At 45.6% G+C, this 57,671-nt stretch carries 42 protein-coding genes and 3 pseudogenes (1 of these 45 running past the window's edge); 25 read left to right on the forward strand and 20 right to left on the reverse strand.

Annotation, left to right across the window (positions count from 1 at the left end):
- Window positions 1-79 precede the first annotated feature (79 nt).
- Window positions 80-1,813 (reverse strand): DUF3352 domain-containing protein, encoded by a 1,734-nt coding sequence (locus QT994_RS17425; RefSeq protein ID WP_333176478.1) that lies wholly within the window; start codon window positions 1,811-1,813, stop codon window positions 80-82.
- Between the two features lie 136 nt (window positions 1,814-1,949).
- Here QT994_RS17425 and QT994_RS17430 point away from each other — a divergent pair, with 136 nt between their 5' ends.
- The gene (locus tag QT994_RS17430; RefSeq protein WP_333176480.1) at window positions 1,950-2,576 is read left to right on the forward strand and encodes a Uma2 family endonuclease; all 627 of its coding nucleotides are present in this window, start codon (window positions 1,950-1,952) and stop codon (window positions 2,574-2,576) included.
- Between the two features lie 9 nt (window positions 2,577-2,585).
- Here the strand turns inward: QT994_RS17430 and QT994_RS17435 are convergent, their stop codons facing one another.
- Window positions 2,586-3,191 (reverse strand): pentapeptide repeat-containing protein, encoded by a 606-nt coding sequence (locus QT994_RS17435; protein WP_333176482.1) that lies wholly within the window; start codon window positions 3,189-3,191, stop codon window positions 2,586-2,588.
- A 135-nt stretch (window positions 3,192-3,326) separates the two neighbouring features.
- Between QT994_RS17435 and purL the strand changes: the two genes are divergently transcribed.
- The 7 genes from purL to QT994_RS17470 all read left to right on the forward strand — a co-directional run bounded on the left by purL (window position 3,327) and on the right by QT994_RS17470 (window position 12,640).
- Window positions 3,327-5,891 carry a phosphoribosylformylglycinamidine synthase subunit PurL gene (gene purL / locus QT994_RS17440; RefSeq protein WP_333176484.1) on the forward strand — a complete coding sequence of 855 codons (2,565 nt, stop codon included), beginning with the start codon at window positions 3,327-3,329 and terminating at the stop codon, window positions 5,889-5,891.
- Window positions 5,892-6,090: 199 nt separating this feature from the next.
- The gene (locus QT994_RS17445; RefSeq protein WP_333176486.1) at window positions 6,091-7,851 is read left to right on the forward strand and encodes a bifunctional serine/threonine-protein kinase/formylglycine-generating enzyme family protein; all 1,761 of its coding nucleotides are present in this window, start codon (window positions 6,091-6,093) and stop codon (window positions 7,849-7,851) included.
- Window positions 7,852-8,077: 226 nt separating this feature from the next.
- Window positions 8,078-8,326: a type II toxin-antitoxin system ParD family antitoxin gene (locus QT994_RS17450; RefSeq protein WP_333176488.1), complete on the forward strand. Its 249-nt coding sequence runs from the start codon at window positions 8,078-8,080 to the stop codon at window positions 8,324-8,326.
- The gene (locus QT994_RS17455) at window positions 8,323-8,649 is read left to right on the forward strand and encodes a type II toxin-antitoxin system RelE/ParE family toxin (RefSeq protein ID WP_333176490.1); all 327 of its coding nucleotides are present in this window, start codon (window positions 8,323-8,325) and stop codon (window positions 8,647-8,649) included. The genes QT994_RS17450 and QT994_RS17455 overlap by 4 nt, the downstream gene beginning before the upstream one ends.
- A gap of 708 nt (window positions 8,650-9,357) precedes the next feature.
- Window positions 9,358-10,824: an amidophosphoribosyltransferase gene (gene purF, locus QT994_RS17460; RefSeq protein WP_333176492.1), complete on the forward strand. Its 1,467-nt coding sequence runs from the start codon at window positions 9,358-9,360 to the stop codon at window positions 10,822-10,824.
- 248 nt (window positions 10,825-11,072) lie between these two features.
- Window positions 11,073-11,318 carry a hypothetical protein gene (locus tag QT994_RS17465; protein ID WP_333176494.1) on the forward strand — a complete coding sequence of 82 codons (246 nt, stop codon included), beginning with the start codon at window positions 11,073-11,075 and terminating at the stop codon, window positions 11,316-11,318.
- 236 nt (window positions 11,319-11,554) lie between these two features.
- A complete protein-coding gene (locus QT994_RS17470; protein ID WP_333176496.1) occupies window positions 11,555-12,640 on the forward strand; it encodes a DUF3474 domain-containing protein in 1,086 nt (361 codons plus the stop codon).
- Window positions 12,641-13,047: 407 nt separating this feature from the next.
- Here the strand turns inward: QT994_RS17470 and QT994_RS17475 are convergent, their stop codons facing one another.
- Both QT994_RS17475 and QT994_RS17480 read right to left on the reverse strand, forming a co-directional pair.
- Window positions 13,048-13,650, reverse strand: coding sequence for a hypothetical protein (locus tag QT994_RS17475; RefSeq protein WP_333176498.1), 603 nt, complete (start codon window positions 13,648-13,650; stop codon window positions 13,048-13,050).
- Window positions 13,651-13,887: 237 nt separating this feature from the next.
- Window positions 13,888-14,277, reverse strand: a complete 390-nt coding sequence (locus QT994_RS17480; RefSeq protein ID WP_333176500.1) for a DUF1830 domain-containing protein — start codon at window positions 14,275-14,277, stop codon at window positions 13,888-13,890.
- Between the two features lie 375 nt (window positions 14,278-14,652).
- On the opposite strand from QT994_RS17480, the gene QT994_RS17485 reads away from it, so the two are divergent.
- Together QT994_RS17485 and QT994_RS17490 are read left to right on the forward strand one after the other, a co-directional pair.
- Window positions 14,653-16,233: a photosystem II high light acclimation radical SAM protein gene (locus QT994_RS17485; protein WP_333176503.1), complete on the forward strand. Its 1,581-nt coding sequence runs from the start codon at window positions 14,653-14,655 to the stop codon at window positions 16,231-16,233.
- A 446-nt stretch (window positions 16,234-16,679) separates the two neighbouring features.
- A complete protein-coding gene (locus QT994_RS17490; RefSeq protein ID WP_333176505.1) occupies window positions 16,680-17,150 on the forward strand; it encodes a hypothetical protein in 471 nt (156 codons plus the stop codon).
- A 133-nt stretch (window positions 17,151-17,283) separates the two neighbouring features.
- Here QT994_RS17490 and QT994_RS17495 read toward each other — a convergent pair whose 3' ends face one another.
- From QT994_RS17495 to ntcA, 3 genes are all read right to left on the reverse strand, one after another.
- Window positions 17,284-17,679 (reverse strand): pre-16S rRNA-processing nuclease YqgF, encoded by a 396-nt coding sequence (locus tag QT994_RS17495; protein WP_333047740.1) that lies wholly within the window; start codon window positions 17,677-17,679, stop codon window positions 17,284-17,286.
- A 36-nt stretch (window positions 17,680-17,715) separates the two neighbouring features.
- The gene (locus QT994_RS17500) at window positions 17,716-19,398 is read right to left on the reverse strand and encodes a DUF3084 domain-containing protein (RefSeq protein ID WP_333176507.1); all 1,683 of its coding nucleotides are present in this window, start codon (window positions 19,396-19,398) and stop codon (window positions 17,716-17,718) included.
- A 77-nt stretch (window positions 19,399-19,475) separates the two neighbouring features.
- On the reverse strand, window positions 19,476-20,141 hold the full coding sequence (gene ntcA / locus QT994_RS17505; RefSeq protein ID WP_445176781.1) for a global nitrogen regulator NtcA: 666 nt from the start codon (window positions 20,139-20,141) through the stop codon (window positions 19,476-19,478).
- 329 nt (window positions 20,142-20,470) lie between these two features.
- On the opposite strand from ntcA, the gene fabI reads away from it, so the two are divergent.
- Window positions 20,471-21,247 carry an enoyl-ACP reductase FabI gene (gene fabI, locus QT994_RS17510; RefSeq protein ID WP_006634022.1) on the forward strand — a complete coding sequence of 259 codons (777 nt, stop codon included), beginning with the start codon at window positions 20,471-20,473 and terminating at the stop codon, window positions 21,245-21,247.
- A gap of 207 nt (window positions 21,248-21,454) precedes the next feature.
- Complete coding sequence (gene hisB, locus QT994_RS17515; RefSeq protein WP_333176549.1) at window positions 21,455-22,093, forward strand: imidazoleglycerol-phosphate dehydratase HisB; 639 nt, start codon at window positions 21,455-21,457, stop codon at window positions 22,091-22,093.
- A gap of 198 nt (window positions 22,094-22,291) precedes the next feature.
- On the opposite strand, the gene QT994_RS17520 is transcribed toward hisB, so the two are convergent.
- From QT994_RS17520 to QT994_RS17540, 5 genes and pseudogenes are all read right to left on the reverse strand, one after another.
- Window positions 22,292-23,791, reverse strand: a complete 1,500-nt coding sequence (locus tag QT994_RS17520) for a response regulator (protein WP_333176509.1) — start codon at window positions 23,789-23,791, stop codon at window positions 22,292-22,294.
- Between the two features lie 9 nt (window positions 23,792-23,800).
- Complete coding sequence (locus QT994_RS17525) at window positions 23,801-29,839, reverse strand: AAA family ATPase (RefSeq protein WP_333176511.1); 6,039 nt, start codon at window positions 29,837-29,839, stop codon at window positions 23,801-23,803.
- Between the two features lie 168 nt (window positions 29,840-30,007).
- The gene (locus QT994_RS17530; RefSeq protein ID WP_333176513.1) at window positions 30,008-30,178 is read right to left on the reverse strand and encodes a hypothetical protein; all 171 of its coding nucleotides are present in this window, start codon (window positions 30,176-30,178) and stop codon (window positions 30,008-30,010) included.
- Between the two features lie 66 nt (window positions 30,179-30,244).
- Window positions 30,245-30,451, reverse strand: a complete 207-nt coding sequence (locus tag QT994_RS17535; protein WP_333176514.1) for a hypothetical protein — start codon at window positions 30,449-30,451, stop codon at window positions 30,245-30,247.
- A gap of 302 nt (window positions 30,452-30,753) precedes the next feature.
- Window positions 30,754-31,466 (reverse strand): annotated as a pseudogene (locus tag QT994_RS17540) (IS1 family transposase).
- 860 nt (window positions 31,467-32,326) lie between these two features.
- Here QT994_RS17540 and QT994_RS17545 point away from each other — a divergent pair.
- Window positions 32,327-33,838 (forward strand): mannitol dehydrogenase family protein, encoded by a 1,512-nt coding sequence (locus tag QT994_RS17545; RefSeq protein WP_333176516.1) that lies wholly within the window; start codon window positions 32,327-32,329, stop codon window positions 33,836-33,838.
- A complete protein-coding gene (locus tag QT994_RS17550; protein ID WP_333176519.1) occupies window positions 33,813-34,559 on the forward strand; it encodes an HAD family phosphatase in 747 nt (248 codons plus the stop codon). Before QT994_RS17545 ends, QT994_RS17550 begins: the two co-directional genes overlap by 26 nt.
- 51 nt (window positions 34,560-34,610) lie before the next feature.
- On the opposite strand, the pseudogene QT994_RS27875 reads toward QT994_RS17550, so the two are convergent.
- The 3 genes and pseudogenes from QT994_RS27875 to QT994_RS17560 form a co-directional block, all read right to left on the reverse strand.
- Window positions 34,611-34,718 (reverse strand): annotated as a pseudogene (locus QT994_RS27875) (DUF7219 family protein); the annotation flags it as partial.
- A gap of 115 nt (window positions 34,719-34,833) precedes the next feature.
- A pseudogene (locus tag QT994_RS17555) lies at window positions 34,834-34,992 on the reverse strand (IS5-like element ISHch3 family transposase); the annotation flags it as partial.
- A gap of 197 nt (window positions 34,993-35,189) precedes the next feature.
- The gene (locus QT994_RS17560) at window positions 35,190-35,978 is read right to left on the reverse strand and encodes a hypothetical protein (protein ID WP_333176521.1); all 789 of its coding nucleotides are present in this window, start codon (window positions 35,976-35,978) and stop codon (window positions 35,190-35,192) included.
- Between the two features lie 304 nt (window positions 35,979-36,282).
- On the opposite strand from QT994_RS17560, the gene QT994_RS17565 reads away from it, so the two are divergent.
- The 5 genes from QT994_RS17565 (at window position 36,283) to QT994_RS17585 (ending at window position 46,503) form a co-directional block, all read left to right on the forward strand.
- The gene (locus tag QT994_RS17565) at window positions 36,283-36,456 is read left to right on the forward strand and encodes a hypothetical protein (RefSeq protein WP_333050745.1); all 174 of its coding nucleotides are present in this window, start codon (window positions 36,283-36,285) and stop codon (window positions 36,454-36,456) included.
- A gap of 5 nt (window positions 36,457-36,461) precedes the next feature.
- Entirely contained in the window at window positions 36,462-37,958 is a 1,497-nt protein-coding gene (locus QT994_RS17570) for a mannitol dehydrogenase family protein (protein WP_333176523.1), read from the forward strand.
- A 250-nt stretch (window positions 37,959-38,208) separates the two neighbouring features.
- On the forward strand, window positions 38,209-43,338 hold the full coding sequence (locus tag QT994_RS17575; protein ID WP_333176525.1) for a PAS domain S-box protein: 5,130 nt from the start codon (window positions 38,209-38,211) through the stop codon (window positions 43,336-43,338).
- A 20-nt stretch (window positions 43,339-43,358) separates the two neighbouring features.
- Window positions 43,359-44,801 (forward strand): xylulokinase, encoded by a 1,443-nt coding sequence (gene xylB / locus QT994_RS17580; protein ID WP_333176527.1) that lies wholly within the window; start codon window positions 43,359-43,361, stop codon window positions 44,799-44,801.
- A gap of 121 nt (window positions 44,802-44,922) precedes the next feature.
- Window positions 44,923-46,503: a glycosyltransferase gene (locus QT994_RS17585; protein ID WP_333176529.1), complete on the forward strand. Its 1,581-nt coding sequence runs from the start codon at window positions 44,923-44,925 to the stop codon at window positions 46,501-46,503.
- Between the two features lie 461 nt (window positions 46,504-46,964).
- Here the strand turns inward: QT994_RS17585 and QT994_RS17590 are convergent, their stop codons facing one another.
- Both QT994_RS17590 and QT994_RS17595 read right to left on the reverse strand, forming a co-directional pair.
- Window positions 46,965-47,780 (reverse strand): FkbM family methyltransferase, encoded by an 816-nt coding sequence (locus tag QT994_RS17590; RefSeq protein ID WP_333176532.1) that lies wholly within the window; start codon window positions 47,778-47,780, stop codon window positions 46,965-46,967.
- Window positions 47,781-47,934: 154 nt separating this feature from the next.
- Complete coding sequence (locus QT994_RS17595) at window positions 47,935-48,441, reverse strand: hypothetical protein (protein ID WP_333048859.1); 507 nt, start codon at window positions 48,439-48,441, stop codon at window positions 47,935-47,937.
- A 137-nt stretch (window positions 48,442-48,578) separates the two neighbouring features.
- On the opposite strand from QT994_RS17595, the gene QT994_RS17600 reads away from it, so the two are divergent.
- The 5 genes from QT994_RS17600 to QT994_RS17620 all read left to right on the forward strand — a co-directional run bounded on the left by QT994_RS17600 (window position 48,579) and on the right by QT994_RS17620 (window position 54,455).
- A complete protein-coding gene (locus tag QT994_RS17600; RefSeq protein WP_242720156.1) occupies window positions 48,579-48,821 on the forward strand; it encodes a hypothetical protein in 243 nt (80 codons plus the stop codon).
- A gap of 313 nt (window positions 48,822-49,134) precedes the next feature.
- On the forward strand, window positions 49,135-50,217 hold the full coding sequence (locus QT994_RS17605; RefSeq protein WP_333048908.1) for an ATP-dependent 6-phosphofructokinase: 1,083 nt from the start codon (window positions 49,135-49,137) through the stop codon (window positions 50,215-50,217).
- A gap of 273 nt (window positions 50,218-50,490) precedes the next feature.
- Entirely contained in the window at window positions 50,491-50,913 is a 423-nt protein-coding gene (locus QT994_RS17610) for a thioesterase family protein (RefSeq protein WP_333048862.1), read from the forward strand.
- Between the two features lie 283 nt (window positions 50,914-51,196).
- Window positions 51,197-52,645, forward strand: a complete 1,449-nt coding sequence (locus QT994_RS17615) for a slr1306 family protein (protein WP_333176534.1) — start codon at window positions 51,197-51,199, stop codon at window positions 52,643-52,645.
- Window positions 52,646-52,982: 337 nt separating this feature from the next.
- Window positions 52,983-54,455, forward strand: a complete 1,473-nt coding sequence (locus tag QT994_RS17620) for a GTP-binding protein (protein WP_333176537.1) — start codon at window positions 52,983-52,985, stop codon at window positions 54,453-54,455.
- A 181-nt stretch (window positions 54,456-54,636) separates the two neighbouring features.
- On the opposite strand, the gene QT994_RS17625 is transcribed toward QT994_RS17620, so the two are convergent.
- The gene (locus QT994_RS17625) at window positions 54,637-55,326 is read right to left on the reverse strand and encodes a hypothetical protein (RefSeq protein ID WP_333048866.1); all 690 of its coding nucleotides are present in this window, start codon (window positions 55,324-55,326) and stop codon (window positions 54,637-54,639) included.
- Window positions 55,327-55,469: 143 nt separating this feature from the next.
- Window positions 55,470-56,312, reverse strand: coding sequence for a TlyA family RNA methyltransferase (locus QT994_RS17630; RefSeq protein WP_333176540.1), 843 nt, complete (start codon window positions 56,310-56,312; stop codon window positions 55,470-55,472).
- Window positions 56,313-56,742: 430 nt separating this feature from the next.
- Here QT994_RS17630 and QT994_RS17635 point away from each other — a divergent pair, with 430 nt between their 5' ends.
- On the forward strand, window positions 56,743-56,982 hold the full coding sequence (locus tag QT994_RS17635; protein WP_333048868.1) for a hypothetical protein: 240 nt from the start codon (window positions 56,743-56,745) through the stop codon (window positions 56,980-56,982).
- Between the two features lie 239 nt (window positions 56,983-57,221).
- Here QT994_RS17635 and apcB read toward each other — a convergent pair whose 3' ends face one another.
- Window positions 57,222-57,671: the 3' portion of an allophycocyanin subunit beta gene (apcB, locus tag QT994_RS17640; RefSeq protein WP_333036060.1), read on the reverse strand. It continues 60 nt past the right edge of the window; the window shows 450 of its 510 coding nt (coding positions 61-510); its start codon lies off the right edge, out of view — the gene reads right to left on this strand; the stop codon is at window positions 57,222-57,224.

The following is a 57,671-nucleotide window of genomic DNA, read 5'->3' on the forward strand; positions in this document are numbered from 1 at the left end:
TCCTTCTTCCTTCTTCCTTCTTCCTTCTTCCTTCTTCCTTCTTCCTTCTTCCTTCTTCCTTCTTCCTTCTTCCTTCTGACTAATTCAGCCGCATAAATATTGTAGCTTTGCGAATGCCTGTGATCTCTCCCGTACTGGTGACGGTGAGCGATCGCAAGTGGTCGAACAATGGTCTTGCCGAAAGTTCAATTAACCTCAACAGCGGGATTTGTTTTTCCCAAATTGGCCTGCTGGAGGGCCAGTCTAAATAAAAATAGCCGTCGTTAGATGGCGGTAGCGGTTCAATGCTGGTTTGAAAATCTTGATTGGCAACTAAAGAGCCTGTTTCTGCTGCTTCTAGTGCTGCGTCCATTGCTTCTACAGAAGTGGTGAAAATTTCGTATTTGCCGACGGTGGCTCGAACTCCTTTTGCCTCGGTTTCGATCGCACTTTTTCTCTTATTTTGTCTCCCATAATTTGGGTTCGTTGTCAACTGCGTCCAAGCGGTAATTTTCTGGTTTCTGAGAGTGAAGCTGCCGATGCTGTATTCTTTGCTGCGGGCAATTTCATCGAGTTTGTCGATCGCCTTTTGGGAATCAGCAGATTTTTCGGCCGCGAAAATCCAGTCAGCACTATTTGACGAATTTGGAAGCACTGCTAAAGCGTATTCTCCTTGTACCCAGTCAAATATATCCTGCTGCAGGTTGACGCCCCAAACTTGCTGAATATCTGCGAAGGTGCGATCGACTAATTTTGAGACTTCTGCATTAGTGGACACCGCCGACGACAAATCAGCCCAAAAATTCCTTAAATCCGTGCTGGCGACCGCGAAAGGACTCGCTGAGGGAATGTACTGCAAGGCTTGCACAGGTTCCGAGAGTATGGGAGAAGCTGTGTTTTCTCGCGATGTCACTAAAGCAGTTTGAGCCACCAATCCTCGTCGGTTGACTCCGACAGCAACTGCAAGAGAATTAAGAGAAAGTTGGGGATTTTGCTCGGTTGCTGACTGCGGGAGATTGACAAATGCTAAAGCTATTCTGCCTTGATTTAACTGCTGTAAAGCTTTTTGATATTCCGGGGTATTGTTGAGATTTAGATTGTCTGCTTCAACGTTATTAATTGCATCTCGAATCACCGTCGGACTGTTGGCAAATAAAACAAAACTGGGGTTATTTCCCGAATTTGAACGGCCGCCGATTGCCGCTGTGGCGAAACTACGTGGCAAAGTTGACTTCGGCAGGGAAAAGGAGTTGAAAGGCGAAATTGCAGCGGATTTTTTGTTAGCTGTAAGTGATTTTTTGTAATTTAGTTGGATGCCTTTATAGAGTTCCGACTGCACTGTTTTCTCGGCCCGAGATTGTTTTCGCCAGTAGGAGTCGAGAAATTGTTGGCTGCGATCGACATTTTGGGAGGAAACTGCCAGCAAAAACCCGGTTTCTTTGCCGTTGCTGCTGTCGCCATCCAAATCGGGCGTTGTTACGGCGAGGGTAATTTCGTCACCTATCCAAGGTTGGATATCTCGACTGTAATCCAGGCCTGTATTGGCGAGAAAACTTTTTTTGATTTGCTCAAATTCTGCGTGCGATCGGCTTCTTTCTTCGGGAGTGGCAAAAACTTGTCGCAATGCTTCGAGGCGATCGGGATTTACCAGCATTGAAGCTAACAAAGGTGCTTGTTTCGAGACAAACACAGCCGCAGCCGGGGTAGTTGTCGGCCCGCCAGCAAGCAAATTGAGGGGAGTTTGAGTTGTCAGCCAGTAAAAACCACCGGCACTCAAGCCTAAGAGTGCCAAGACGCCAGCAATGAGGAAAGAAAAGAACGATCGCAGCTTCATACAACAAGGACTAATGACCACAGTCTATTATTAACTAGAGTAGCGCATGACCGTAGCTGTCGGCAGATACTTTTTGTGCTGTTCGCAAAAAAAAAGGATAAACTAAAATATTCTCAAACTATAAAATCCAAGTAAAATGCTAACAATATCAACGCCCCCCGAACAGCGAGTTTTACTCCCCAATATCAGTTGGCAATTATATGAAAGCCTGCTAGGGGAACTGGGCAACAAACGTTCCACCAGAATTGCTTATCATCAAGGTCAATTAGAAATTATGGTGCCACTACCGGAACATGAAAATCGCAATAGGCTGATCGATCGCTTAATTGTAACTCTCATAGAAGAACTCAATCTGGAGTACAACCCCTTTGGCTCGATGACTATTCAAAAACGCAAAAAAGCAGCGGGAAAAGAACCAGATTCATGCTATTATATCCAGAATGAAGCACTGGTTAGAGGGAGAACCGAATTAGACTTTGCTCAAGATCCGCCGCCCGATTTAGCACTAGAAATTGATATTACCAGCAGTTCCTTAAATCAATTCGATTTATATGCAGATTTAGGCGTACCAGAAATTTGGCGGTACGACGGACGAAGCATCAAGTTTTATCAATTACAAAATGGCGAATATGCCGAGTGCAATTTTTCCCGGGCTTTCCCCATGCTACCGACTGCAAAAGTTGACGAATTTATCGATCGCACTCAAACTACAGGCGCAACCACAGCAGTGCGAGAATTCCGGGAATGGGTAAAAAATCAGTAATTGTGTAGTCTACCACGGCACTCCTCGCGCATCGGAAAAATCTGCATCTAGAACCGCCCCCGGATCGAATACAGCATCAGTTAAATCAGCTTTTCTAAACGACGTTACCGACAATTTTTCTATTTCTTCAACAGCAATAAAAAAGCCGATCGCAGTTAACCCAAGAATTACCCCAGAAACCAAAAATAAGACAATTCCCCTGATAGTATCTCCGCCAAAAAATGTCACAATACCGCTAGCGCCGATCGCAGCAGCAGCCCCAGCAACAGCCCCTGCCACAATCCCAGCCTCACCGCGAGTCGCAGCAATCGCCGTAGCAGCCGTTCCGGCCACAGCCACAGCCCCCGCATCCGCCCCGGCTATCAGTCCAGTCAAAGCCCCAGCGCCCGTCACTGTCACCGCAGTTACCCCAGCCCTAGCAATCAAATTTCTCACCCGCCTGCGGCTTTGTCCGGTTCGGACACCCTGAAAATTTGCCCCCCTCAAAATCGCCCCGGTGAAATTGCAGCCTCGAATGTCGCAACCGCTGAAATTCGCCCCTGACAAGTCAAGCCCTTTAAAAGAACGGTTCCGCAAGTTTTGGTTAGCAAAATTGAGATTTCGAGGTAAAGTCATTCGATTTTAGATTTTAGATTTTAGATTTTAGATTCACAACCCAAAGACCTAGGATTATAGATTTTAGATTATAGATTTTAGATTAACCAACCACAGGGCATTTAGAATAAAGCCTGTGGTTTATAACGAGTTTCCATGTCTCCCATCTCCGAATCCCCATTTTCCCCCGAACAAATTGCCGCTGAAAGACTCAAACCAGAAGAATATGAAGAAATCGTTCAGCGTCTAGGTCGCCATCCCAATAAAGCTGAATTGGGAATGTTCGGCGTCATGTGGAGCGAACACTGCTGTTACAAAAATTCGCGGCCACTATTAAAACAGTTTCCCACAGAGGGCGATCGAATTCTAGTCGGGCCCGGAGAAAATGCCGGCGTCGTAGACTTGGGGGACGGCTTGCAACTCGCCTTCAAAATTGAATCCCACAACCACCCCTCAGCAGTCGAACCTTTCCAAGGTGCAGCAACCGGTGTCGGCGGGATTCTCCGCGATATCTTCACAATGGGTGCTCGCCCGATCGCACTTTTAAATTCCCTGCGTTTTGGCAACTTAGACGACCCTAAAACTCAGAGATTGTTCAAAGGCGTAGTATCGGGAATTTCCCATTATGGAAATTGCATTGGAGTACCCACAGTTGGCGGCGAAGTTTACTTCGATCCTGCTTATTCCGATAACCCCCTAGTAAACGTTATGGCCTTGGGTTTAATGGAAACTCAAGAAATCGTAAAATCCGGGGCATCCGGCATCGGAAATCCCGTGCTTTACGTCGGTTCAACTACCGGGCGCGATGGCATGGGAGGAGCAAGTTTTGCCAGTGCAGAATTGACAGACAAATCAATGGACGATCGCCCCGCAGTCCAAGTAGGAGATCCATTTTTAGAAAAATCCTTAATTGAAGCTTGTTTAGAAGCATTCAAAACCGGTGCAGTCGTCGCCGCCCAAGACATGGGTGCCGCCGGAATCACCTGTTCGACATCAGAAATGGCAGCCAAAGGCGGCGTCGGCATTGAATTCGATTTAGACAAAGTTCCCGTTCGAGAAAGCGGTATGGTTCCCTACGAATACCTACTTTCGGAATCCCAAGAACGGATGTTGTTTGTTGCCCAAAAAGGACGGGAACAGGAATTAATCGATATTTTCCACCGCTGGGGATTGCACGCGGTAGTAGCGGGGACAGTTATCGAAAAGCCGATCGTCCGAATTCTATTTAAAGGCGAAATCGCTGCCGAAATTACCGCGACTGCTTTGGCAGATAACACACCAATTTATCATCGAGAACTGTTGACAGAGCCGCCAGAATATGCTAAAAAAGCATGGGAATGGACGGCGGATTCGCTGCCACAATCCACAGTTAAAGGTATCGAAGTTAACGGCAATTTCCAAACTTGGAATCAGATTTTGCTGACGCTTTTAGATACTCCCACCATCGCTTCTAAACGCTGGGTTTATCGCCAATACGACCATCAAGTGCAAAACAATACTGTTGTTTTACCGGGTGGTGCTGATGCTGCGGTTGTCAGATTGCGTCCGCTAGAACCCTGCCACTCTTCCCTAGCTAAAGGGCTAGAAGAACACCCCCTTGCTAAGGGGGATCTACAGAGAGAAGATGCTGTTTCTGAAGCTTCGGAAAGCAAACAGGAAGAAGAAGTAATTCCTCTATTTACAAAGGCACAAGGTAGGGAAACTCCAAAAGTTTCTCCCCCCCTTAGCAAGAAGGAAGTGCCGCAGCAAGGGGTTATTCCCGGAGTTGCTGCAACGGTTGATTGCAATTCTCGTTATGTTTATCTCGATCCTTATGAAGGTGCAAAAGCAGTCGTAGCGGAAGCAGCGAGAAACTTAAGCTGTGTGGGCGCTGAACCTCTCGCAGTTACTGATAATTTGAATTTTGGCAGTCCTGAAAAGCCGATCGGATATTGGCAGTTAGCGTCAGCTTGTCGCGGAATTGCTGATGCTTGTCGGGAGTTGGGAACGCCTGTGACTGGGGGCAATGTTTCTCTTTACAATGAAACTGTTGATGCTGAGGGGAATCCTCAACCAATTTATCCGACTCCGGTAATCGGAATGGTGGGGTTAATTCCCGATTTGAAGAAGATTTGCGGCCAAGCTTGGCTAAAGAAAGGTGATTTAATTTATGTGCTGGGAATTGGTGAATTATCCCAAAACTCAGAACTTCCATCTGAAAGCTCAAAAATCGAAACTTCTCCTACTTTGGGAGGTTCGGAATATTTAGCAGCAATTCACGGGATTGTAGCTGGGAAACCGCCAAGGATAGATTTTGAGTTAGAAAGAAAAGTGCAATCGGTTTGTCGCGATGGAATTCGGCAAGGTTGGGTATGTTCTGCCCATGATTGTGCGGAAGGTGGAATTGCGATCGCCCTCGCGGAATCTTGTATTTCTGCTAAAATGGGTGCGGAAATCCATCTCAGTTTCAATTCGGAAAAGGTCGGCCGCTGGGATGAAATTTTGTTTGGTGAAATGGGCAACAGCATTGTAGTTTCAGTCGCACCCAAAAATCAAGGGATTTGGGAGTCTTACCTGCAAGAACATTTGACCAAAATGTGGCAAAAAATTGGTTTAGTTTGCTGTGCTGAATCACCTTTGCGGGTTGTGACTGCTGACAATAAAGCGTTAATTGAGGTGGCGATGGGTGATATGGGCGATCGATTCTATAATGCGATCGAGCGTCGGATTGCATCTGTCTAATCGCATTCCATATAAAGGGCGGTTGAAACCGCCTCTACACAGACGAAACCCGCCGACGCGGGTTTAAAATTTTCAGTCCGCGCAGGCGGAGTTTGTTTGTGCAGAAGCGATTTCAAACGCCCAATTAATTGCCCAATTAATCGTCGAGTCAATCGCCCAGTCAATCTATACAATATAAACAGTATCATTCATAAAATAAATGATTTGCTGTATCAATCCCGACTGCGCCAATCCTCAAAACCCCGACGGGCAAACATATTGTATCAGTTGTGGCGTTAAACTCGTCCCCATCCTGCGAGGGCGTTACCACATGATCAAATTCCTCGGTAAAGGTGGCTTCGGCAGAACCTATTTAGCAGAAGATATTGATAGACTAAATCAACGCTGTGTCGTTAAACAATTAGCACCAAATTTCCAGGGTACTTGGGAGAGTAGCAAAGCGAGAGAATTATTTCAGCAAGAAGCCAGACAACTGCAACAGCTAGGACAACATCCCCAAATTCCATCACTAGATGCCTATTTTGAAGAAGACAAATATTTGTATCTCGTACAGCAGTTTGTCGATGGTGATAATTTGTTGACGCTTTTCCAAACTCAGGGAATTTTGCAAGAAAGCCAAGTTAAGCAAGTATTACTCGAACTTCTACCTGTTCTCAAGTTTATTCACGAACAAAAAATTATTCATCGAGATATCAAGCCTGAGAATATTATGCGCCGTCGCAGCGACGGTGTGTTAATGCTGATTGATTTCGGAGTTGCCAAACAGTTGTCGGGAACAGTAATGTCTAGACTGGGAACGAAAATTGGTTCGGATGGTTATGCACCCATTGAACAAATGAAAGGGGGTGAAGCTTATCCAGCCAGCGATTTGTTTAGCTTGGGGGCGACTGCTTTTCATCTACTGACAGGGCTATATCCTTTTGATTTGTGGGTGGATCAAGGTTATAGTTGGACGGCCAATTGGCAGCAACATTTGAAAAGCCCCATAGAAAAGGGATTGGAAGTGATTTTATATAAGTTGTTGGCAAAAGATATTCAGCAGCGCTATCAATCAGCCGAGGAAGTTTTAATAGATTTTCAACGTCAGTCAAGACAAACTCCCGCACCGACACCAACTCCCGCGCCGACTTTACAAAGGTTTGACTTTGAAGTGGTGACAGTTGATGTGCGGGGTAATATAAGTAGCCGTCAACGCCGTCAAGCACAATTTTTTAGGGAAAATTTAGGTGGCGGTGCAATCTTAGACATGGTAGCAATTCCTGGCGGCCGTTTCGTGATGGGTTCCCCTAATACGGAAGCAGGGCGAAATAACAATGAAGGGCCGCAGCATACTGTGAATATCTCTCCTTTTTTTATGGGTAAATATCCAGTCACTCAAGCACAATATCAAGCGTTGATGGGGAATAACCCTTCTCATTTCAAAGGTTTTTTCAAAAGCAAACAACTCCCTGTAGAACAAGTTACCTGGAATGATGCTGTGGAATTTTGCCGGAAACTTTCTGAAAAAATAGGGAAGACTTATCGTTTACCTTCGGAAGCGGAATGGGAATATGCTTGTCGCGCGGGAACTACAACACCTTTCTATTTTGGCGACACCATTACGCCGGATTTAGTTAATTATAATGGCAATAATCCTTACGGTGCTGCGCCGAAGGGGCTTTATCGTCAACAAACAACGGATGTGGGCAGTTTTCCACCGAATCCGTTTGGTTTATATGATATGCACGGGAATGTTTGGGAAAGGTGCAGTGATAAGTGCCACGATAATTATAGTGGTGCACCGACTGACGGAAGTTCTTGGGAAACTGGAACGGATAATAACCGAGTGCGGCGTGGCGGTTCCTGGTACGACGATGCGGTCTATTGCCGCAGTGCCATTCGTTTGAGGTATTCGGCGGGCTCTCGCTTCAGGGGCATCGGTTTTCGCGTGGCGGTAGCTTCGGTTTCTTCCTCGTCCTAGTTTCCGCGTAGTAGTGGTAGGGTGCGTCGCTGTCAACAATCTACAAATCAAATCGACAATCTCGCAGCGACACACCGCGAGAGTCAGTCAGGTGCATCGCCATCTCAAATCTGCAAATTTCCTCAAAAATCTCACAGCGACGCACCCTACAAAAACGGAAATTGATCGAACCTGATTTATAATAATTAAAATATGCCAAAGTCGCACATCAGGAAGGATAAAAAATATGAGCCTCAATCTTCCTCTTCCCGATTCAATTCAAAATTTTATTAACGAACAAGTTGCAATCGGAGGCTACAGTAATGCAGCGGAATACATCTTGCACCTAATTCGCCAAGAACAAGCAAGAGCTGCGCGGGTTGAGTCGTTATTGTTGGCTGGTTTGGATAGTGGCAATTCTATAGAGATTACCGATGATTGGTGGGAGCAAAAACGCGCTCAGTTGGTGCAGAAACTTGACCGACAGCAGCAATGACTAAACGGATTGTCATTACACCAAGAGCAAGTCAAGATTTAGACGAAAATTTTGCATATATTGCTCAAAATAATCTTGATGCTGCATTGCGTTTTTTTGATGCAGCACGTCAGACATTTGCGAGATTGGCTCAAATGTCGGGAATGGGCCGCCTGTATCCGGTTCAAAATCCACGGTTGGAGGGTTTGCGAAGATTGTCAGTTAGGGGTTTTGAGAATTATCTGATTTTCTATTTGTCTTTTGATAACTATATTGAGGTAGTGAGAATTCTGCACGCAGCGAGAGATTTAGAGGAAGTTTTGTCAGGAGATGAAGCTGATTGACTTTGTAGATTAGGGAAAGTTTTCAGGCTGCAAAATCTCCATCCCACGGTTCACTCCTGTGGACATTACTTAATACTCGATCGCGCCCCAAATGACATTACATGGTCGCACAGATTCCCATGATGATATACTAGGTCAATTTTATGGAAAAGTCAAGATATATGGGCTTTAAATCCTAATATTTGAAAAAGCCCATCAAGCAAGTTTCTACTTTATTTTCCATTGCACGATCGCCGATCTATTCGTTCCCCTCTGCGGGGACGAGAGTTTGACAAGAAGCGATTTCAAGAGACTGTGGGCGAATTTAAAAATGGTTTCACTCCTCACCCCTAAAAATAGTGGCTCTGGACTAAGTATTTAATTAACCATATAGCTATTAACTACCAATAGCGAACCCAAACGCTGCATTCCAGATGTGAGGGGTAACACCCTCGGCGAATTATCCAACAGTCTCTTTCAATCGCCGAATCCCTCGCCGAATCCCTCGCCCACAATTAATCAAGGTTAATATAGGATCAGGGGGCGATCGATACTACAATGCCATTAAACGCCGCATCGCTTCTGTCTGAAATGCTACACGATTTGGAAATAATGACAGATCCGTGGCAAGATTAAGGGAATGTTAAGTTATGCGACGCTTTCGCAAACAAGATTTCCCGCTGAAACTGTCCCCCTAACCCACCTTCCCCATTAGGAACCCACCCATCTATGATTCCCAACCATTCCTTCGAGGCTGACGAGCATTCTAGCAAACCCGACAAGCCCGAGGAAGCTTGCGGCGTTTTTGGTATCTACGCACCGGGTGAAGATGTAGCCAAGTTGACGTACTTCGGTTTGTATGCCTTGCAGCACCGGGGTCAGGAATCCGCAGGGATTGCCACCTTTGACGGTGAAACAGTCCACCTGCACAAAGATATGGGACTGGTTTCCCAAGTCTTCAACGAATCGAGTTTAGGTCACTTGCCCGGTAACTTAGCTGTAGGCCACACTCGCTACTCTACTACCGGCTCGTCCCGCGTGGTCAACGCTCAGCCTGTGGTTGTCCAAACTCGTTTGGGAAGTCTGGCATTGGCACATAACGGGAATCTTGTCAATACCAAAGAATTGCGGGAAGAATTGCTGTCTCGGAAGTGCGAGTTTGTCAGCACGACAGATTCAGAGGCGATCGCAGTGGCGATCGGCTCCGAGGTAGACAAGGGCAAAGACTGGTTGGAAGCCGCGATCAGTGCGTTTGCTATGTGCCAAGGAGCCTTTAGTTTGACGATCGCCACCCCCAAAGGAGTGATGGGAGTCCGGGACCCCCACGGCGTCCGCCCGTTGGTAATTGGCATCCTCCCCACAACTCCGGTACGATACGTTTTAGCATCGGAAACTTGTGGCTTGGATATTATCGGTGCTGAATTTTTGCGGGACGTAGAACCGGGAGAATTAGTTTGGATTACAGATGAAGGTATGGCTTCCTTCCACTGGAGTCAGCAACAAAAGCGCAAACTTTGCATCTTTGAAATGATCTATTTTGCTCGCCCCGATAGCCAAATGGAAGGTGAAAGTTTGTACAGCTACCGCCTGCGGATCGGGCGTTTGTTAGCAGCAGAATCTCCGGCTGATGCGGATATAGTCATCGGGGTTCCCGATTCTGGAATCCCGGCCGCGATCGGCTTTTCTCAAGCTTCCGGCATTCCTTACGCCGAAGGATTGATTAAAAACCGCTACGTCGGGCGCACTTTTATTCAACCGACTCAGACAATGCGGGAGTCAGGAATCCGCATGAAACTCAACCCTCTCAAAGATGTGTTGGAAGGAAAGCGAGTAATTATTATCGATGATTCGATCGTGCGCGGTACTACCAGCCGCAAAATCGTCAAAGCCTTGCGGGATGCGGGCGCAACTGCAGTTCACATGAGAATTTCCTCGCCGCCTGTGACTCATCCGTGTTTCTACGGGATCGACACCGACAATCAAGATCAGTTGATTGCTGCTACTAAGTCAGTCGCAGAAATCGGCGCCCAAATTGGGGTTGATTCTTTGGCTTTCTTGAGTTGGGATGGAATGCTGAAGGCGACTAACGAAGACCCGATGAGTTTTTGTTCGGCGTGTTTCACGGGTGATTATCCGATCGACGTTCCAGAAGTGGTAAAACGGTCTAAGCTCATATTAGAAAAGGCTGGAACCTAGAAAATCCCAAAGCGAAAAAGCGATCGCCCGTCACTTTCCGCAATTTATGAACTTTCAAAATTTTCTGGTAAGTCATTGCCAGAATGTGTGTAGAAATGTTACATTAGCTTAGCTGTAGCAATAATTGCAGAATTTGTGAACTGTAGTGAACAGTCAGTTGGGTAGAACTTGCGTGAAACCCAACACTCTGATTGGAGATTGGAGATTGGAGATTTGTCCTTAAATCTAAAATCGCCAATCAAAAATCGATGGGCTTTTCCCTACAGACTCGTTCAGAATTTTTGCTCGAAGCGCTGTATGCTACCTGCAGACTGGAGGTAGTTCCTCCAGATGTCCACTCTCAGATTGAAGTCGCATTTCGCACCAACAACGGGCACATGAGATTTTTTCAGATAACAGGGTCGATCGCACTAATTTTTCCCACACAAGTATTCCACAAGCCAACTTGCTTGAGAATCGCGGACGGGCTGTTCATGCGAACTAAAGAACTTTAGAAACCCTTGCAGAGTAAAAATATGGCTCCTTGCAGTTTGAATGTTACCTCACCTGCATAGGGATACAACCCCCCGACTCATGTCGGGGAGAGCCAAAAAATTTAGATATTAGTAGTTTAAGCCCCCAGATTCATCTGTGGAGTGAATCTAAAATCTAAAATCTAAAATCTAAAATCGATTGACTGTTAAAAGAAGGCGGAATGCGGTTTCTCAAGTCAGCTTAAATCGGAAACTTCGTGCAATCAAATACTGTTCTCAATCCCCCGATCAATCAAGGCTCGTCCTCTCGTACAACAGAGTTACCTTTTACTCTTCAAGATATCAAAGCAGCTATTCCAGCCCACTGTTTTGAACCCTCGGCCTGGAAATCTCTGGCTTACTTCTTTTTAGATATTGGCATCATCGCAGGTTTGTATGCGATCGCCTACACCGTCGATTCCTGGCTCTTTTACCCAATATTTTGGTTAATGCAGGGAACCATGTTTTGGGCATTGTTTGTAGTGGGCCACGACTGCGGACACGGTTCATTTTCTAAGAGCAAATGGCTCAACAACCTGATCGGACACCTCTCCCACGCTCCAATTCTTGTCCCGTTCCACGGTTGGCGGATCAGTCACAGAACCCACCACGCGAATACAGGCAGCTTAGATAACGATGAAAGCTGGTATCCCGTGTCGGAGAGCCATTACGAACAAATGCGCTGGTACGAAAAGCTGGGACGCTTCTATTTGATGTTATTTGCCTACCCACTTTATCTGTTTCGCGGATCGGGCGTTCGGGCAGGTTCTCACTTCATGCCCGGTAGCCAGCTTTTCCGTCCCTCCGAAAAATGGGATGTGTTGACGAGTTCCGCATCCTTGGTACTGATGGTAGGCTTTTTAGGCGCCCTAACCTATCAGTTTGGTTGGCTGTTTTTACTCAAGTTCTACTTGGTTCCCTATGTAGTGTTCGTGATGTGGCTGGATTTGGTAACATACCTGCACCACACAGAAGCCGATATTCCTTGGTATCGCGGTAAAGATTGGTATTTCTTGAAAGGTGCATTGTCTACGATCGATCGCGACTACGGAATCATCAATTCCATCCATCACGACATCGGGACTCACGTAGCCCACCACATTTTCTCGACGATGCCGCACTATCACTTGAAGGAAGCAACGGAAGCAATTAAACCAGTGTTGGGCGATTATTATCGCAAGTCAACCGATCCAATTTGGAAGAGCTTTATTCGCTCTTACTGGGATTGTCATTTTGTCTCGGATACAGGTTCGGGAGTTTACTACGAATCGCCTACCACTCGGCGATCGGCTGAAGTTAAGTAGTTTAAATAAACAATAGAATACGTAAAAACTCGGCTTCTTAAAGAAACCGGGTTTTTCTTTGTTGTGAGTGTTTGATAATAAGATGTGCCCGATTTAACCGGGATAGTGGGGGCGGGCAAGATGCCCACCCCACAAGAAATTTAAGAGTTTTAAAAATGCAAACTAGCTAAATATTTTTCAGCTAATCGTAGCCACATAAAGTATCACAATCAAAGAGGTTTGTAAGTGATCGCGCGTTCAATCTATATACTTATTTTGATGGCAAATCTTGTGGGGTGGGTTTCTTGCCCCCCAAAGGTAAAAACTCAATGCAGTACAGCTTATTCAGGACTTCACTCCGAGCAAGTTTTATGAGGGCTGAAGTCCTCAGTACCAACTTTATAACGGTTATTGTACCGGACATAATATTACAAATTGCCTTTAAGCCCGATCGCCGTGACAATAGTCCACGCATCCACCAACAGCAGCAGCAGCGTACAGAAGAGCAAAATAAGATACATCCAAGGCTGAGACAAAGGGCGGACATCTCTAGTATCAATACCTGTTTTTGCTTCCACCAAACCGACTAATTTACCAAATCCAGCCACTCGCATTGGCAACAAATAACCTTCACCCGAATGACTCAAAAAATAGTAAACTAAACCTCCTTGACCAGTCGATCGAGGTTTGAGAGCTTTTACCTCAGTCCAAGGTAGCGACCAACCCTTGCGAAACAAACGCGGAAACCATTTGGGATATGTGACTTCAATCCCTTCCTCGCTCAAAATTACCCTTTCACTGAGCACGCCGTAGAGGCCCACAGCGCCGACAACAATTCCCGCCCAGAGTGCGGCCGGGGGAACGGGTGCTTTCGTTACTTCAGACAAAAACGGCAACGGAATTGTCAAGGCTGTGTACAAGCTCAACAGGGTGATTCTAATCAGGGGAGAAAGCCGGAATACAGCCGGCTCAAATACTGGGGCAGAAGATGGGGAAGAAGATGGGGAAGAAGCAAGAGGTTGTGCTGACATGGCTGAAATTCTAGAAGCTGTTTAATGATATTTTTGCACAGCTTCCGGGGCCGCCAACAAAACTCAGGGAAATACGAAAAACCGGACAATATTTGCAGTTGTGAGTTTTGATCTAAAATTCATTTCAGAAATTTTGATTTTTAACTGTTGAATTTTTACCGTTTTGCAGAAGTTGGAATTTTGAGCGCAGAGCTATCAATTAACTGACAATTTATAACTCAAAACTCACAACTCCGATTAATCCACGGCGGTTAGTGCCGGTACAGTCAAAGGTTCTGAGAGTTCTCGGGATTTGGGGCGGCCGGCTATTACTGTTCGATCGCCCTGAACTGCGTCTCGGGATCTGCTAGGATTGACGTTTGAATAGGGGCCTTCGTTAATTTGCAAGCGATCGCAAGGAATTGTATCCGACAAAATTGCACTGGCCATCATCCCGGTGTGAATTTCCAATGCTGCGGCCCGTATCGCTTCAAACACTAAGCGCTGTCCGGGAAACACTACTCGTTCAAAGTACCAGTTAGGAATGTTGGCTATACGAGCAATCTGAATTTGACTGGTGGCGTTGACGTAGCAGCACAGAATCTTGCTGTCGGTGTCTGAGGGTAGGGGGTCAAGAATTTGAGCCATAAATGCTGAGGGAGCCTTGCCTAAAAGTTTTAGTTATCTTCTCAGGCTAACACTAGGCGATCCCAGCCAACTGTAAAGCCGACTACCAACTCCCTAATACATTAGAGACCGAGCGTACCTAACTTAAAGTCTAACCGGATAAATATCGGCTTTTTGACTTTCCGCTGGGATTTTCTGTCAAAATACGCTGTATTGACTTAAAAATTAGCTTTTTTCTGCTGCTCTCGCCGATCGACACCAACAAGCTCGGCATTGAGCCAAATAGAAAAATTTAAGAATATTTAATGTCAAATTGCGAAAATTAGATATATTGTAAAGTTATATTAAAAGAATATTAACATAGCTGAAAAAGTTCCACTTTAGGATATGGCAATCATGGAAAACCGAGAAAACCGAGTCCTGTACGTTCGCCTCCCTTGCAATCCGATTTTTCCGATCGGAGTTGTGTATCTTTCGGATCACGTACACAAGCTTTTTCCCGATGTCGAACAGCGCATTTTCGATTTAGGTGCCGTACCCCCCCTGGATTTTGCTAAAGCTTTAGATGCCAGCATAGACGAGTTTAAGCCGACTCTACTGGTTTTCTCTTGGCGGGACATTCAAATTTACGCGCCCGTCGGCGGCAGGGGTGGCAATCCGCTGCAAAATGCCTTCGAGTTTTACTACGCCAAAAATCTGCTAATCAAGTTCCGGGGAGCACTCGGAGGACTGCGTTTAGCCGCGTCTTACTACACCGAACTCTGGCGCAATTTGGGACTGATTAAGCGCGGATTGAAGCGGGCCCGCAAATACCGCCCCGAAGCTCGTGCAGTGGTCGGTGGCGGTGCTGTGAGCGTGTTTTACGAGCAGTTGGGCCGCAGTTTGCCGACAGGAACTGTGGTTTCGGTGGGGGAAGGCGAAGCTTTGCTGGAGAAGTTGATTAAGGGCGAAGATTTGGCCGAAGAAAGATGTTATGTGGTGGGAGAAACTGTGCCGCGCGCGAAGCTAATTCACGAAAAGCCAGCCAACATCGAGAAAACAGCCTGCGATTACAACTACATCGAAACCATTTGGCCGGAATTTTCCTATTATCTACAGGATATGGACTTCTACGTCGGAGTGCAAACCAAGCGCGGCTGTCCTCATAATTGCTGTTACTGCATTTATACGGTGATAGAAGGGAAACAAGTGCGGATCAATCCGGCGGATGAGGTGGTGGCAGAGATTCGGCAATTGTACGATCGAGGTATCCGCAATTTCTGGTTTACCGACGCTCAATTTATCCCAGCACGCAAATTCATCGACGATGCAGTGGAATTATTGCAAAAAATCATCGCCGCCGGCATGGACGACATACACTGGGCCGCTTACATCCGTGCGGACAATCTCACACCAGAATTGTGCGATTTGATGGTAAAAACGGGGATGAATTACTTTGAAATCGGCATCACCAGCGGTTCCCAGGAACTGGTTCGGAAAATGCGGATGGGCTATAACTTGCGAGTAGTTTTGGAAAATTGTCGCGATTTAAAAGCCGCCGGTTACAAAGATGTAGTTTCCGTTAATTACTCGTTTAACGTCATAGACGAAACCTTTGAAACCATCCGGCAAACTATTGCTTATCACCGAGAATTAGAGCGGATTTTTGGAGCCGATAAAGTGGAACCCGCGATTTTCTTTATCGGGTTGCAGCCTCACACTATTTTAGAAGAATACGCCTTTAAACAGGAGATTCTGCAACCTGGTTACGATCCCATGAGTTTGATGCCTTGGACGGCGCGCAAATTGCTGTGGAATCCCGAACCTTTGGGTTCGTTTTTCGGGCAAATTTGTTTAGAAGCTTGGCAGCGTAATTCCAATGATTTCGGCCGCGAAGTGATGGCTATTTTGGAGGAAAAACTCGGCTGTGCGGATTTGGAAGAGGCATTAACCGCGCCTGTGGAAATCAAAGACAAACAGTTGGCAGCAGTTAATTAATTACCAGGTTCACAGCATCGGACTTGAGTCATTATTCAAAAAAAGGGAAATGGAGGAAAACTGTATCTTCTCTTTCCCTTTTTATTTAAAAATCTCAAGGCAAGAAACTAGACTTGAATTGCAAAAATAATTAGGACGCTGCTCAAAGCCCATTCCACAAGAAAAAATGTGGGATGGGCTTTGAGCAGCGTCCTAAAATTTGATTAAAATGACTTGGGCAATTCAAGTCTACTCTTACTACAATAATCAATCTTAGACCAATCATTAGACCCGATAGCCAAACTAGAAAACAATCTTCAAATTATCTGCGTTTATCTGTGTTTATAGACCTGAAATTTGCGGTTGACCTATTTATCAAAAATTTACGCAATAACTCTATTAAAAATCGCAGAGCGAACAAAGATCGCTTAAGATGTAATTATATAGTTAAAACCAGGAGTGACAAGATGTTTTATAAAAATAGAGTTAAGGGCATTAAAGAAGTAAGTCTAGTTATGGCTGGCATTAGTGCGATTCCCTTCGGGATAGCTTCGCTTCATGGCTTTTTAACCGCCTCAGCAGAAGCAACGGCACTAAATCAACCGATTGGGAAAGTTCGGGCGATCGCACCCAACACTTTGGGCAATAATCAACCGCTGCAAATTGCTCAAGTTGAGGGATGTCCGAGGGCCCAAATGGTGCAATTTTTCGCAACGCCCAACTTTTCTATATACATTTGCAAAACCCAGGAAGGCGAAATTTTTTACCGCGGCCTCAGCAAGATAAATGGCACCCAAATCAATGTCATGCAAGTAACGACAGATGACGACGGAACTTATGAAGCGACTAACGGCAATATTATCTATTCGATAAACCCCGAACGCCTGCAAGTCCGGCAGAATGGTAAGGTAATTTTGACCGAGGCTGTCATCAAGTAGCACTAACTGTTATTCAATGATCAACTAGATAAATCTAGGGTGTATTTTATTTAAGTGAAAAATTCACTACCAGCCAAAACCTATTGATTCCTTAATAATTAAAGAGAATCAGTGGTAATGGTTATAAAATTGACTAACTTTTGTTCAAATACCTCTCAATCAAGACGATCGCCACAATATCGTCCACTGGTCTCGGTGGCGTTCGCATCCCCTTCGGAATTAAGCGCTGAACTCCCGTCGGAGGGTACATTTGCCAGTAGCGTTCCCTCGCTTCTAAACTGCTGTATCTCTCATCAACCTGAACAATTTTGAGCGCAGGCGACAAACTTTGCGTCAGTTTGTGTTTCCAACTCTTAGAAGTCGTTTGATCTCCCATCACCAATAACTCAATAGAAAACTGTTCGCACAGAGATTGAATAGTAGATATCGCTGCTTCCGACAGCACAACTTGATGGTAGCAGACGTTCTTATCTATACCCATTACAGCGATGCCGCACTTGTCTTTACCCGGATCGAAACCTAAAATCATAGTCAGTTACCAAATACCCATTACCCATTACCAAATTTAATTTTTAATCTTCAAATCTCCTGGGCCTTGTTTTTGTTGTCCCGTGCGGAAAACAACGACTCCCTTTTCAAGAGCAACTAAATCTATTTTAAGCGGGCCGGCGATGTAAGTGACATCTGCGGCGATCGCCTGAACGTCTAGCGGTTTCTCGTACTGCTGCAATCGATCGATAAAACCAGCTAAAGTTTCAATCTGACTGTCGGCAACTTGGACTCTACCGCCGACAACACCGATCAGGCGAGCGCGAAATTGACAAGCTTCTATCAATTGCAGCAACTGCTGCCGTACCTGTTCGTTGGTCAAAATCACGGGATCGACAGCAACCCCTGCAATCACATCTCCAGCGCGGAAAACCACTCGATTGATTTCTGCTTCTGCAAATACCTTAATTACCTTTTCTTCCCGCAGGTAATTAGCGCCGGCGACAATCCGCACCACGTAATCTTGACCGTCTTTAACCTGACTAATTAGTTGATCGATTTCTGCTTTAGTAATTTGAATAACCTGGTCTCTAACCTTCTTATTTTGTGGCTGCATGAGTCCGACGGTGGTTTTATTTGCTTCTTGCAAGAGTCGATCGATCGCGCGGCTTGCCATACCGGGTTCGATAATGCGAACGACGCCAGCAGCTAAAATTTGACCGCGCCTGATGGCAACTGTACCCTCGCGGATTGCCTGAAAATCGCGTTCCAAAACTTGCACTTGCTGCTGCAATAAAGTTTGTTGCTGTTCGAGTTGAGTTTGTTGCTGTGCCAAGGTTTCTAAGAGTGCTTCCCTCTCGGCAATTACTTTGTCGCGCTCGACAATAGTTCGATCGCGCTCGGCGAGATTTTGCACCCGCTGGGCAATTTCCTTGTCTCGCTGGGCAATTAGCTCGTTGCGATCAACAATTTCTGCGTCTCGCTTGGCAATTTCTCTCTCTCGCTTGGCAATTTCTTGATCGCGCTGGGCAATTTGAGTTTTTACCTGCCCGATTAACTGTTGGCGTTCCTCTTGCAGTTGGGCGATTTCCGCTCCTAAAGTCGTTTTTTGAGCAGAAACTGTTTTCAATTGGTTCTCGGTGCGATCGAGCTGAGCTTTTGTACTCGATCGGGCAGTTTCAACCAGTTTCAATTGTTCTTCGGTGCGGGATTTAGCCGCTTCCACACTGCTGAGCTGTTCTTCTGTCTGGGATTTAGCCGCTTCTACCTGACTTAACTGCTGTTCAGTTTTAGACTTGGCTGCTTGCACGCTGTTGAGCTGGGCCCGCAGCGAGTTTAATTTTGTTTGCGTCCGAGCTTGCTCAGCATTAGCTGCTTGGAGGGATTGATTAATTTGCTCTAAATTGGCTCTAGCTTGCGCTTGAGCGGCTCTGGCTTGAGCTAATTCAGTTTCAACTCGATTTTTTTCTTGAGTGGCCTGGTTGATTTCTCTGCGGGCGTTGTTGAGCCTTTTTTGAATCTCGTCTATTCTAAAAACTCCCGTTCGCAGTGGCTTGCTAGTAGCAAACATAATGCCCAGAGTCAGTGCTGACAGGATGCTGCCGGCCATCACTGTCACAACAACAGCAGTATCGCGGGGGCGAAGTTTGAACAAACTCAACCTTGCCTTGCCGACTTTCGTCCCAAGGCGATCGCTGACAGTGGCGATCACACCCCCCAACACTAAAATTACAAATACCAGGATGTATCCAGCAGTCATTCCGATTTTAGATTTTGGATTTTGGATTTTGGATTGAATCTAAAATCCAAAATCCAAAATCCTATACTTTCTCGGCATCAAGTGAATTGCTGGCTTAGGGCCACCGGGTTGTGGACTGTGATCTTTTTCTTGTGGATCGAGATCATGGTTTCTTGTCTGAGATCCCCGAGCAAACGAGTCACAGTTACCCGCGTCGAGCCGATCGCTTCGGCGATCGCCTGGTGGGACAGCTTCAAATCTATCGTAATCCCCTCTGTACCGGGCACGCCAAAATCCCGGCACAGAATCAGCAAAAAGCTGACGAGTCTCGAACCCATATCTCGGTGAGCCAGCGTTTCGATCATCATCTCGGTTTGCAAAATCCGAGAGGACAGTCCCCGCAGCATCACCATCGACAATTCCGGGTCTTCCTTGAGCGCTTTCTCGACTTGTTCGATCGGCAACGAGATCAATTCCACCGGCGTAAAGGCTACCGCGTGGTAAAACCTGTCCGATCGGTGTCCCGTAATCAGAGACAGCACCCCAAATACGCTATTTTCGCGCAGGAGGGCGACTGTAATTTCTTCCCCTGCTTCGTACACCCTGGAGAGCTTGACAGCACCTTTGATGAGAACGTAGACGCGCTCAGCCGGGTCTCCAGGGAAAAAAATTGTCTTGCCCCGTTCAAAGGTTTCCACAATGGGTGGAAACGCCCCGCCGCTGATTTGGCGGAACACGGCTGCTAGCGGTCTATCATGCGTCACGACTAGATCCTTTGTACTAATCAATACTTTATAACTTGCCGATTAACCTTATTGAGTAAATATACTGCCCAACCTCCAATATCCAAGGATTCGGTTACTTCCATCTAATGTTAAGGTAAACACGCACTGTATGATTAAATCTAGCCCTTCTCTTAACTTTTTCAATTCCGCCCCCATGTAGCTCCACAGCAAAATTAATATCAATTGTGTCTCAATTGTGTCTCAATTGTGTCTGAATCAGTTAAATCTGAATCAGTTGTGTCTAAACTGGCGGGGTTGTCGCATAGAGCCAATGAGAACGGTGCTAGTTGCTTCTAGAAGAAATACAGATGATAGATTTGACCGGAAAAAATGCTCTTGTTACGGGCATTGCCAACAATCGCTCGATCGCCTGGGGCATTGCTCAGCAGCTCCACAAAGCTGGGGCCAACCTCGGCATAACTTATTTGAAGGACGAAAAAGGCAAGCACGAGCGCAAAGTCGCTGAACTGGTGGAACCGCTCAATCCCAGTCTGTATTTGCCCTGCAATGTCCAAGACGAGAGCGAAATTGAGTCTACTTTTCAAACCATCGCCGACAAGTGGGGCAAGTTAGATGTCCTGATCCACTGTCTGGCTTTTGCCGGCAAGGACGAACTTTCAGGAGATTTCACCAACACCTCGCGTCAAGGTTTCTCCAATGCTTTGGATATTAGCGCTTACTCGCTGGTGCGGCTTTGTGCTGCTGCTAAACCCCTGATGGCCGAGGGTGGCAGTATTGTGACGCTGACTTATTTGGGCGGCGTCCGGGTAGTTCCTAATTATAATGTGATGGGAATTGCTAAGGCGGCTTTGGAAATGAATGTTCGTTATCTGGCTGCTGAACTGGGCCCGTTAAATATTCGGGTAAATGCGATTTCTTCGGGCCCAATTCGGACTCTGGCTTCGTCAGCAGTTGGCGGTATTCTGGACATGATCCACCACGTTGAGGAAGTGGCGCCACTGCGGCGGACGGTGACTCAGCAGGAAGTCGGAAATGCTGCGGCTTTTCTGTGCAGCAATCTCGCTAGCGGGATTACGGGTCAAGTTTTGTATGTCGATGCCGGTTACGAAATCATGGGAATGTAACAGTTGTCGAGAATTTTGAGTTATGTAGGGGCGGGTTGAGACAATAAACTTTAACTATAACAAGTAAGTTTTATGCAAAACCCGCCCGTTTCGAGAGTTTTTAGTTTTGCATAATTCTCTTAACTAAACACTTGAAAATCAGCGCCGATCGAGCTGTAATCTTCAATTACTAATTATCAATAACTAATGAATGACCCATTGCGAATTATGGAGATAATAGATCGCCCTTCTGTGCCTCCTACAAGTTCAGTTCAACCAGCTAGGGCCGCCTTGGTGAAACGCACGACACTAGAAACGGATGTCACGGCCAGCCTCAATCTCGACGGTGTAGGAACTTGCAAGGCGTCTACGGGGATTCCGTTTTTAGACCATATGTTGCACCAGATTGCTTCTCACGGATTGATCGATTTGGACGTGCAGGCGATCGGTGATTTGGAGATAGATGACCACCACACCAACGAGGATGTGGGAATTACCTTAGGCCAAGCCCTGGCAAAAGCTGTCGGTGATCGATCGGGCATTTCTCGCTTCGGGCATTTCATTGCACCTTTGGATGAAGCTTTAATTGAAGTAGTGCTAGACTTTTCGGGACGGCCTCACTTAAGTTACAGCTTGGAAATTCCCAACCAGCGGATCGGCACTTACGATACTGAATTAGTGAGAGAGTTTTTTTCGGCGGTGGTGAACCACACTCAAATGACACTGCACATTCGACAGTTGCAGGGCGGAAATTCTCATCACATTGTAGAAGCGGCGTTTAAGGCATTTGCGCGAGCTCTGCGGATGGCGGTAGAAATCGATCCGCGGCGCGCCACTCGGATTCCGAGTTCTAAAGGAGTTTTGTAGTATGGGGTTGGCAGTAGCGCTTCTGGGCTACTGCAAAGCTCTCACTCAAAATATATCTGCTATGTATAGCCCCTGGGATGACGAGCGTTGGTGAGGAAACTTGACAAGCAGCGGCCACACAACTTTTGTTAAGCTTGCTAGATTGGGGAGTCGTTTAAAAAATTAACCCTATGGATTCACTAACTTTTTTGCAGAGCATCAACCTGACAGCGACAAGACAGGAGACTCCTGCTGAATCGGAATCTGAATTGTAAACTCTGTTCCCCTGCCTGGTGCAGAATTACACTCTAAGCTTCCCCGGTGTTTTTCCACTACAATTTGCCAGCTAATCGACAACCCAATCCCTGTACCCTTACCGGGGGGTTTTGTTGTAAAAAACGGGTTAAATACGTGGCGACGAACCTCTTCCGAGATCCCTGGCCCATTGTCCACAATTCGGACAGCTACGCAATTGTTGCTTGTTACTTCTGTGCTAATCCGAATCACGCTAGGATTCGCTTTAATTTCTTCTAGCGATCTCTGCTTGTTCCACTCGTCAATAGCATCGATCGCATTTGCAAGTACATTCATAAATACCTGATTCATTTCTCCCCCATAACAGTCCACTTCGGGCAGGTTTGGGCAATAGTCCCGCACCACTTCAATCGAGGGACGGTCTGACTTAAATTTTAGCCGACTCTGTAAAATCATCAGCGTGCTGTCGATGCCTTCGTGAAGGTTGACCGCTCTCATTTCATATCCTTCTTGCCGTGCGAAGAGGCGCAAAGATAAAACGATTTCGCGGATGCGATCGGCTCCTAAGTACATCGATTTGAACAATTTAGGCAAGTCGTCTTTGAGATAATCTAGCTCGCTTGCTGCGATTTCTGCTTGTATATCTGGAGCCGGATTAGGATAGTGTTCTTCGTAGAGGTTAATGATAGTGACCAAAGCTTTTGAATATTCCAGAGCATAGGAAAGATTTCCATAAATAAAATTAATTGGATTATTGATTTCATGAGCTACGCCAGCTACGAGTTGGCCTAGCCCGGACATTTTTTCGCTCTGAATGAGCTGGCTTTGCACTTGCTTGAGTTCGTGCAGGGAATTTTCGAGCTGTAGGGCTTTGTGCCGCTCTCGCGCTTCCGATGCTTGCAAAGCTGCTTCTGCAAGCTTGCGTTCAGCAGCCTCCTGCTTGAGGCGTGCATTCGTTTGGGAAAGTTCAGCGGTGCGCTCTTCTACTCGCGTCTCTAGCTCTTGTGTCAAAACTTGCAGGTCGGCTTGCGCTCGCTCGCGCTCGACAATTTGTGCCTGAAGCTTTTTAGTTAGATTTCGCAGATTCAGGTGCGTGATAGCGCGAGCTAAAACCTCTGCGTGTTGAAGGGGCTTAGTGATATAATCAACTCCCCCCACATTAAAGCCTTTGACTTTGCTTTCTGTATCGTCCAGCGCGGTCATAAAAATGACTGGGATGTCTTTAGTTAACTCATTCGCTTTCAGGTTTTGGCAGGTCTCAAAGCCGTCCATTTCTGGCATCAAAACATCCAACAAAATTAAATCAGGCTGGGAATATTGCACTTTTTTGAGAGCGCTAGACCCACTGCGAGCTACCCAAACAGTGAAGCCAGATGCGCTCAAAAAATCTAATATTGAACCCAAATTAGTGGGCGTATCATCCACAATTAAAATGGTTCCTCTGTTTAAAGATTCGCTACTCATTCTTATTCCTCATCTAAACTGTTGAACAAATTCTACTAATTTGTCCTCTTCAAAGTTTTTAGTTAATTCAAGCAACTGATTGGCAAAAGGTGCATAACGCATATCTATTGCTTTCAGCTTGCTGGCTCGCTCCTCAATACTGAGGAGTTCACCTTTCATGGCTAAATCGAACAAGACTGCAACTTCTTCCGAAGGGGGAGCAATCAGTTGTTGGTCTTGGATTAGGGAAGGGGGATGTGTGAAGATACCTTCTGAACTGAAAGTTGTTCGCTCCTCATAAATCCATTCTAGCCCTAAATGCTCGCCCAAGCATTCTAACAGTTGTTCTGCCCGAATTGGTTTTAGGAGGAAAGCGTTGCAACCAGCCTGGAAAATCCCCTGGGAATCGACGGCTAAAATGCTAGCTGAAGTTCCGATCGCAATTACATCCTTCAAGGCAGGAATTTTTCTGAGCCGCCGCACCGCTTCAAAGCCGTCCATCACTGGCATTACTAAGTCAATTATAATACAGTCGGGTTGAAATGACAGTGCTTTATTCAGGCAGTCTTCACCGTCGATTGCCTCCATCAATTCAAAGCCAATGGGACTTAAAAGATTAACGATAACAGAGCGATTTTCCCAGCGGTCGTCAACCACTAGAAGTTTCCGTCGCTCCCCTAAGAAACTCCTGATAATTTTTTCAGGTTCTTTTTGATGGCTTTCCCAGTTTTCAGCAACGGGTATTTCTAACTCAAACCAGAAATTACTGCCTTTACCTAAAGAGCTTTCTACTTTCAGTTCGCCGCCCATCATCTCCACTAATTGGCGACTAATTGCGAGTCCCAATCCGGTTCCCTCTGTCTGGCGAACTGACCCGGTGACTTGCTCGAAGGGCAAAAATATCTTTGACACTTGCTCCGGTTCGATGCCAATGCCCGTATCTTCTACTTGGAAACGAATTTTAGCTATTAGGGATTGGTTATCGCCCATTGGTGATGATACAGATTGCCCCGTCCTCACGGAGTCTACTTTGAAAGTAACGCCTCCTTTTTCGGTGAATTTTACGGCATTGCCGAGTAAGTTGATCAGAATTTGCCGCAACCTTTTTTCATCGCCGCGGACGCAAGTGGGAAGTTGAGTTAGCGGTTCGTAAATCAAAGAGATTCCCTTCTGTTGCGCGCGAACCCGGCAGATTTCAGCAATGCCTTGGAGAAAGTCCGACAGGCGAAACTCGGTGAGGTAGAGTTCCATTTTTCCGGCTTCAATTTTGGAGATGTCTAGAACATCATTGATCAGAGTCAGCAGGTGTTCGCCGCACTGGTGAATGATGTTAATACCAGAATTTTGCGGACTGGTTAAATTTTTATCTCGCTTGAGGATTTGGGTATAACCTAAAATGCCATTGAGCGGTGTGCGAAGTTCGTGGCTCATGTTAGCGAGAAATTGGCTCTTGGCGCGGTTTGCCGCTTCGGCGACTTGCTCGGCGCGTTGTCGCTCTTTAATTTCTATTTCCATGCGCCTATTTTTGGCTTTTAATTCCTCGGTTCGTTCTTCTACTTTGACTTCTAAGGTGTGATAGAGATTGGCATTTTCTAGGGCGATCGCAGCTTGTCCTGACAACATCCGCAATACTTCCACCCGCTTCTGCGTAAAAGCGCCCGCTGTTAGGTTATTTTCTAGGTAAAGGATCGCAGTGAGTTTGCCTTGATAGACGATCGGCGTACACAGAATAGATTTTATTTGGTGTTGGGTGATGTAGGGGTCAGTGTTAAAGGTTCCCTCGCGACTGGCATCGTTTAAAAGGACATCTTTCTGAGTTCTGGCGACGTAATTCAGTATCGATATAGGCAAGTGCTGGCTGCTTGATGTTGGTAGAGATTGCAACACTCGCACATCATCTTTATTTCCCGCTGCTTCTATGAAAAATTCCCCGTTCTTTGACAGGATGAGCAATCCAGTTTCCGCGCCAGCATTCTCTATCAAAATTTTCATTAACTTGTCGAGCAAGTTAGCCAGAATAATTTCACCAGAAATCGCTTGAGAGGCTTTCATCACCGTTGCCAAATCCAGAAACTCGGAAATTCCCGATCCGGTGGAAGTGATGGTTCCCTGGAGCGTCTGCATAATTGTTTCGTCGGCATTTTCGCTGTTTTTTTGATGAAGCACGGCGGCGAGTAATTGCGGATATCGTTCTTCTAAATCTGCTACTTTAGCTTTAGCTCCCCAGTGAATATAGCCATAATAGGCATCCGTCATGTAAGTCTTAGCAATCTTTTCTCTACCGACGGAAAGATGAAATTCTGCTGCTAATTCATTAGCTAAGGCTTCTTCTTGAAGATATTCGTGCTCATTGGCTCCAGCAATAGCGCGATCGTAATCATCCATTGCTTTCTCCTTCTGCCCCAGAACTCGCGCCTTTTCTGCTTCAACTAGATCGTATTTATGCTGATAATTTGCGGGAGAAGATAACGCCCAATACTTCATTTGTTTCTGATGCAATGCCACTTGGCTTAGATATTTTTTTTGCTCGCTTTTGGGTGCTGTAATGTATAAAGCCAAGAGAGCCAGAGAATAGTAGAACTTGTGTTCTACCTTGTACATCAATCCTCGTCCACCTTGTTCGTATTTTTCTGCCAGAGCAGCATTTTCAGCAGCCTCTTCATATTTTTTAAACAAGTAAAGCAGAATGACTTTAGAAACATATATAGGATAAATTCCCATATAATTATTCATGTCTATCAATCTCGGCAACATTTCATTCTCATTGAAACTTTCGCCGATTAATTGGGTTGGCTCAGATGAACGCTCCATTAAGTTTAAACAAGTTTGTCTAACTATTTTCGCATAAATATTTTGGAACTCTTGTTTATTTTTTTGCATTATATCGATATAATGCGCTTGTTCCTGAACGAGTGTTTCCAAATTTTTACCTACAAAAAATAAGTGAGTGCAATAGAAACAAGCCGAATAACAAGCATATTCTACATCTCCCGTTTCCAAACCTATTTGAACTCCCTCTCTTAACTGTTCAATAGTATTAATAGCAGGCTCTTTCCAGTGCCTAATAAAATAATTAAATGTTTCGTAAATTCGAGCTGTTATTTCCTTGGCATTGAATTGATTTAATAACTTTAATCCTAGTTGACCAAATTGATATCCAGAATCCATCTCTTCAAAGACTCCACACAAAAGCATTCCATAAAGAACATAGGCATATGCCGACCAGGAATAATTGCCATATTTAAGACAGAGATTTGTCATTTCTATAACAACATGGGGGTAAAGTTCGGGAGCCGCAATGTAAACGGGAGGAACCAAATTAATTAAAACTCGCAAGGCTGCTATTTTATAAGGGTCGAGCATTTCTGGCAGATCGGCTAACTCTTCAATCCGTTTGCCACCTAAGCTCAATTTAGTCACTTGATTTGGTTCATTTGACAGTGAGACTTCTAGCAATTTCAGCAATTGCAGTCCTGTATTTAACGCGGCTTGCATTTGGTTTTGAGCGATATAATACTGCATCTTTGTTTCGTACACTTGGACTCTATCTAGCAGAGTCTTAGCTTGTAATAAAACAACGTCTGAAAGTATTTCTGCTCGCGAGAAATTGGTGGTGAGAAATTCCACTGCCGCTGTTTCCACATAAAGATTAAGTGTCAGGTCATACTGGTTCTCCCAGCTATTTGTGGCGAGGAGTCCCAAACCCACATTCAAATATTTGGCGGCAGACTCGTAGGCTGTTGCCGCTTTCGCTTTTTGACCTGCTATAAGGTTGAGTTGGGCAAGTTCGTATTTTTCCAACTTTGAAATCAGTAAATCTGCGCCGTAATTCAGTTGGTTGACTAAAGCAAAGATATTTTCTTTTCGCTCTTCAGCCGTTATATTTTGTAGTAGTAACTTCCCGATTTTCAGGTGAGTTTGTTTTTTCTGGTCGTCGGGAATCAGAGAATAAGCGGCTTGCTGAACTCTGTCATGTAAAAATTTGTAGTCAACCTTGACATCAGTTAAACTAAACCCGCCCGATTCTTCCTGAGTAAATACGAGCGGAATTTTGTACTCATTGCTCAAGGGTAAAATCAACCCAGCCTGAAGTGCTGACCACAACTGTGCAGCCGTGACTAAAGAGGATTCCTCATTGACAACGCTCAAGACTTCTAAGTTAAATGTGTTGCCAATACAAGCTGCCAATTTTAAGACTTTCTGGGTATCGGAGGACAGTTTGCGAATATTTCTGGCAATCAGCTCGACCACGTTATAATCGGTGATACCAATGGCTTGAATTTGCTCGATGTTCCACTGCCACTGACTTGAATATAAGTTATAAATCAGCAAATCTTCTTGGTAAAGGGTTTTGAGCAGTTGAGTTAAGAAAAAGGGATTTCCCTGAGTTTTATTGAACAGTAGAGATGCAAAATTTTGCGTCTCTACTGACTGAGATTCTGACCTAACTAATTCATCATTGAAAGTATCGTCGATTAATTCTGTAACATGAACGAGTTGTAACGAACCGAGTACGATATTACTGACAGTGGCACCGGTTTGTTGAATTTTATCAATCGTTTGAATCGTTGGATGAGTGGGAAAAACTTCGTTATCTCGATAGGCACCAATCAGCAATAAATATTTGCTATCGGGATCTGTCATCAGCAGTTCGATTAATTTTAGAGATGCTAAATCGGCCCATTGCAAGTCATCTAGAAATACAACCAGGGGGTGTGCAATGGTTGTAAATACACCAATAAATTGTTTAAAGACTCGACTAAAACGGTTTTGAGATTCAGTGGGTGCTAGTTGCTGTATGGGGGGCTGTTTGCCGATAATCAGTTCTACTTCAGGAATAACGTCAACGATGACTTGGCCGTTAACGCCTAAAGCGGATAACAGTTTTTCTTTCCAAATATGAATTTCTGCTTCGCCTTCGGTTAACAGTTGCACAATTAAGGACTGGAATGCTTGAATAAGAGAAGCATAAGGAATATTTCGCTTGAACTGGTCGAATTTCCCCGCAATAAAATAACCCCGTTGCCGCACGATGGGTTTGTGAACTTCATTCACCAAAACTGTTTTGCCTATCCCTGAATAACCGGAAACGAGCATGAGTTCGGTGGTGCCACTTGCTACGCGATCGAACGTTTCCAGAAGCCTATTAACTTCGGGTTCGCGACCGTAGAGCTTTTGCGGTATATTCAATAGTCCTGCTTTGTCAGCACTGCCGGCAACAAAGTTGGAAATAGATCCGGTAGCCTGTAGGTTGACCAGACAGGTTTCTAAGTCAAATTTTAGCCCTTCAGCGCTTTGATAGCGGTCTTCAGCGTTTTTGGCTAATAATTTCATGGCGATCGCTGAAATTTGTGGGGGGATTTCAGGATTGAGCTGGTGAGGGGGAATCGGAGTTTTGGCAATGTGGCTGTGTACTAATTCCAGGGGCTCTAGGGCGTTAAAAGGTAACTCTCCGGTCAGCATTTCATAGAAGGTAACGCCTAATGAATAAAAGTCAGTGCGGTAGTCAATTGACCGATTCATTCTGCCGGTTTGTTCTGGCGACATATAAGCCAGGGTACCTTCGAGCAAGTCTGGATGGGACAGTGCTGGATTTTCTCGCTCTAGGCGGGAAGCGATGCTAAAATCAATGAGTTGAACTTTTTCTGTGACTGGGTTGATGATAATATTTTGTGGCTTGACATCTTTATGGATAATGTTATTTTTATGGATTTCTACTAAGGCAGAGACAAGCTGGAGGGCTATGGAAAGAAATTGAAGAATTGCGAGTTTTTGACCATTCATCCAATCGTTTAGAGACTCTGAGCCTGAATCTTCTAATATCAGTGCTAAGCCGTTTTTATAGCTTTCTAAACTAATGGGTTTGATAATCGCTTCTACGTTCAAGCTGTGCAGAATTTGATATTCATGCCGCAAGCGGGTGATGTCAGAGAGAGTGGGATACTCAGCCTTTAGCGTTTTGATGATAACGCTGGAAACCTCCGACTGCTTCCGAGCGCGATCGACTGAAGTTCTTATCCCGCTGTGGAGGGTTTCAACGAATTGATAGCCAGCTAAGTTGATAGTCATTGTTATTCTACCGATCGCAAGGGAATTGAGCGTGAGGTTAAGGCTGATTTTAAAACTTAATTATTATTGTAGCTGATTGTAACATAGTAATTTACTCAACAAAAGTGAGCTCATGTTTCGCTTCTGGCCATTGTCGCCTCATGAGATTGTGTTGTTAACTGTGCTGCCTCAATGCGCGTTTTGGGTGTTTGTTGGGGGATTAGTCGGCTGCACTTTCCAGTGGGGTGTCGATCGAGTGTTTTCCCGTTGCTGATAATTATCGTTGTCAACCATCGCCTCAAACCGAATCATCGATTCATCCGCAAGCCGAACAATCCCACTGAACAGGCGGCGTTTCATACTTCGGATAAGTCATTTCACACTGGGGACACCGGCGAGTAAACAGTGGGTGGGTATCCAAAAGTTCTAACTGTTTCTCTGGTGTCCACCGCTACCGTTGTAGTAGCTCGACTCTTGGGGTTCCCACAATTCCTCTGATGCGGTGTTAGAGTCTTCTCGAAAGTCGGAGCAAGTATCGGTGTTCGGGCCTGCGGAATGAACGGCACAGCCAAGGTGTGGGTTGGGGGCGTACAAGAGACAGCGATGGCTCCGCCCCGGCTTACGCCTACGCATTCGGGGAGTTTGGGCATGGGGGGCGTGTTGGGATTTTGGTTTAGTTTGCCTCAAAAACGAAGTTGGCGATCGCAAATGGCGTTGTGTAGCTGAGTGGGCGTAACTTGTTGCTGAAAGTGCCCCACTAGAAACAGCGATGAGGGCACCATCTTAAAGCGTTGAGGATGGCTTGATGAAAAAAACAGGATTAGGCATTCAAGAATTACTGTATTATGAGCGATCGCAAATTGTCGCCATTGCCCAAAAGCACGGAGCCTACAAAGTGCGCGGGTAGTCCTGCATAGCAATGAAAACCCAGGGTTTTAATTGATAGATAAACTGGCGTTATACTCATGAATAAAATACCAAAGAACCCCAACATGATTAGAGATTTTTTTGGAGAATGAAAGAGTTTTTATCACCCATCTAGATATTCTTTGTCTCATCGTATTATTAAATCTTTCTATATAGTTTGTCACACCAGTCTCCTTTCCTACTGCCTTGTGTCTTTTTTGAGGAAAAACTGTGAGATAGGCACTCCAAAAGTCTGTATAACTTACGGTACATTGACGATAAGCAGGTGGTAAAAAATCCCATAATCCTTGAGCGCCCGCTTTATCTCTTTTGCCAATATACACTCCTACAATTTATGAAATTTGATACATCAATTGCCAGCTATTTCCACTGCTTGTTATCCTTATTACCGACAAATGACCACATTTCATCACCTTGAATTGTTAGCTTCCCTTTCTTTTTTGACTTCACTTCTACTTCTTTTTTTACCTATCCTAATTTTTTATTAACATAGTATTGCAACCACCGTTCCGAAACCCCAGTCGCCCTCACAATCCCAGCCAGAGATATCTTTTCTAATAAAAGTCGATCTATCAACTCTTTTGTTGCTAATGAAATCGGTTGATGTCTGGGATTCATGACGAATTGTCTTCCACAATCTCGACATTTAAAATTTTGCTAATCGCTAGCGAGTGCGACCATTTTTCAATATGTATTCATAGTTACACTTGGGACAGTTCATAAGCTTAAATTTAAGGTAGGTTAAAAGAATAAAATTATAACACATTTTCATTGCTCTGCAGGACTACCGATTCGAGATATCAACGCCAGCCGATTGTATGTGTTTCGGGAGCCAGGGGTAGAGGGTTGTGCTAGCCAGGTTTTGTTGAGAGAGTCGGATTTAATCGCACCTTTGGCATTTCCAGATTGTCAAGTGTCTGTGGAGGATTTGCTCAGGAGGAGTGCAGAGCCCAGTGGTGAGTGAGGAAACTTTAAAAATTTATGGACACACTGAAACCCACTTGCAGTGCTGTATGAGCCATTAGCTACAGATAGCACTTTTCAACGCAAGCCTTGTTTTGTGGACGCTTGCTACACAAACGCCCAACTCTAACTTAACTGCTTGTAGCGAAGCCTAAACTTGATTGGGGTTATAAGTCCCTCTAAAGAATTATTTGTATATTCTTCTGAAGACAGATGATAGAAGCGACCAAGGTAAATAATATACAAGGTGTACAGAGCTATTAGGTAATCCCAAAGCATAATTTAAAAGCAGTCTAGCGCCTTATAGGACAGAAATTCGACTTACGCAGTTGCCAAGGCTAAATACAGTGGCAGTAGGGGGGGTACTCTTGTGCCTGAATTGAGGTTAATGACTACTTGATATTTGATACTTAATTAATTAAGTTTAGCGGATTTCTTCTTTCTTTGTTCTACCTGTCAGACCCTAATTACCCTGTGGCTAAACCTTTCCTTGTAGATGCCACAGAATATGCCTAAAATTTTCCCACTTTAAGATATTTGTCCTGCTTGTAGGTCATGGGCTATACCCAGACTGACTTGCCCTTTTTTACCTGATTATCCACTTATCTAAGAACTCTAATGGTTAACTTACTCAGACCGCCCAGTGTTTCTTCAAGTCCTCGCCTCGGTACTGTAACTGGTTTGTGGAGGGAACAGTCTTCTTACGACAGAAGGACGCTTAATACTGGAATCGTCCATTTCGGGCCGGGTCGTTTTTTTCGGGGCCACCTCGCCTACATCATACATAACTATCTTGCACAGAAGGGGTCTCAAGAGCAGAGATGGGGGATTTGTGGGGTTAGCCTCAAGAGTCAACACACCATTACTAGGTTGAAACCGCAGAGATTCCTTTACAGTTTGACCAAACACTCTAGTTGCGCTCAAAATCGTGAGGAAGCGGAAGTTATCGGTTCTATAAGGGAAATAGTTAATGGTAGAGACAAGTGCGAGTATGTGCTTGAAAAGATGGCGTCTCCTTCTGTGCATCTGGTGACTCTTACTATTACTCAAGGAGGCTACCATCTAGACAAGAGTTTTAATCTCGACATAACGAATGAAGACATCGCGCACGATTTGCAAAATCCTTCCACTCCAACAACTGCAATAGGCTTTATAGTAGAGGCGCTACGCCGACGACGCGATCGCAACATGACCCCCTTCACCACCCTTTCTTGCGACAACCTGCCAAGAAACGGGGAGATCCTGCGAAAAGCAGTGCTAGCTTACGCTGACTCGATCGATCCTCAACTTGCAGAATACATCAGGGATAACGCCACATTTCCTAATACGGTTGTAGACAGGATTGTGCCTCAAGAGCAAGCATCCGACTATAACTACCCCAGCCGACTGTTGCAAGTTCGCGATCGCGCACCCATTGTAACGGAGCCATTTTGGCAGTTTGTCGTAGAAGACAACTTCACAGGCGATCGCCCCAAGTGGGAAGATACGGGGGTGATTATGACTAGCGACATCACTCCCTTCCTGTATATGAAGTCGAGATTCTTGAATGCAGTACACTCCTTCATAGCCTGTTTAGCTATAAGAGCAGGTATAGAGTATATGCACGAGGCGATCGCCCTACCGGAATTCCACTTGTTTACTCGGCATCTCATGGACGATATCGCAGCAGCAACACCAGTGCCTCGCGAGATGTGTAAACAATATATGGAGCAGGTGTTACTAAGGCTGAGTAACGAGGATCTTCCCGATACTACTGAGAGAATCTCTTCAGAAACAGCGAGGAAAGTAGGCAAGTATATATTTCCGATACTTCAGGATGCTTATAGCCGAAAAGTCAGCATGAAGCGGATTATACTTCCCGTTGCGGCCTGGCTTCTTGCAATCAGAGAGGAGGCGAGCGAGTCTGGTCAGCCCTATCATGCCAAGGATACCCAAAGTGCAATTACAGCGATTCAAGAAGGCGCGGTAATTAGTGGGATTCTGGGATTGGAGAATTGCGAACAGACAAAGGTGATAGATAATGAATGCCACCAAGCTTTGCGAGATCTCCAGACCCACGGACTATTGACTACGCTTAAGAATTACAGTGAGGGAGGTCTTTTAAATGAAACCGTTTCATCAGCATCCTAAGATAGTGCTTTTCGATCATGACGGAACTGTCGTTGATAGTGAAACCATAGCACTTAAGAGCGCGTGGAGGCTGACCAATGAAGTGGCTCGTGAGTTTCCCGGCGCTCAACACTATGAGCTTGAGGACTTTGTTAAAAGCTTCGCCGGGAAACCTTACAGGGAAATACTCAAACAGCTCTACCCAGACTCATTAACCAGTCTTAATGAGCGGGATATTGACAGGCTAGTGGCTGAAGAAGAAAAGAGAGCGATCGAACGGCTTAGTGTAGAGGCAAAAGCCACTGAAGGAACGCCCCAAGTGCTGTCTTACCTGCGCGACGACGGAATTGAATATGCACTGGTAAGTAACAGCAGCTTCCAGCGGCTGAATGCTTGCCTTTGTGCTGCTGCCCTGACCGACTATTTCCCAAGCGAGCACGTATTTAGCGCTCACGACTCTCTCCCCGTTCCGCGTCCCAAGCCGCTTCCTGACATCTACTTATATGCAGTGAAGTGTCTGGACGCAGAAGTTTCCGATTGCGTGGCCATTGAAGATTCTATCAGTGGGGTAAAAGCTGCCGTTGCCGCTGGAATTGGGCAGATTATCGGTTATGTAGGGGGAACTCATATAAGCGAGGATGAACGAAGCAGCCGTGCAGATGCTCTTGAGTCGGCTGGTGCCCACCAAGTTATCGAGCGGATGGAGGATCTTATCGGTCTATTATCAGCAACCCCAGTCTAAATAAACAGGGCATGAGGCACTGAAATCTGATCGTTTTCCAACCCTCCGCACCTACAACTTCTTGAAGTACCGGGCGATTGGTAAATCAACCTGGTGCGATCGCTGTAAGGTTTTCCACAATGCCTCAATCTGTTCATAGGCAGTTTGCGGTGACAATTTAACTCCTGTTTCTCACCCGACGATAAAGCTGACTCGTTGAGAAAATTCCTGGAGATTAGCATTAAGAAACTCTCTCAAAATGGAAGGACAAATTTGAGAAGCATCGAATGATCAATTAATTGGCAATGGATAAACGCCAGCAACGACGATACCAAAGCAACGCGCAAGCCAACTTAATCATACCGAGATAGTTACAAGCTTTCTTGTCATAGCGCACTCAGATAGCTTTACACTTCGAGAGCCAACCCAGAGTGCGCTTTACAAGCCAACGCCTTGCAGGATAACGGTGCCCATCACCCGCCGCGACCATCTTTGATACTTGCAGATAACCTCTCGGCGGTCGGTGTGCATGGGTGTTGTTAGGTCGCTAAAGCCTTGAGATAACAGAACTGGTTAGGTCTGTTAGTAAAAGATGTTGGGTTGACGTAAAGAAACCTAACCTAAAAGAGCGATTACTGGTGTTATGTGCGGTCACTGCTTATATTCATTGATGTCGGTATCCGTAACATAAATCACCACTGGACTTGTATCTTTCCCGTCGGTTGTTACGATCGCATCTCTGCACCCTATTGTTTCTTTGATCTTGGCATCGGCATCAGCCAGGGTTGCGCTCTCGGACAGGAAGATTACTATAGGCTGAGCTTTTTCTCCCTGTTCATGTCGCCAGTCAAGGTAGTTCTTTAGTGTTGGCGGTGGCGAGACTGGATCACCCCCTTGATCCCTCTGCGGATTTGAACCTTCAGGCTGAGACTGCACTAAAAACGCTGATGCATTGAGCCTGTAGACCATGTTGACATATTTTTTGTCGGCGTCAACCACAATGACTCTATATCGATTTCTAGACTCTAGCTCGTTAACAACATCTTGCAATGGCTTGTTCATATCATCCTGACTGAAGACAAGATCGTTTGCGAGAGCCTTCAAGGGGATCTTTGCCAACGTGTTGTCTGGCAGCGGGGGTGCCGAAACAAGGCCACTGTTAGCTTGCTGCAATACAGCAGCAGTAGTCCGATCCGTGGCCCTTGAAGCAGCCTCAAAAGCATTGCGCGAAAAATAAAATGCCAGAATAGTGCCTACCCAAGTTCCGTACAGAGGGAGGGTTGAATCCATTACTCGTCCTGAAACAACCCCTCTTTTTTCACCATTTTCCGCAGTGACAATTACCACGACTGATATACTGAAGACAGCTATTATCGAAGCGAGAAGAACCCCCAAGGCAATCCTCTCCCTATTTCGGGAGTCAGATTGCTCTTTCAACATAATCCCCTCTCGAGTGGTTTGGCTTGGGGGCTGGCTCTGGGAAGTTAGATCAGGGGACAGAGGAGCAGGTGTTGCCGTGGCTGGAGGAAGGGGAGAAGTATTAGCCATGAATATCTAGTATTTAACCGATATGTTGATATTGAATTAAAACTCAAAGCAGAAATCGCTCGCCTAACTATATAATTGACTGAAACTTTCCGCTTAAGATCCCATAGTGGGTAGATAGGCAGAATGATTCGGCATAACACCCCAAGTTTACTACTTAAGCAGATTCTTTCTGCAGAATACGCGGCTTAAGCTGAATATGCGGAATCTTTCCGCATATTTTCAGATTCCTTACGGAGTCGTGCAAACAGACGGAGATAATTCCAGCCAGTTGCGCGATATTGTTCCTATTCACATTAGCGGCGATATGAGCCATCTGTTTGACTTACAGGGTGAAGCAGTTTTAAAAAGCCGTCGTCACCACCTAGTATAAATAAAATGAACAGCAATACCAGTACAAGCTCAACAATCAAGCTGAATCAACAATCCCTATCTCGTTTACCAGGAAACGTGCGCGTACCCAAGTACGATCGCCATCAAATTACTAATGGAATTGTGCATATTGGGGTTGGTGGATTTCATCGATCGCACCAAGCGCTCTATCTTGATGATTATTTCCATCAGAATCCTGGTAGTGATTGGGGAATTTGTGGTGTTGGATTGATTGACAATGACTATGACAGGCGAATGCGGGATGCGCTGCTGTCCCAAGATTGTTTGTATACCTTAGTTGAGCGATCGCTAGAAGGAGATCGCGCTAGAGTCATCGGTTCAATCACTCAATACCTTTTTGCACCAGACAATCGTCAAGCAGTTATTGAAGCATTAGCAGATCCCAAATGCCGAATCGTTACTCTAACGATCACTGAAAGCGGCTACTACTACATTGAAGGAAGTGGCAATTTCGATGTAAACCACCCGACGATGCAGCACGATTTGCAACATCCTGACCAACCACTTGGGACATACGGTTTTTTGACAGCGGCACTCGAAAAACGCCGTAAACAGGGGTTGGCACCCTTTACAGTCTTGTCCTGCGACAATATCCAGGGCAACGGCAACATGGTGCGGAAAATGCTAACGACATTTGCCCAAATGCGCGATCCAGATTTAGGAAGTTGGATTGCTGAACACGTTGCCTTTCCCAACTGCATGGTCGATCGCATTACTCCGCTGACAACCCCAGCAGATATCCAAATGGTGGCCCAACAGTTTGGTATTGAGGATGCGTTTCCATGCGTCGCGGAGCCTTTCACCCAGTGGGTAATCGAAGATACCTTTTGTGCAGGCAGACCCGATTGGGAATCCCTTGGCGTACAGATGACTAAGGATGTTCATCCCTATGAAATGATGAAAATTCGCCTGCTCAATGCCAGCCATATGCTGATTGGCTATCTCGGCTCTCTGGCAGGTTATAACTACGTTTATGAAGTCATGGCCGATCCCTTATTTGTGCAAGCAGTCGCTAACCTGATGGATGAGGTGACACCAACACTCCAACCCGTTCCTGGGATTGATTTAGACGATTATAAAAAAACTTTAATTGAACGGTTTTCCAATCCCAAAATTCGCGATCAGCTTCCGCGCCTGTGCCTGAATGGATCGGCCAAAATTCCTAAGTTTGTTTTGGGATCGATCCGCGATAAATTACAACTTGAAGGTGCGATCGATTACCTAAGTTTAACGATTGCTGCTTGGTGTCGATACATCAATAGTCATGATAAACAAGGGCAACCTATTCCCATTGATGACCCATTAGCAGACATCCTCACTCAACGCGCCAGTTTGAGTGAATTAGATCCCAGACCATTACTGGGCCTATCTGAAATTTTTGGAGATTTAGTAGAGTCGCCACGTTTCGTCGAGGCTGTTGGTGACCAGTTGCGTAGTTTGCATGAGTTCGGTGCTAAAGGAACGCTAGCCCGATTCTCGTAAACACCATCCGCATCGGTGAGGAAACTTATTTGACACTGCCACGGCTGCACTACGTTAAAGCCGTGGGGTTCTCCCGTCTAGCCCAGCTCTATGTCTACGAGTGCAAAGGGAAATTCAGCAGCCAGTACAGCGCAATATTTATTGAGTTCATTCTTTCCTCTCACCAAAGCATCTATCTTAAGGCGGATTCTTCTCAGCGAGTAACTCAGGTTCAATGGAGAAGACCGTGTATGTATACGGATGAATTTTCATGAAGCGCGACGCCACAGGCAAGTTTCTTAGCAATTGGAACTCGGAGATGAAACAACGAGTGAGCGTATCTCTGACTAATACAGCATGGCGATCGCTCGATAAAGAGGCTCACAGGCGAGGAATTTCTCGCTCTGAAGTCATTGAACGCTTTGCCCGCACTCTTGAAGGCGAACAGTTGTTCTGTGCCCAAGAAACTGAGGTCAAGGTAGCAACGATTCTTGAAAGCATTACGGATGCTTTTGTCGCCTTCGATCGCGACTGGCGCTACACCTACGTGAATCGGGCGGCGGCTAAACTCCTGCACAAAACGCCAGAAGAGCTACTGGGAAAACACGTTTGGAATGAGGTTTTTCCTGAGTTAGTCGGTGGAGTTGCCTATCAGCAACTACATCGGGCAGTGGCACAACAGGTTCCTGTTTCCTGGGAAGAATTTGGGGAACCTATCGAGTGTTGGTTAGAGGCGAATGCCTATCCCTCAACCGCAGGGGTAGCCGTTTATTTTCGAGATGTGAGCGATCGCAAACGCTTGGAATCAGAACTGCGGCAGCGAGAGCAACAGTTCAAAATGGTGGCGGAAAATGCCCCAGACATTATTAGCCGAGTTGATGCAGAATTTCGCCATATTTATGTCAGCCCTTCTGTAGAACTGGCAACAGGTATTCCATCAGAGCAATTTGTTGGCAAGACCAATGTTGAGCTAGGAATGCCAGAAGACCTCTATCGTGTTTGGCATGATAGTTTTCGGCAAGCCTTTGGAACCGGGCAGGAACAGACGATTGAATTTAAGTTTCCGACTCAAAATGGTATTCGATGGTATCAGGCGCGTATTGTCCCCGAATTTGCCAGTGATGATTCTGTTGCATCATTACTGAGTATTGCTCGTGATGTAACGGATTACAAACAAATTGAACAGGCCTTACGAGAGAGCGAAGAACGCCTGCGATTGGCATTAACGGCGACTCAGATGGTTGTCTGGGATATGGATTTGCCGACCAATCAGGTCCTGTGTTCTGCTAATGCTCTAGAAGTTTGGGGTCTTCAAGAAGGCACGGGAGAAGACTTTTTTGCGCTCATTCATGCAGACGATCGACAACGGGTGATCCAAGCGGCTCAAGGAGCAATTGCGGGAGAACAGTCATACCTGCAGGAGTATCGGGTAATTAGTCCGGACGGAGTTGTGCGTTGGATCAACAGTCAGGGACGAGTTTATCTGGATGAAAGCAGACGGGGAGTTCGTATGATTGGCGTTTCGGTTGACATCACGGAACGCAAACAGATCGAAGCAGAGCGCGATCGCCTTTTAAAACTAGAACAATCTGCCCGACTCGAAGCAGAAACCGAACGCCAGCGGTTGCATGACATCCTGATGCAATTGCCTGCCATGATTGGCATTGTTAAAGGTGCCGATCTTGTGTATGAATTTGCCAATCCCACCTACCTGCAAGAGACTGGGCGCACTCCAGACATTATCGGGAAATCTATACGGGACGTTTTCCCGGAGATAGAGGGACAAATTTACTTTGAAGGGCTTGATCGTGTTTACCGGACGGGAGAAACGTTCATTGTGAATGAATCGCCTACTTACTGGCATCGAAACGGCGATGGAGTGTTGGAAGAAGCATTTTTCAACTGCATCTTTGCGCCTTGGCGGGATGCTGAGGGAACCATTCAGGGTGTGTTGATTTATAACATTGAAGTGACAGCCCAGGTGCGGGCAAGGCAACAAATTGAACAACTGCTCGAAGAGCTTCAGCAGAAAGAAGAAATTCAGCAATTCCTAATCGAATTGAATGATGCGATTCGTGCCATTCAAGACCCAAAAGAAATTATGTGGCAGGTGGTTTGTGCCACAGGACAACACTTTAGTGTCACTCGCTGTACCTACGGTGAAATTGATCCAACGCAGGAATATGTCATTGTCGATCGCGACTATTGCAATGGTGTAGTCAGCGTGGTGGGTAGACATCACCTGGATTCGTTTGGCCCTACACTCATTGCGGAATTAAAGCAAGGCAGAACAATCGTCGTGGATGATGTCGATCGCGATCCTCGAACTATCGGAGTTGGGGCGGCTGGCTTTGATGCCATCCAAACCAAGTCTCTGCTATGTGTTCCATTGGTGAAAGAGGGGAAATTTGTCGCATTGTTGGTGTTGCACCATGTCTCGGTTCGCCAATGGACGGAGGAAGATGTGGCGGTGATGGAACGAATTGCTCAAAAAACCTGGCTAGCCGTGGAGCGATCGCGGGCGCAAGAGGAATTGCGCGAAAGTGAAGCTCATCTGCAACTCGCGCTGAAGGTCGGACGCATGGGAACGTGGGATTGGGATATGCAGACCGATGCCTTGCTTTGGTCAGAAGGACACTTCATGGTACTCGGTCTTCAACCGAATGAGTGCGAACCCAACTATGAGGTTTGGGCAAGTCATGTTCATCCCGATAACCTAGCAGAAGCTGAGGCGAAATTTCAGCAGGCCATAGCTGACAAGAAAGAGTATCAGCATGAATATCGCCTGCGTTGGTCAGATGGCTCGATTCACTGGGTGGAAGGGAGAGGACAGTTTACTTATGATGCTCAGGGACATCCCAAGCACTCGATCGGCGTTGTCATTGATATCACAGAACGCAAGCAAGCAGAAGAGGCATTGCGTCAAACCCTACAAAAGCTCAACTTCCATGTTGAAAACTCTCCAATGGCAGTGGTTGAATGGAATCGAGACTTTCAAATCATTCGGTGGTCTGCAGGTGCAGAGCGGATTTTGGGCTGGAAAGCCGAAGAAATTCTAGGCAAATCTTTAACAGAGATACCTTTTGTCTTGGAGGAAGACCTGGAAGCGGTTGCTGAAACCTGCCAACGGCTGGTCAATGGTGAAGAACCGCATATTTTTTCATACAACCGCAATTACACCAAAGATCGCAACATTGTGCATTGCGAGTGGTATAACTCCAGTCTCAGGGACGAATCGGGACGGATGATTTCGGTGTTATCGCTGGTGCTGGATGTGACGGAGCGCAAGTATGCAGAACAAGAACGAGAACAACTGTTAGAACGCGAGCGCATTGCAAGATCTGAAGCGGAAGCCGCACAGCGCCAACTGGAAACCATCTTTGAAACCTCACCCATTGGGCTTGCTCTGTTAGATGAAAAGCAGCGATTTATTGCCATCAACGAAGCATTAGCAGAAATTAATGGATTAACCCGCGACCAACACTTAGGCTATTCAATTCCAGAACTTTTTGGTCAGTTCGATCCCGAATTAGTCGAAGTCTTTGATCAGATTTACACAACAGGGAATCCTTTCATTTCACCGAACTTTGCGGTGAATGTTCCCGGCCGCAGCGATCGCCGTCCCGGTTACTACAATGTTTACTATCTCCCAGCACTTAACTCAAATAGCCAGGTAGAAGGCGTTTTAGTCTATGTGGTAGATGTGACGGAACAGGTGCATTTAGAACGTGCCCAACGCTTTCTCTCTGAAGCAAGTGCAGTGCTTGCATCCTCACTCGATTATCAAACGACTCTAGAGCGAGTCGCGCAGCTTACAGTACCGGAATTAGCCGACTGGTGTACGGTTCACATCGTTGAGGAAGATGGTTCGATCGAGCAGATTGCAGTGGCTCACATTGACCCTGCCAAACTGAAATGGGCCTATCAGATTAGAGACAATTATCCTCTGAACCCGGATGGCGCTCGCGGTGCTGCATTTACGCTGCGAACTGGACAATCCGATTTGCTGCCGGAGATTCCCGATGAACTGCTGGTACAGGCAGCGCGTGATTCAGAGCATTTAGAGATTCTGCAGCAGGTTGGATTCAGATCTGTAATGACGGTGCCACTACGAACTCAGGCACGAATTCTAGGGGTCATCTCCTTTGTTTCAGCCGAATCTGAACGACAGTACACCTCGGCAGATTTGCAACTGGCAGAGGAATTGGCTCGTCGTGCTTCTTTGGCGATCGACAATGCTCAGTTATACCGGATTGCTCAACGCGATCGCGCAAAAGCAGAAGCAGCTAACCGGATTAAAGACGAATTTTTAGCAGTATTGTCCCACGAGTTGCGATCGCCTCTCAATCCAATTCTGGGCTGGACAAAATTGCTACGAACTGGGCGACTAGATACCACAAAAACCCAGCAAGCCCTGGAAACGATCGAACGCAATGCCAAGCTGCAAGCTCAATTAATTGAGGACTTGTTGGATGTCTCGCGCATTCTGCAAGGAAAAATGACGTTAAACGTCGCTCCTGTGAATCTAGCGGCAATGATTGAGGCTGCACGGGAAACGGTACAACTGGCAGCCGAAGCCAAACAAATTCAAATCCAGACCACATTTAATCGTATTTCAGGAACGGTTTCAGGTGATACAAATCGCCTTCAACAGGTAGTCTGGAACCTCCTTTCTAATGCTGTGAAATTCACCCCAACTGGAGGGAGAATTGAGGTGCAATTAGAGCAAGTTGGTATGTATGCTCACCTTCAAGTCAAAGATACCGGAAAAGGCATTAGCCCAGAGTTCTTACCCTATGTGTTTGAATACTTCCGTCAAGAAGATGGCACAATAACCCGACAATTCGGCGGATTGGGATTGGGACTAGCGATCGTCCGTCATTTTACCGAACTGCATGGAGGAACCGTTCAAGCAGACAGCTTAGGACAAAACTTAGGGGCTACATTTACCATCCGGCTACCGTTAAACATTGTGGAGCCAGAACCCTCTTCTGAGGACAGACACCCAGATAGTGCGGCAGACTTAACAGGTATTCATGTCTTGGTTGTAGACGACGATGCAGATATGCGGGAGTTGGCAGCATTCACCCTAATGCAATCTGGCGCACAAGTTACGACAGCCGATTCGGCTGCACAGGCGTTAACCCACCTGAATCAATCTGTCCCCGATCTACTGTTATGTGACATTGGGATGCCAGAGATGGATGGTTATGCGCTGAGTGGGCAAATTAGAAAGTGGTCACCTCAACAGGGAGGTATGATTCCTGCGATCGCACTTACTGCCTATGCTGGAGAAATCAATCAGCAGCAAGCCTTAGCTGCCGGATTTCAGATCCATATCTCCAAGCCTGTTGAACCTGATGAATTGGTAAAAGCGATCGCCCGTTTGCTAAGACACTGAATGATTTGAGGATTAGCCTAATGCTGCTTGGTATAGATTTAGGAACAGGCTCTGCTAAGGCATTGCTCCTAGCGACAGACGGAATCACTATAGGTGAAGCATCAACCTCCTATCCTGTTCATGCACCCCAACCTGGATGGGCTGAGTCGGAGCCAGGGGATTGGTGGTTAGCTGTTGCCTCGGCTGTGAGGAAGGCAGTGGGAAATCACGCTGATCAGGTACAGGCGATCGCACTTTCAGGGCAAATGCACGGCGTTGTCCTAGCTTCGGAGTCGGGTCAGCCTCTGCGCCCTGCTATCCTCTGGGCAGATACTCGCTCTAGTGCCACGCTTAACACTTATCATTCGCTCGATGCCAATATTCTAGAGCGATTGGGCAACCCGGTTACGGCTGGAATGGCTGGCCCCACTTTGTTGTGGCTACGAGAGCACGAAGCTACTGTCTACACCGAAGCGCGTTGGGCACTCCAGCCAAAAGATTGGCTACGTTTACAGATGACTGGAGAAGTTGCAACCGAACCATCTGATGCTAGTGGTACTTTGCTTTACGATGTTGTGTCGGACAACTGGGCTGGGGATGCAATCTGGGCGCTGAATCTACGTTGTGATTGGTTACCAAAAATTATTCCCTCTAGTGCGATCGCCGGCTATCTAACAACTGTTGCTTCAGAGCATCTTGGCTTAAGAGTTGGCTTACCCGTTATCGCTGGTGCTGCGGATACCGCAGCGGCGGCACTTGGCAACGGACTACTAGAGCCTGGTTTGGTTCAACTAACCATTGGCACAGGCGCTCAAATCATTACACCTCGATCGCAACCAATTATCGATCGTCATGGTCGTACACATCTCTATCGATCCGCCATACCTAACCAGTGGTACACCCTTGCTGCAATGCAAAATGCGGGGCTAGCGCTTGAGTGGGTGCGAGGTATCCTCGGTTTGAGCTGGCAGGAAGTCTATACTAAAGCGTTTTCTGTTCCCCCAGGATGTGAAGGATTGACATTTTTGCCATACCTCACAGGTGAGCGAACTCCACACCTTGACCCCTATGTACGCGGCGCATGGGTGGGGCTGGGACTTCATCACACACAGGCGCACTTGATGCGGGCCGCTTTAGAGGGAGTTGCTTTTGCCTTACGACAAGGTTTTGAAGCACTTGAAGCAACAGGTTTTAAAGCGACAGAACTGCGTTTAGCAGGCGGTGGAACTGCAGAAATGCCTTGGAAACAATTACTGACCGATGTATTGAGAATACCCCTCTATGCAACTACAGTTGCTGCGGCTTCTGGACGTGGTGCTGCTCTACTAGCGGGTATCGGAATTGGCGTATACGCAGATGCTAATGACACCATCAAACTGGCAACCACACCAATGCTTGTTGCCACTCCCCAATCAGTTGATCCAATCCTAGAAGAGGCTTGGTTTCGATATCAATCCCTTTATCCACGACTTAAAAAAATGTGATAGGAGTTATGCCTAAAGGAGGAGGTACTAGAACCTATTCACAAATTACTCTTAAGCTAAGACTGTTTAACATCAGTCAAATAAAATAACTGAGTTTACTACAAAAAAAGGTAGATATTACATGAACATATTAGCTGGAATTAAGCTCCCAAAATCCGCCGAAAGCGCGGATGTATATATACGGTGTAATGAATCTGCATCTATAAACTACCAGGAAGATGACAAAAAAGTTGTTTTATCTCAGGGTGGTGTTGTCTCCTCAAATTCTTACTTTAATTCGTTTTACGAGAGATTTTATACTCAATATACAACTCTTAGCTCTATCTACTATTTGCTGAAACTTGAAGGCGACTTTAAAGTTTCTGTTTACCGAGAATTTGATGGACAAAAAAACAAAGAAATAATTTCTGAAGAGAACTTTGAGAAATGTCAATTCTCTGAGCCTGTAAAAATCTCACCAATAAATCTCCTTCAAGGCAAAAAAGCGGGCAGAATATATTTTGAAATAACTTGTTCTAGTGAACAGGGTGAATTTAAAGGGGCATGGATAGCAACCGATCAAAGTAAAACTAGAGAAGCATCCTTAGGGATTGTAATTTGCACCTTTAAAAAAGAGGACTTCATTCAAAATACATTAACTGCAATTTTTCAAGATGAATTACTAGAAACCAAGGACTTTAAAGTATTCGTTGTTGACAATGGTAGAACTTTAGATGAAGCTGATTTCACAAAGCCAAAACTGAGCCTAGTTCCTAATATAAATGCTGGTGGAAGCGGGGGCTTTACCAGAGGGTTGGTCGAAGCTTTAGAGGAAAAAAAATATTCTCATTTTTTGCTTATGGATGATGATATAGAGTTAGAAAGTGAATGTATTTATAAATTATTTCCTTTGTATGAATACGCCAATTCTGATTTTGCTGTAGCGGGTGGACTGCTAAATTTACAAAAAAAGCATATGTTGTATGAAGCCGGAGCATCGTACAACGCCTATTCTAAAACAAGAGGATTTGGCCCTGGGGCATTAATTGCTTTAAATTATAATATCGATTTACGAGATTCTAATTCTCTCAACAGGTTGCTCAAGGACGAAGATGTAGACTATGGCGGATTTTGGTTTTTCTCTTTTTCTAAGGAACTTGTTGAACAAACTAAATTACCGCTGCCTTTATTTATCAAAATAGATGATGTAGAGTTTGGTTTAAGAATAAAAGAGTTGGGCAATAACATTGTAGCTTTTCCATCAATGGCGGTGTGGCATCAACCAGCGGCGGCCAAGAATGTTAATTGGGAAAATTATTATTATATCCGCAATGATTTAATAGCTTATTCCATCCATTATTCTCCAGAATATATGGATGCAGTTGAGCATTTGACAAAAGTAATACTTCAGGCTTTAGCAAAATTTGATTATAATCATGTAGAGATGGTTGTAAAAGCTTTTGAAGACTATCTAAAAGGCCCAGATTTTATCAAAAACACTGATCCAGAAAGCTTTCACATGAGCATTGTAAAGCTTAGTAAAAGCTATAATAACGAAAATGAGGTAGATAAAGTAGCTGGTACTAACCTTTTGACTAGGTGGTTTAAAGTTGCTGCTGAAGGTAGTAATGAATGGTCATCCGTAAGGGAAAAATGGAAAAGTGCTGCCCAGGAGATAACATCTACTATATTTTGGCAGCAATACCTTGGGCTAAAGAAATAGAATTGACCGCCTCAACTGGTTGATGGTTGACAGGTTAGGCCGCCAGCAACTCAACCATTCACAACAACAGCGCCTTGGGATTAATTGCGGTAGTTGACACTCCCCCGTCACAGCGTAGCTTGACGGGGAATTCTTCCTTCACAGCTTGATGCCAAGTAAAAGCAGTGCCTTTACTTGGTCTTACTCTAGCTGCCGAAGCTACGGAGGTATGCCCTGCGTCTCAAATTCGTCAACCTTGATATCTAATGTTTTTAGCTGCATGGATGTTTCTATCATGGTGAGGGCCGCATTAGGGCATTCCCACTTTCTGATATCCAATGCAAAGCCAATTTACAGCAGATTGCAAGCTTATAGACTGGCAATAGCAGCATTGAGAAAACCAGTTTTTTAGATGTTGAGGATTAATTAAATAAGCGTGCGAAGTGCGACCCGGATTTAGTATCAGATGGAAGCAACTTGAGTTAAATGATGACATATTCCTCGCCCACAACAGCTTGATTGACCTGTGGTTCCGGCTCTACTGGGTCGCTGTAATGAGTGTCAATGTATTTCATTAAATTTTCCCGATAAGCTTTGAGATGCGAGTTAAGTGCTTCGATATCCTGCTCTCCTGTCGCGAAACCCCTCTCTCTTCTGAAGTGACCCGATTCCTTAACAAAAGCCATATCAACTTGCCACAAAGCTTGATCAGTGGGGCGATATGACAAATCAACAATATCGTAAGCTGCAAATCCTTGGGACTTCATAAAGCTCATTACATCATACATCTGACCGAACAAAGTAACTTCTACAATTACATATTCAGTCTGCTGCAAAATCTCAGTTGCTCCCGCTAAAACATCTACTTCCTGTCCGTCTACATCAACTTTAATTAAATACGGGCCTGGCAAATTCCTTTCCCTACATATTCCATCCAGGGTAATTGCTGGTATGTTTCTCAAATAAGGATTGCTGCTGTCAGTAACGCGATTTTCAGAAATTGCAGAATGCAACATAGAGGGACTGACGTTAAGCGTGAAAACTCCCGCTTCTTTGCTCGCCGCAGCGATAATGTATTCTGCACTTTTGAGCTTGCGGCAAATCTTGGCGAGATAAGGTTCATTTTCGGCGATGGGCTCAATTAGCAAATGTCGCGAATTGGGGAAAGTCTCGTAAAGGTTAAAAGTTCCCAAGGCAGCACCGACATCAATCACAGTCTTTGGTTCAAAACCTAACTGTTTAGCCAGCAGCAAGCTGCCTGACATCGAGTTTCTGAGAATTCCTGTTTGTTGGCTCACAATTTTTTCCTGATTTCAATGTGGATAAAATTAATATTATATCCGGCAGCAAAGTTATTGTATGTCCGAATAAAGAAACGAAGCAATCGCAAACCTAGGCGATTGCTTCCCTTCAGATCGCAATGACAGAAATAGGTTTTAACGCAACCTCCTACTATTTCGCGGATTTCTGCGCCTTGTTTTCCGGTTCGACAGATTGCAAAGCTTCGTCGAGAATTGCCCGCGCTTCTTCGGCTTTACTTCTAGCTTCTCGATAGCGGACATTAGCTTGAGCGAAGTTTTTGAGAACCTTGAAACCATCTTTCAAACGACCGATTTCCTCGGCAGTCACAGCCTCATCTGTAAACAAAATGTCGATCGCCGCCCGGATTTTGAGTGCTTCTTCGCGGGATTCCATGACTTTCAATTTGAGACTTGCCAAATTGCTCAAAATTTGGACGGCTTCAGTAATCGCATCCTCGCCGTCAGACGCAGCATCTTCGATATCCTTAACTTCAACAAACTGCTTGGGCCCAAATCCCTCCACGAGTTCCGTAGGCAGCTTGCCCTCATCCATGAGATCCATCAGCCGATCCATCGCTTCTTCACGGGCTTTGGCTGAATCTTTCCCTTTGACAGTTAAAATAATTTCGGGGCTTTGAGGAAGTGTATAGCGAACCATATTTTGACAGCCTGTGCGCGAAAACAATTGAATGATATTTTATCTTTATTCGATCGCCAGTTGCAGCTATCAATCCGCTCGATTACCAACCGCTTGCCAAAAGTTGACACATATACACTCAAAAGGAACCCTCGACAATGAAAGATAAATTTCTTAACTTGCTTAACTTGCTTTTAGTAGCTGATGTGTTTTTCGTCTTTGCCATTTTTGGGTGGTTTGTGATCGCAGTAGCGGGTCGATCGACTGGCGTGAATCTCGGTTTTGATTTGTGGTACAGTCTCTGGCAGCCCGTATTTAATCCCGCCCTGGGAATTCTTATGGGCGGTGCTATTCTCAGCGGTATAATTAACCAAGTTTCTAAACGCCTCAATCCCAAGTAAAATTGATGTTTTGTTAGAGACGGTGATTGGCGATGCGACTGAGTTGGCGATCGAACTTGTAGGGTGCGTCAGAGATGAGCCACTCAATTAGGTCGATGAAGCTTGAAAATACATAAGTAGTCAAAAACGAGTGAAACGCTCGCCATAAGAGCGATCTCTTATGAAAGCAATCACAAAAGTTATGATAGCTTTACATTCTGTTACAGAGTAAAGTTTATTTCCGCCTACCTATTTACGTCGAAAATCAGGATTGAACGATCGCGATCTAAAAATATCAACTCATGTTCTGAAAAACAAAAGTCGGGCATTAATTATGGGAGAACAAAAATGTATCGGTATCCTCACTAGCGGGGGTGACTGTGCAGGCTTAAACGCAGTTATTCGAGCCGTTGTCTACCGCGCAACGGGAACTTACAATTGGAAAGTGATGGGGATTCGTCAAGCCACCAACGGATTGATGAGTCGTCCCCCTGAAGCAATTCCCTTGGATATTGAGAAAGTAGACTCGTGGCTCACCATTGGCGGTACGATGCTAGGCACGACAAATACGGGCAACCCTTTTGCTTTCCCGATGCCGGATGGGACTCTACGCGATCGTGCTGAGGACATTATCGAAGGCTATCATCAACTAGGTTTGGATGCTTTAATTGGCATTGGTGGCGACGGTAGTCTTGCCATTCTCAGGAAGATTGCTCAACAAGGTAATTTGAATTTAGTTGCTATTCCTAAAACTATTGATAATGATGTCGGAATTACCGAGCGTTCCATCGGTTTTGATACGGCTGTCAATATTGCCACTGAAGCACTCGATCGCTTGCATTTTACTGCGGCCAGTCACAGTCGCGTCATGATTGTTGAAGTCATGGGACGCGACGCTGGACATATTGCGATCAGTGCCGGAATTGCTGGGGGAGCTGATATAATTCTGATTCCCGAAATCCCTTACAAAATTTCCCAAATCTGTGCCCAAATCCAAGAACGCCAAGACCGGGGAAAAAACTACTGTTTAATTATAGTAGCGGAGGCAGTTCGCACTGAAGAAGGCGAGTTAGTAATGCACACAAATCGCTTAGGTCAAAGTCGATTAGGCGGAATTGGTCAGTATTTAGCTGATACAATTTCTGACTGCAGCGGTGCCGAAACTCGCGTCACTGTTTTAGGACATATTCAACGCGGAGGAACTCCTTCATCGCTAGAAAGGTTAATTGCTTCTGCTTTTGGCATCGCAGCAGTTGATTTAATTGCCGAAGAGAAATACGACTGCATGGTATCTTGGCAAAAGCGGGAAGTTGTGAGCGTTCCTCTGGAAGATGCGATCGCCAAATACAGACCTGTAGACTTCAATGGTACTCTAGTTAAAACGGCTCGCGGTTTAGGAATTTGTCTGGGAGACTAAACAATTACCCGTCCGATTTCTCAAAGGTTTAGTCCGGGACGCATTCAGAACCACGAAACTGGGTTAACCGAGACTGAGGGTTTTAAGCCAGTGTATTGTGGTTAAAAAACCAAGGTGCTCACCTGCTGTGCTTCCAGGACTAATATTAACCTGGAAGTAGTGGCGTTTCAACTATGATTAGTGTAACTTGCAATCAGTTCCGAGCGAGTATCGACCCAGAGTGCGATCGCACTCGGAACTACAAAATACCGCAACAAGTGGAAAGGTGAGAAATTGACACCATTTACTACACAAATTAGAGTGCGCCATTACGAAATGGACGCCCTCGGTCACGTCAATAATGCTGTGTACCAGCATTATTTAGAACACGCTGCGATCGAACATTTAGAACACTTGGGATTTACACTCGATCGCTACCGGGAATTGGGCGGCGTGTTTGTAATGCGGCGGATAGAGATTGACTATTTGCGATCGGCAGCCGCGGGCGATCGATTGGAGATATCAACTTGGATCGAACAACTGCGTGGCCCGCGCGCCGTCCGCCGCTACGAAATTCGCTTACTGGGAAGTGACGAAATATTGTTAAAAGCCGAGGCGCTTTGGGTTTGGGTTGAAGTTACCACCATGCGACCGCGAGCAATTCCCAAACAAATAATTGATATTTTTGAATCACAATCTCAAGCATTACCAACATAGAGAAAAAATCAACTATTATATTTGCAAAACCCTGTAAAAATCTATGGGTTTGTAGTGAGGAATTCTGTCCCCTATTCCCCGTTTGTAGTGAGCACTTCAGTCCTCTATTCCCCGTTTGTAGAAGTGGAAAAAGTTGATTGTCGCCGGGGCCGCAAATCCAGATCGCAAAAAGTCGGCTCGCCCGCCTGCCAATTTTGATGCCGCAGAGGTACGATGGAATATAGGGAGGGAGGCCAAGCCGGCGAATGTTAAGCTTGGCGACAATACCCACAGGAAGGGAAAAATGACACTTAACTTGCGGCGACCGATTTTAATAGGCGGAATAGGACTTTCAGCAGCGCTGTGGCTGTTAGAAACTCTACAGCATTCGGGTTCAGAAATGGGCGAAACGGCACTCATCGGCTTGGCGGCTGCCGGTGCGGGGTATTGGTGGTGGAAGCAACAATCCCCCAAACTCGAACTCGCACTCCCGCAACCCTTGGCGAACCGAGAAGCAGCCGAAAAAGCGATCGCGACTTCCGAAGCCGCCATTAAATTGTTGGCTTCAGAAGCTCAAAACTCCGCCGATCCTGCTAATCTAACAGCAAAGCTCGATCGGCTAAGAGCGGAATTAGACAGACAAGATTTGCGGATTACCGTCACTGGTGGCAAAGCTGTTGGCAAAACTGCCTTAATTCAAGTTTTAAATTCTAATTGGGCATCTCAACACCCACAAAAGCTGAGTTTTCCAGAAACAGCACCGCTATTTGCTAATACAAATACCGATGCCAAAATCGGCGGTGATTTAGTGCTGTTTGTGACAGCGGGCGACATCACAGATTCCGAATTTAAAACATTATCTCAGCTAGCTGCCGCAGGTCAGCGCGTGCTGCTAGTCTGGAACAAACTAGACCAATATTTACCAGAACAGCAGTCGCAGGTTTTGCACTCTTTGCAGCAGAAAATGCAAGGAATATTGGGAACCGATGATATAATTGCGATCGCAGCTTCTCCCAATTCTATTAAAGTGCGCCAGCACCAAGCGGACGGCACATTTAAAGAACGGATCGAAAATCAAGTCTCTCAACTCGATGCGCTGACGGAAAGATTGACTAAAATCTTAACGGAAGAACGGCAACAGTTGGTCTGGGCGAGTGCAGTGCGCGAGGCTGTAAGTATCAAGTTAGAGGCGAAAACCTTCTTAAATGCAGTCAGGCGCGATCGGGCAATTCCCATTATCGAACAATATCAGTACATCGCCGCCGCTACCGTGTTTGCTAATCCGGTTCCGGCTTTAGACTTGCTAGCAACAACCGCCATCAGCACCCAACTGATAATCGATCTCGGCGCTATCTACCAGCAAAAGTTTTCCTTAGACCAAGCTAAGACAGTAGCGGGTACTTTGGCTAATCAAATGTTCAAATTGGGATTAGTAGAACTGTCTACCCAAACTATTACTGGACTGCTGAAAAGCAATGCCGTCACCTATGTAGCAGGAGGCGCGGTGCAGGGAATTAGTGCAGCATATTTTACCAGAATAGCAGGACTGAGTTTAATTGAGTATTTCCAAAGTCAAGAATTGGAAAATGCTGCCAAAGGCATTTTCAATCTCGCCCAGTTGACTAAAACTTTGCAAGCAGTATTTACGCAAAATCAGCAAGTTTCCTTCTTGCAATCTTTCGTCAATCAAGTGGCGAGTCGCCTTTCATCTCAGGTATCTGGGCCCGAAACCGTTAAGTCGGTGGCCAATTAGAAGTAGTCCAGCATCTGATGCTAAATTCAATCGATAGCCCATGATATCCGTAGGGACACGGCACTGCCGTGTCCTAGCCCCAGCCCATTAAGAAACCCTTAATTCAGCGACAAATTAAAATTAGTCCAGCATCCGATATTAAATTTGGTCGATCGCCTAGGATATCTGATATTAAATCCCGTCGCTAGCCCAAAATATCCATCAGGACACGGCAGTACCGTATCCCTACCTAATTCCCAAATAAAAAGTTATAAATTTATAAAAAATTGTATTAAAATAAGAAATAGGATTTATAATTCAACGCTAAATTATACCTGCTTAAAAAAGCCGATCGCCAATGGCTGACAATTCCCCTCAAGAAAATCGCTTATCCCTAGCCCGTGCCAGTTTGCGCGAATCCCTGGCGCGCTATTCCCACCTGCGCCAAGGCAAAAAAAACTCGAATAATACAGAATTAGAAGCAACGCTGCAAAAGCAGTTAGATATCTTAACTTCCACCTCAGAAAAACTCGACTACAACGTCATTCGCATTGCTACTTTTGGCCTAGTCAGCCGTGGCAAATCAGCCGTATTAAACGCGCTTTTAGGTCAAAAAATTCTGCAAACAGGCCCTCTCAACGGCGTGACTCAGTGGCCGCGTTCCGTGCGTTGGACGATTCCTTATCTTCCCACCACAGAAGACAAAGAAAAAATCCAAGTAGAATTAATTGATACTCCCGGACTTGATGAAGTGGGCGGCGAAGTGCGCGGCGAAATGGCGAAACAAGTAACTCGCCAAGCCGACTTAATTCTGTTTGTCGTTGCAGGCGATATCACCCGCACAGAATATCAAGCACTGTGCGAATTGCAAACAGCTCAAAAACCGCTGATTTTAGTTTTTAATAAAATTGACCTTTATCCAGAATTAGACAGAAAAGCTATTTACCAAAGTTTGCAAGCGCTGGGAAATTCTGAACAGTTAGCAGCAGCCGCTTCGGTAACAGAGGAAACAGATAGCGAAAATTTGTCCGATCGCCCAAACAACTCCTCCCATAAATCTACTACACAATCACCGCTTAAAACTGCCAAATCTTTAGAAATAGTCATGGTAGCCGCCGAACCCGCGCCGGTGCAAGTGCGCGTGGAATGGTCTGACGGAAGAGTAACTAACGAATGGGAGTCGCCGCCCGCGCAGATAGACGAACTCAAACATAAAATTCTCACAATTCTTAACAGAGAAGGTCGATCGCTCCTCGCTCTAAATGCTTTAGTTGAAGCTAGAGATGCCGAAGCAAATATTGCCCGTCAAGTTCTCAAATTGCGACAAACAGAAGCCGAAGATTTAATCTGGCAATTTGCAAAATATAAAGCTTTGGCTGTGGGTTTAAATCCCGTGGCATTCTTGGATGTAATGGGAGCAACTGTCGCCGATTTAGCCTTAATTCGCTCTTTATCCAGACTTTACGGCTTACCTATGACTGGTTACGAAGCGGGGAAACTTTGGCAGACTATTTTCTCCAGCGCTGGTGGCGTACTTTTGGGAGAATTGGGCAGCAGTTTCCTCTTGGGATTCGGCAAAACTGCGGCCGCAGCGGCCCCGCACATCGGCTTTTCTACTTTTGCGGGAGTCGCTGTCACTCAAGCTAGTTTAGCAGCTTACGGAACCTACGCTGTCGGTCGCGCCGCCCAAGTTTATTTAGAAAAAGGCTGCACCTGGGGCCCGCTGGGACAAGATACGGTAATTCAAGAAATTCTCGCCACCATCGAGCGTAATACAATTATCGCTCGCTTGCAGCAAGAGTTCAAAATTAGCAATGAAAAATTGCCGTAGTAGTTGAGTAGGGTGCGTCAGCAGAGGGTTATTTCTTAATAATCGAAGAGCGAGCATCTGACGCACCCTACTGCTTGTATTCTTATACCAGTGTCAAAAAAAATGCAACTTTAGGCCCGTGTTCCAAACCACGATAGTCATCAGTGGTTCCCAATTCTTTAATCGAAAATCGAAAATCGTATTACCGTCTCGCGATTCTCACACCTTCCCTAAAATGAGCGATCGTCGCAATTACCGCTATAGAAAAGTAAAATATTCTAATCAGCCAAAAACAAACCCGCATTGACCAAGAAACAATAGTCGGAGCAATACCTGTAAACTGTACAAATCTGGAATTAACTTTTTTTTCAAAACTGTCAAGGTCTTTCATCTCCGATTGTTTTGTCGGAATAACCGGAAACTGACCAGTATATACGTAATAACCGATAAAACCAGGCAATCCTACTTTTCTCTTCAAAAATGAGTTAGTTAAGGTTGCTGTTTGCGGAGGTGATAATTTATCCGATTCTTGCACTTTTTCCAGCCAAGAATTATATCGAATGGCTGGCGTAATCATGAAAACTAAGGGAACTATAACTATCAACAAAGCCGCACTAATTTTGCGACCGTATTGAGGGTGTAAAAGCCTGGTCGCCACACCCACTCCCATACCAATAAAAGCAAATACCAATATATTTAACAGTTCAATAATTTCGATACCCCTCAACAAATCGCCGATAATCAGAATTGTATATAATAATTTGTCTGCTAGTAGCAGAGCTGCCCACTTGATGAGAATTGAAACGCCTACAATAGTAGCTACAATCCCCACATACCCGATGCCACCTAGAACGTACAATAAAATCGAACCGGCTTGTTTGAATGATTGCATGGAATTATTCACTCTTGTGAAAGTTGAGGAGTCCGATTGACAAAATAACTTGAAATTTTACATTAATGTGGAACTCCAAATCTGACTTTTAACATTGATTAGCTTGAGATACTGGAACAAACCTAAAATCTAAAATCTAAAATCTACAGTCGATCGACAAGTTCGCGCGCGGCCGCTTTGGTGACTTGTGCGATCCGTTCTTTCACAACACCCTCTTCGATCGCCCTCGGCTCTGATTCCAGTTCGCGATCGATCCCCAACCATAAAAGATACTCGATATTACCCGCCGGGCCAAGTAAAGGCGACCACGTTAAACCACGTTGCTGCCATCCTAAAGCTGTGGCTGCCTTCCACACTTGAAAAATCGCATCAGCTTGAGTTGCTGAGTCTCGCACTACGCCTTTTTTCCCAACTCTCTCGCGCCCTACCTCAAACTGCGGCTTTACCAACAACACCGCTTCTCGCGGTGGTACCAACAATTCCCACAGTGCCGGTAAAATCTTATCCAGGGAAATAAACGACACATCTACTACCGCCAAATCTGCTCGCGCAGAGTCGCCGTAAAGCTCAGTAACAGTCATGTACCGCAAATTGGTGCGTTCTTTCAAAATTACCCTCGGATCGTTCCGCAAGCCCCAATCTGCTTGACCGTAGCCAACATCTACGCCGTAGACTAGGGAGGCGCCGGCTTGCAGCAGACAGTCGGTAAAACCCCCTGTGGAAATGCCGCCGTCGAGACAAATTCTGCCTGCAACGGGAATCGCAAAAACTTCTAAAGCTTTGGCTAATTTGTCGCCGCCTCTGGAAACATAGCGCGATCGCTCTTTAATCTGAATTTTTGCTGCAATGTCAACCTCAGTGCCCGGTTTGTCAACTACCTGTTGGTTGATCGAGACTTTCCCAGTCCGAATCAAGGCCTGAGCTTGCTGTCTGGAACTGCACAAATCTAGGCTGACCAATAATGTGTCTAGTCGCTGTTTAGCCAAGGTTTTTAATTTGTACGGATAGGGTTAAGAACCATTAGTGTCAACTTAAGCCTGAAACCCTTGGGAAATCTCGTTTTTACGCTAAGTCTAGATCCCCCTAAATCCCCCTTAAGAAGGGGGACTTTGAAAAGACTCTTGTCCCCCCTTCTTAAGGGGGGCTAGGGGGGATCTAGATTTAATAGCCACATAGCAGTCTGTGATGGGGTTTGACGTTAAGTTGACACCAATGGGTTAAAGACAGTACCAGATTAGCACTTACGCACAAGCCCGACTGCTGATTTTTGGCAAGCATTTTGGTTTGGCGATTGTCGCGGGGCGATCGCCCCCAGCTTACATTATGTGACTGAGATCGCTCCGATTGTGTACTTTTATCACAGCTCAACATTCATAGGAATCACACAAAAATTGCGGCCAATGGCAGATGATTTATATGCAGCTAAAAGCACTACAAATATCAGCAGGGCGATCGACCATGAAAACAATTAACTTTCCTATCAGAGATTCTGCCAATTGTCAAGAAAATCCCCTGGCCTTCGTCAGCGGTGACATCATCCACATTGTTTACCCTAACGGCGAAGTAGAAGCAACAACCGCCGAACAAGTTGCTAGGCGCCAAAGCAAAAATCCCCTCGACAAATGCCTCGTCTGGGGATGTGTTGGCGATTTTTAACACCAGTTCAAAAAAAAATGCAATTATAGGGAAGCTCCCAACCCTTAATTCATAAGTCATTTCCAATTATTCAAATCTTTAATCTCAAATTTTTAATCTCAAATCTTTAATCTCAAATGGCATAACCCATAAAAAAAAGATCGCTTGGAGGCGGTGATGCCAAAAAAAGCGATCGATCTAACTGCTGCTAACTGCCAGCCACAAGTGCAATTTGTTGCTAAAAGAACTAGCAAATTGACTTAAATATCTTGTTCGCTCAATTCGCGAATCATGTAATCAAAAGGCTGATCCAAAAAAGGCCCCACAGACAAGCCAGCAGCTTGCACTTGAGCCTTAACCATCTCCTTCATAATGCTAATCCCCATTACCGTCGGGCCAATGGGAACGCTTAGAGAATTGTAAGTTTCCCGCAAACCTTGCAGCACGCGCTCGTCCAGCACGTCGGTACTTCCAGCCACCAGGGCGTAAGTAGCATAGCGCAAGTAGTAGTCCATATCCCGCAGACAAGCCGCGTAGCGACGAGTCGTGTAGGCATTTCCCCCGGGACGGATCAGTTCCGGCTGTTCAGCAAATAGCTGGATACCAGCTTGCTTGACAATTGCCGCAGCATTGCTGTTAATCGCAGCCGCCGCCTGTACCCGTGCCGTGCCCGTTGCAAAATAAGATTTCAACCGATCGATACCATCCCG

The sequence above is a fragment of the Microcoleus sp. S13_B4 genome, from assembly GCF_036700885.1.
In the GTDB taxonomy this organism is placed as follows: domain Bacteria; phylum Cyanobacteriota; class Cyanobacteriia; order Cyanobacteriales; family Microcoleaceae; genus Microcoleus.

Excerpts from the sequence above, each read along its gene's own strand:
- QT994_RS17500 (WP_333176507.1), bottom strand. The coding sequence starts at position 19,398 with ATGACTGCTGGATACATCCTGGTATTTGTAATTTTAGTGTTGGGGGGT.
- QT994_RS17575 (WP_333176525.1), top strand. The coding sequence starts at position 38,209 with ATGAAGCGCGACGCCACAGGCAAGTTTCTTAGCAATTGGAACTCGGAG.
- QT994_RS17635 (WP_333048868.1), top strand. The coding sequence starts at position 56,743 with ATGCAGCTAAAAGCACTACAAATATCAGCAGGGCGATCGACCATGAAA.
- QT994_RS17525 (WP_333176511.1), bottom strand. The coding sequence starts at position 29,839 with ATGACTATCAACTTAGCTGGCTATCAATTCGTTGAAACCCTCCACAGC.
- QT994_RS17520 (WP_333176509.1), bottom strand. The coding sequence starts at position 23,791 with ATGAGTAGCGAATCTTTAAACAGAGGAACCATTTTAATTGTGGATGAT.
- QT994_RS17550 (WP_333176519.1), top strand. The coding sequence starts at position 33,813 with ATGAAACCGTTTCATCAGCATCCTAAGATAGTGCTTTTCGATCATGAC.
- QT994_RS17545 (WP_333176516.1), top strand. The coding sequence starts at position 32,327 with ATGGTTAACTTACTCAGACCGCCCAGTGTTTCTTCAAGTCCTCGCCTC.
- QT994_RS17625 (WP_333048866.1), bottom strand. The coding sequence starts at position 55,326 with ATGCAATCATTCAAACAAGCCGGTTCGATTTTATTGTACGTTCTAGGT.
- QT994_RS17475 (WP_333176498.1), bottom strand. The coding sequence starts at position 13,650 with ATGTCAGCACAACCTCTTGCTTCTTCCCCATCTTCTTCCCCATCTTCT.
- QT994_RS17535 (WP_333176514.1), bottom strand. The coding sequence starts at position 30,451 with ATGCGTAGGCGTAAGCCGGGGCGGAGCCATCGCTGTCTCTTGTACGCC.
- QT994_RS17495 (WP_333047740.1), bottom strand. The coding sequence starts at position 17,679 with ATGATTTTAGGTTTCGATCCGGGTAAAGACAAGTGCGGCATCGCTGTA.
- QT994_RS17435 (WP_333176482.1), bottom strand. The coding sequence starts at position 3,191 with ATGACTTTACCTCGAAATCTCAATTTTGCTAACCAAAACTTGCGGAAC.
- fabI (WP_006634022.1), top strand. The coding sequence starts at position 20,471 with ATGATAGATTTGACCGGAAAAAATGCTCTTGTTACGGGCATTGCCAAC.
- QT994_RS17485 (WP_333176503.1), top strand. The coding sequence starts at position 14,653 with ATGGAAAACCGAGAAAACCGAGTCCTGTACGTTCGCCTCCCTTGCAAT.
- QT994_RS17565 (WP_333050745.1), top strand. The coding sequence starts at position 36,283 with ATGCGGAATCTTTCCGCATATTTTCAGATTCCTTACGGAGTCGTGCAA.
- QT994_RS17425 (WP_333176478.1), bottom strand. The coding sequence starts at position 1,813 with ATGAAGCTGCGATCGTTCTTTTCTTTCCTCATTGCTGGCGTCTTGGCA.
- QT994_RS17465 (WP_333176494.1), top strand. The coding sequence starts at position 11,073 with ATGGGCTTTTCCCTACAGACTCGTTCAGAATTTTTGCTCGAAGCGCTG.
- QT994_RS17570 (WP_333176523.1), top strand. The coding sequence starts at position 36,462 with ATGAACAGCAATACCAGTACAAGCTCAACAATCAAGCTGAATCAACAA.
- QT994_RS17560 (WP_333176521.1), bottom strand. The coding sequence starts at position 35,978 with ATGTTGAAAGAGCAATCTGACTCCCGAAATAGGGAGAGGATTGCCTTG.
- QT994_RS17605 (WP_333048908.1), top strand. The coding sequence starts at position 49,135 with ATGGGAGAACAAAAATGTATCGGTATCCTCACTAGCGGGGGTGACTGT.
- xylB (WP_333176527.1), top strand. The coding sequence starts at position 43,359 with ATGCTGCTTGGTATAGATTTAGGAACAGGCTCTGCTAAGGCATTGCTC.
- QT994_RS17480 (WP_333176500.1), bottom strand. The coding sequence starts at position 14,277 with ATGGCTCAAATTCTTGACCCCCTACCCTCAGACACCGACAGCAAGATT.
- QT994_RS17595 (WP_333048859.1), bottom strand. The coding sequence starts at position 48,441 with ATGGTTCGCTATACACTTCCTCAAAGCCCCGAAATTATTTTAACTGTC.
- purL (WP_333176484.1), top strand. The coding sequence starts at position 3,327 with ATGTCTCCCATCTCCGAATCCCCATTTTCCCCCGAACAAATTGCCGCT.
- QT994_RS17490 (WP_333176505.1), top strand. The coding sequence starts at position 16,680 with ATGTTTTATAAAAATAGAGTTAAGGGCATTAAAGAAGTAAGTCTAGTT.
- QT994_RS17445 (WP_333176486.1), top strand. The coding sequence starts at position 6,091 with ATGATTTGCTGTATCAATCCCGACTGCGCCAATCCTCAAAACCCCGAC.
- purF (WP_333176492.1), top strand. The coding sequence starts at position 9,358 with ATGATTCCCAACCATTCCTTCGAGGCTGACGAGCATTCTAGCAAACCC.
- QT994_RS17620 (WP_333176537.1), top strand. The coding sequence starts at position 52,983 with ATGGCTGACAATTCCCCTCAAGAAAATCGCTTATCCCTAGCCCGTGCC.
- hisB (WP_333176549.1), top strand. The coding sequence starts at position 21,455 with ATGGAGATAATAGATCGCCCTTCTGTGCCTCCTACAAGTTCAGTTCAA.
- QT994_RS17430 (WP_333176480.1), top strand. The coding sequence starts at position 1,950 with ATGCTAACAATATCAACGCCCCCCGAACAGCGAGTTTTACTCCCCAAT.
- QT994_RS17585 (WP_333176529.1), top strand. The coding sequence starts at position 44,923 with ATGAACATATTAGCTGGAATTAAGCTCCCAAAATCCGCCGAAAGCGCG.
- QT994_RS17450 (WP_333176488.1), top strand. The coding sequence starts at position 8,078 with ATGAGCCTCAATCTTCCTCTTCCCGATTCAATTCAAAATTTTATTAAC.
- QT994_RS17455 (WP_333176490.1), top strand. The coding sequence starts at position 8,323 with ATGACTAAACGGATTGTCATTACACCAAGAGCAAGTCAAGATTTAGAC.
- QT994_RS17530 (WP_333176513.1), bottom strand. The coding sequence starts at position 30,178 with ATGAAACGCCGCCTGTTCAGTGGGATTGTTCGGCTTGCGGATGAATCG.
- QT994_RS17600 (WP_242720156.1), top strand. The coding sequence starts at position 48,579 with ATGAAAGATAAATTTCTTAACTTGCTTAACTTGCTTTTAGTAGCTGAT.
- QT994_RS17615 (WP_333176534.1), top strand. The coding sequence starts at position 51,197 with ATGACACTTAACTTGCGGCGACCGATTTTAATAGGCGGAATAGGACTT.